The organism is Roseivirga sp., from assembly GCF_034669765.1.
GTDB lineage: Bacteria > Bacteroidota > Bacteroidia > Cytophagales > Cyclobacteriaceae > Roseivirga.
This window is the reverse complement of sequence record NZ_JAXMOQ010000008.1, coordinates 115,344-172,222: the sequence shown is the minus strand read 5'-3', so window position 1 is coordinate 172,222 and position 56,879 is coordinate 115,344. Positions and strand designations below refer to the sequence as shown.

At 39.4% G+C, this 56,879-nt stretch carries 61 protein-coding genes and 1 tRNA gene (2 of these 62 cut by a window edge); 33 read left to right on the top strand and 29 right to left on the bottom strand.

The features are described from left to right. The 16 genes from asnB to VOI17_RS15940 all read left to right on the top strand — a co-directional run. On the top strand, positions 1 to 162 hold the end of the coding sequence (gene asnB, locus VOI17_RS16015; RefSeq protein WP_323758236.1) for an asparagine synthase (glutamine-hydrolyzing). Its footprint begins 1,731 nt before the window's first position; the window shows 162 of its 1,893 coding nt (coding positions 1,732–1,893); its start codon lies off the left edge, out of view; it ends in the stop codon at positions 160 to 162. Positions 163 to 176: 14 nt separating this feature from the next. Next, entirely contained in the window at positions 177 to 1,247 is a 1,071-nt protein-coding gene (locus VOI17_RS16010; RefSeq protein WP_323758235.1) for a glycosyltransferase family 4 protein, read from the top strand. A 4-nt stretch (positions 1,248 to 1,251) separates the two neighbouring features. Continuing rightward, a complete protein-coding gene (locus tag VOI17_RS16005) occupies positions 1,252 to 2,400 on the top strand; it encodes a glycosyltransferase (protein ID WP_323758234.1) in 1,149 nt (382 codons plus the stop codon). A 31-nt stretch (positions 2,401 to 2,431) separates the two neighbouring features. Beyond that, on the top strand, positions 2,432 to 3,190 hold the full coding sequence (locus VOI17_RS16000; RefSeq protein WP_323758233.1) for an FkbM family methyltransferase: 759 nt from the start codon (positions 2,432 to 2,434) through the stop codon (positions 3,188 to 3,190). A gap of 113 nt (positions 3,191 to 3,303) precedes the next feature. Beyond that, positions 3,304 to 4,053: an acylneuraminate cytidylyltransferase family protein gene (locus VOI17_RS15995; RefSeq protein WP_323758232.1), complete on the top strand. Its 750-nt coding sequence runs from the start codon at positions 3,304 to 3,306 to the stop codon at positions 4,051 to 4,053. Beyond that, on the top strand, positions 4,043 to 4,969 hold the full coding sequence (locus tag VOI17_RS15990) for a phosphoglycerate dehydrogenase (RefSeq protein ID WP_323758231.1): 927 nt from the start codon (positions 4,043 to 4,045) through the stop codon (positions 4,967 to 4,969). The genes VOI17_RS15995 and VOI17_RS15990 overlap by 11 nt, the downstream gene beginning before the upstream one ends. Further along, entirely contained in the window at positions 4,969 to 5,844 is an 876-nt protein-coding gene (locus tag VOI17_RS15985; protein ID WP_323758230.1) for an NAD(P)-dependent oxidoreductase, read from the top strand. Before VOI17_RS15990 ends, VOI17_RS15985 begins: the two co-directional genes overlap by 1 nt. 45 nt (positions 5,845 to 5,889) lie before the next feature. After that, positions 5,890 to 6,552: an HAD family hydrolase gene (locus tag VOI17_RS15980; RefSeq protein WP_323758229.1), complete on the top strand. Its 663-nt coding sequence runs from the start codon at positions 5,890 to 5,892 to the stop codon at positions 6,550 to 6,552. 6 nt (positions 6,553 to 6,558) lie between these two features. Then, the gene (locus VOI17_RS15975) at positions 6,559 to 7,668 is read left to right on the top strand and encodes a glycosyltransferase (RefSeq protein WP_323758228.1); all 1,110 of its coding nucleotides are present in this window, start codon (positions 6,559 to 6,561) and stop codon (positions 7,666 to 7,668) included. Beyond that, positions 7,665 to 8,783: a hypothetical protein gene (locus tag VOI17_RS15970; protein WP_323758227.1), complete on the top strand. Its 1,119-nt coding sequence runs from the start codon at positions 7,665 to 7,667 to the stop codon at positions 8,781 to 8,783. Before VOI17_RS15975 ends, VOI17_RS15970 begins: the two co-directional genes overlap by 4 nt. After that, positions 8,777 to 10,027, top strand: a complete 1,251-nt coding sequence (locus tag VOI17_RS15965; RefSeq protein WP_323758226.1) for a hypothetical protein — start codon at positions 8,777 to 8,779, stop codon at positions 10,025 to 10,027. The genes VOI17_RS15970 and VOI17_RS15965 overlap by 7 nt, the downstream gene beginning before the upstream one ends. A 62-nt stretch (positions 10,028 to 10,089) precedes the next feature. Beyond that, positions 10,090 to 11,208: a glycosyltransferase family 4 protein gene (locus VOI17_RS15960; RefSeq protein ID WP_323758225.1), complete on the top strand. Its 1,119-nt coding sequence runs from the start codon at positions 10,090 to 10,092 to the stop codon at positions 11,206 to 11,208. Then, positions 11,198 to 11,803, top strand: coding sequence for a sugar transferase (locus tag VOI17_RS15955; RefSeq protein ID WP_323758224.1), 606 nt, complete (start codon positions 11,198 to 11,200; stop codon positions 11,801 to 11,803). Before VOI17_RS15960 ends, VOI17_RS15955 begins: the two co-directional genes overlap by 11 nt. Continuing rightward, positions 11,800 to 12,399 carry an acetyltransferase gene (locus VOI17_RS15950; protein WP_323758223.1) on the top strand — a complete coding sequence of 200 codons (600 nt, stop codon included), beginning with the start codon at positions 11,800 to 11,802 and terminating at the stop codon, positions 12,397 to 12,399. The genes VOI17_RS15955 and VOI17_RS15950 overlap by 4 nt, the downstream gene beginning before the upstream one ends. After that, positions 12,392 to 13,528 (top strand): DegT/DnrJ/EryC1/StrS family aminotransferase, encoded by a 1,137-nt coding sequence (locus tag VOI17_RS15945; RefSeq protein ID WP_323758222.1) that lies wholly within the window; start codon positions 12,392 to 12,394, stop codon positions 13,526 to 13,528. The genes VOI17_RS15950 and VOI17_RS15945 overlap by 8 nt, the downstream gene beginning before the upstream one ends. 62 nt (positions 13,529 to 13,590) lie before the next feature. Next, positions 13,591 to 15,432, top strand: coding sequence for a nucleoside-diphosphate sugar epimerase/dehydratase (locus VOI17_RS15940; protein ID WP_323758221.1), 1,842 nt, complete (start codon positions 13,591 to 13,593; stop codon positions 15,430 to 15,432). A gap of 160 nt (positions 15,433 to 15,592) precedes the next feature. Here VOI17_RS15940 and VOI17_RS15935 read toward each other — a convergent pair whose 3' ends face one another. The 3 genes from VOI17_RS15935 to sucC all read right to left on the bottom strand — a co-directional run bounded on the left by VOI17_RS15935 (position 15,593) and on the right by sucC (position 17,965). After that, complete coding sequence (locus VOI17_RS15935; protein ID WP_323758220.1) at positions 15,593 to 16,498, bottom strand: DUF6089 family protein; 906 nt, start codon at positions 16,496 to 16,498, stop codon at positions 15,593 to 15,595. A 172-nt stretch (positions 16,499 to 16,670) separates the two neighbouring features. Further along, positions 16,671 to 16,744: transfer RNA gene (locus VOI17_RS15930), tRNA-Arg, on the bottom strand. Between the two features lie 9 nt (positions 16,745 to 16,753). Continuing rightward, positions 16,754 to 17,965, bottom strand: coding sequence for an ADP-forming succinate--CoA ligase subunit beta (sucC, locus tag VOI17_RS15925; protein ID WP_323758219.1), 1,212 nt, complete (start codon positions 17,963 to 17,965; stop codon positions 16,754 to 16,756). Positions 17,966 to 18,095: 130 nt separating this feature from the next. On the opposite strand from sucC, the gene VOI17_RS15920 reads away from it, so the two are divergent. Further along, positions 18,096 to 18,752: an ABC transporter ATP-binding protein gene (locus VOI17_RS15920; RefSeq protein WP_323758241.1), complete on the top strand. Its 657-nt coding sequence runs from the start codon at positions 18,096 to 18,098 to the stop codon at positions 18,750 to 18,752. Between the two features lie 4 nt (positions 18,753 to 18,756). Here VOI17_RS15920 and VOI17_RS15915 read toward each other — a convergent pair whose 3' ends face one another. Further along, positions 18,757 to 19,611, bottom strand: coding sequence for a hypothetical protein (locus tag VOI17_RS15915; RefSeq protein ID WP_323758218.1), 855 nt, complete (start codon positions 19,609 to 19,611; stop codon positions 18,757 to 18,759). A 60-nt stretch (positions 19,612 to 19,671) separates the two neighbouring features. Continuing rightward, positions 19,672 to 20,130: a peroxiredoxin gene (locus VOI17_RS15910; protein WP_323758217.1), complete on the bottom strand. Its 459-nt coding sequence runs from the start codon at positions 20,128 to 20,130 to the stop codon at positions 19,672 to 19,674. A 51-nt stretch (positions 20,131 to 20,181) separates the two neighbouring features. On the opposite strand from VOI17_RS15910, the gene VOI17_RS15905 reads away from it, so the two are divergent. Together VOI17_RS15905 and VOI17_RS15900 are read left to right on the top strand one after the other, a co-directional pair. Beyond that, a complete protein-coding gene (locus tag VOI17_RS15905) occupies positions 20,182 to 21,030 on the top strand; it encodes a DMT family transporter (RefSeq protein ID WP_323758240.1) in 849 nt (282 codons plus the stop codon). Continuing rightward, positions 21,027 to 21,836 (top strand): PhzF family phenazine biosynthesis protein, encoded by an 810-nt coding sequence (locus VOI17_RS15900; protein WP_323758216.1) that lies wholly within the window; start codon positions 21,027 to 21,029, stop codon positions 21,834 to 21,836. The genes VOI17_RS15905 and VOI17_RS15900 overlap by 4 nt, the downstream gene beginning before the upstream one ends. Here the strand turns inward: VOI17_RS15900 and VOI17_RS15895 are convergent. Continuing rightward, the gene (locus VOI17_RS15895) at positions 21,823 to 22,740 is read right to left on the bottom strand and encodes a chromosome segregation protein SMC (protein WP_323758215.1); all 918 of its coding nucleotides are present in this window, start codon (positions 22,738 to 22,740) and stop codon (positions 21,823 to 21,825) included. The genes VOI17_RS15900 and VOI17_RS15895 overlap by 14 nt on opposite strands. Before the next feature lie 104 nt (positions 22,741 to 22,844). Between VOI17_RS15895 and VOI17_RS15890 the strand changes: the two genes are divergently transcribed. Then, positions 22,845 to 23,432 (top strand): methyltransferase domain-containing protein, encoded by a 588-nt coding sequence (locus VOI17_RS15890; RefSeq protein WP_323758214.1) that lies wholly within the window; start codon positions 22,845 to 22,847, stop codon positions 23,430 to 23,432. Here the strand turns inward: VOI17_RS15890 and VOI17_RS15885 are convergent. Both VOI17_RS15885 and apaG read right to left on the bottom strand, forming a co-directional pair. Continuing rightward, complete coding sequence (locus VOI17_RS15885; RefSeq protein WP_323758213.1) at positions 23,429 to 24,202, bottom strand: class I SAM-dependent methyltransferase; 774 nt, start codon at positions 24,200 to 24,202, stop codon at positions 23,429 to 23,431. The genes VOI17_RS15890 and VOI17_RS15885 overlap by 4 nt on opposite strands. Before the next feature lie 5 nt (positions 24,203 to 24,207). Continuing rightward, a complete protein-coding gene (apaG, locus tag VOI17_RS15880; RefSeq protein ID WP_062303179.1) occupies positions 24,208 to 24,594 on the bottom strand; it encodes a Co2+/Mg2+ efflux protein ApaG in 387 nt (128 codons plus the stop codon). Positions 24,595 to 24,669: 75 nt separating this feature from the next. Between apaG and ung the strand changes: the two genes are divergently transcribed. Then, positions 24,670 to 25,332, top strand: a complete 663-nt coding sequence (gene ung, locus VOI17_RS15875) for a uracil-DNA glycosylase (protein WP_323758212.1) — start codon at positions 24,670 to 24,672, stop codon at positions 25,330 to 25,332. A gap of 47 nt (positions 25,333 to 25,379) precedes the next feature. On the opposite strand, the gene VOI17_RS15870 is transcribed toward ung, so the two are convergent. From VOI17_RS15870 to VOI17_RS15835, 8 genes are all read right to left on the bottom strand, one after another. Then, positions 25,380 to 26,516: a 6-bladed beta-propeller gene (locus VOI17_RS15870; RefSeq protein ID WP_323758211.1), complete on the bottom strand. Its 1,137-nt coding sequence runs from the start codon at positions 26,514 to 26,516 to the stop codon at positions 25,380 to 25,382. Between the two features lie 222 nt (positions 26,517 to 26,738). Then, on the bottom strand, positions 26,739 to 27,455 hold the full coding sequence (gene dapB, locus VOI17_RS15865; RefSeq protein WP_323758210.1) for a 4-hydroxy-tetrahydrodipicolinate reductase: 717 nt from the start codon (positions 27,453 to 27,455) through the stop codon (positions 26,739 to 26,741). Beyond that, positions 27,452 to 28,030 carry a DUF5683 domain-containing protein gene (locus VOI17_RS15860; protein ID WP_323758209.1) on the bottom strand — a complete coding sequence of 193 codons (579 nt, stop codon included), beginning with the start codon at positions 28,028 to 28,030 and terminating at the stop codon, positions 27,452 to 27,454. The genes dapB and VOI17_RS15860 overlap by 4 nt, the downstream gene beginning before the upstream one ends. Then, complete coding sequence (locus VOI17_RS15855; RefSeq protein WP_323758208.1) at positions 28,030 to 28,935, bottom strand: ParB/RepB/Spo0J family partition protein; 906 nt, start codon at positions 28,933 to 28,935, stop codon at positions 28,030 to 28,032. Before VOI17_RS15855 ends, VOI17_RS15860 begins: the two co-directional genes overlap by 1 nt. Positions 28,936 to 29,015: 80 nt before the next feature. Then, a complete protein-coding gene (locus VOI17_RS15850; RefSeq protein ID WP_323758207.1) occupies positions 29,016 to 29,780 on the bottom strand; it encodes an AAA family ATPase in 765 nt (254 codons plus the stop codon). 8 nt (positions 29,781 to 29,788) lie between these two features. Next, positions 29,789 to 30,469, bottom strand: a complete 681-nt coding sequence (locus VOI17_RS15845; RefSeq protein ID WP_323758206.1) for a metal-dependent hydrolase — start codon at positions 30,467 to 30,469, stop codon at positions 29,789 to 29,791. 206 nt (positions 30,470 to 30,675) lie between these two features. Next, on the bottom strand, positions 30,676 to 32,505 hold the full coding sequence (gene yidC, locus VOI17_RS15840; protein WP_323758205.1) for a membrane protein insertase YidC: 1,830 nt from the start codon (positions 32,503 to 32,505) through the stop codon (positions 30,676 to 30,678). Positions 32,506 to 32,524: 19 nt separating this feature from the next. After that, positions 32,525 to 34,138 (bottom strand): CTP synthase, encoded by a 1,614-nt coding sequence (locus VOI17_RS15835; RefSeq protein WP_323758204.1) that lies wholly within the window; start codon positions 34,136 to 34,138, stop codon positions 32,525 to 32,527. Between the two features lie 277 nt (positions 34,139 to 34,415). On the opposite strand from VOI17_RS15835, the gene VOI17_RS15830 reads away from it, so the two are divergent. Beyond that, a complete protein-coding gene (locus VOI17_RS15830) occupies positions 34,416 to 35,834 on the top strand; it encodes a CCA tRNA nucleotidyltransferase (protein ID WP_323758203.1) in 1,419 nt (472 codons plus the stop codon). A gap of 21 nt (positions 35,835 to 35,855) precedes the next feature. Continuing rightward, positions 35,856 to 36,545 carry a hypothetical protein gene (locus VOI17_RS15825; RefSeq protein ID WP_323758202.1) on the top strand — a complete coding sequence of 230 codons (690 nt, stop codon included), beginning with the start codon at positions 35,856 to 35,858 and terminating at the stop codon, positions 36,543 to 36,545. A gap of 59 nt (positions 36,546 to 36,604) precedes the next feature. Here the strand turns inward: VOI17_RS15825 and VOI17_RS15820 are convergent, their stop codons facing one another. Then, complete coding sequence (locus VOI17_RS15820; RefSeq protein WP_323758201.1) at positions 36,605 to 37,105, bottom strand: metallophosphoesterase family protein; 501 nt, start codon at positions 37,103 to 37,105, stop codon at positions 36,605 to 36,607. Positions 37,106 to 37,304: 199 nt separating this feature from the next. Here VOI17_RS15820 and VOI17_RS15815 point away from each other — a divergent pair, with 199 nt between their 5' ends. The 3 genes from VOI17_RS15815 to VOI17_RS15805 all read left to right on the top strand — a co-directional run bounded on the left by VOI17_RS15815 (position 37,305) and on the right by VOI17_RS15805 (position 40,643). Continuing rightward, positions 37,305 to 38,714 (top strand): thrombospondin type 3 repeat-containing protein, encoded by a 1,410-nt coding sequence (locus VOI17_RS15815; protein WP_323758200.1) that lies wholly within the window; start codon positions 37,305 to 37,307, stop codon positions 38,712 to 38,714. A gap of 210 nt (positions 38,715 to 38,924) precedes the next feature. Continuing rightward, a complete protein-coding gene (locus VOI17_RS15810) occupies positions 38,925 to 39,227 on the top strand; it encodes a metalloregulator ArsR/SmtB family transcription factor (RefSeq protein WP_323758199.1) in 303 nt (100 codons plus the stop codon). Between the two features lie 51 nt (positions 39,228 to 39,278). After that, positions 39,279 to 40,643, top strand: a complete 1,365-nt coding sequence (locus VOI17_RS15805; protein WP_323758198.1) for an NAD-dependent succinate-semialdehyde dehydrogenase — start codon at positions 39,279 to 39,281, stop codon at positions 40,641 to 40,643. A gap of 66 nt (positions 40,644 to 40,709) precedes the next feature. Here VOI17_RS15805 and VOI17_RS15800 read toward each other — a convergent pair whose 3' ends face one another. The 4 genes from VOI17_RS15800 to VOI17_RS15785 all read right to left on the bottom strand — a co-directional run bounded on the left by VOI17_RS15800 (position 40,710) and on the right by VOI17_RS15785 (position 44,303). Continuing rightward, on the bottom strand, positions 40,710 to 41,729 hold the full coding sequence (locus tag VOI17_RS15800) for an endonuclease/exonuclease/phosphatase family protein (protein WP_323758197.1): 1,020 nt from the start codon (positions 41,727 to 41,729) through the stop codon (positions 40,710 to 40,712). Positions 41,730 to 41,822: 93 nt separating this feature from the next. Continuing rightward, on the bottom strand, positions 41,823 to 42,239 hold the full coding sequence (locus VOI17_RS15795) for a VOC family protein (protein ID WP_323758196.1): 417 nt from the start codon (positions 42,237 to 42,239) through the stop codon (positions 41,823 to 41,825). A 679-nt stretch (positions 42,240 to 42,918) separates the two neighbouring features. Beyond that, on the bottom strand, positions 42,919 to 43,500 hold the full coding sequence (locus VOI17_RS15790) for a WG repeat-containing protein (protein ID WP_323758195.1): 582 nt from the start codon (positions 43,498 to 43,500) through the stop codon (positions 42,919 to 42,921). Between the two features lie 38 nt (positions 43,501 to 43,538). Next, positions 43,539 to 44,303: a YdcF family protein gene (locus VOI17_RS15785; protein WP_323758194.1), complete on the bottom strand. Its 765-nt coding sequence runs from the start codon at positions 44,301 to 44,303 to the stop codon at positions 43,539 to 43,541. A 145-nt stretch (positions 44,304 to 44,448) separates the two neighbouring features. Between VOI17_RS15785 and VOI17_RS15780 the strand changes: the two genes are divergently transcribed. The 7 genes from VOI17_RS15780 (at position 44,449) to VOI17_RS15750 (ending at position 50,058) form a co-directional block, all read left to right on the top strand. Then, complete coding sequence (locus VOI17_RS15780; protein ID WP_323758193.1) at positions 44,449 to 44,961, top strand: sigma-70 family RNA polymerase sigma factor; 513 nt, start codon at positions 44,449 to 44,451, stop codon at positions 44,959 to 44,961. Beyond that, positions 44,948 to 45,724, top strand: a complete 777-nt coding sequence (locus VOI17_RS15775) for a HEAT repeat domain-containing protein (RefSeq protein WP_323758192.1) — start codon at positions 44,948 to 44,950, stop codon at positions 45,722 to 45,724. The genes VOI17_RS15780 and VOI17_RS15775 overlap by 14 nt, the downstream gene beginning before the upstream one ends. An 84-nt stretch (positions 45,725 to 45,808) precedes the next feature. Then, a complete protein-coding gene (locus tag VOI17_RS15770; protein WP_323758191.1) occupies positions 45,809 to 46,579 on the top strand; it encodes a hypothetical protein in 771 nt (256 codons plus the stop codon). Positions 46,580 to 46,828: 249 nt separating this feature from the next. After that, on the top strand, positions 46,829 to 47,569 hold the full coding sequence (locus VOI17_RS15765; RefSeq protein WP_323758190.1) for a hypothetical protein: 741 nt from the start codon (positions 46,829 to 46,831) through the stop codon (positions 47,567 to 47,569). An 11-nt stretch (positions 47,570 to 47,580) separates the two neighbouring features. Beyond that, a complete protein-coding gene (locus tag VOI17_RS15760; protein ID WP_323758189.1) occupies positions 47,581 to 48,279 on the top strand; it encodes a hypothetical protein in 699 nt (232 codons plus the stop codon). A 190-nt stretch (positions 48,280 to 48,469) separates the two neighbouring features. Next, complete coding sequence (locus VOI17_RS15755) at positions 48,470 to 48,748, top strand: hypothetical protein (RefSeq protein WP_068418441.1); 279 nt, start codon at positions 48,470 to 48,472, stop codon at positions 48,746 to 48,748. 125 nt (positions 48,749 to 48,873) lie between these two features. Next, a complete protein-coding gene (locus VOI17_RS15750) occupies positions 48,874 to 50,058 on the top strand; it encodes an aminotransferase class V-fold PLP-dependent enzyme (protein ID WP_323758188.1) in 1,185 nt (394 codons plus the stop codon). Positions 50,059 to 50,143: 85 nt separating this feature from the next. Here VOI17_RS15750 and VOI17_RS15745 read toward each other — a convergent pair whose 3' ends face one another. The 8 genes from VOI17_RS15745 to VOI17_RS15710 form a co-directional block, all read right to left on the bottom strand. Beyond that, entirely contained in the window at positions 50,144 to 50,668 is a 525-nt protein-coding gene (locus tag VOI17_RS15745) for an NAD(P)H-dependent oxidoreductase (RefSeq protein WP_323758187.1), read from the bottom strand. Positions 50,669 to 50,732: 64 nt separating this feature from the next. Then, positions 50,733 to 51,842, bottom strand: coding sequence for a chromate efflux transporter (chrA, locus tag VOI17_RS15740; protein WP_323758186.1), 1,110 nt, complete (start codon positions 51,840 to 51,842; stop codon positions 50,733 to 50,735). Positions 51,843 to 51,935: 93 nt separating this feature from the next. Continuing rightward, on the bottom strand, positions 51,936 to 52,757 hold the full coding sequence (locus VOI17_RS15735; RefSeq protein WP_323758185.1) for an AraC family transcriptional regulator: 822 nt from the start codon (positions 52,755 to 52,757) through the stop codon (positions 51,936 to 51,938). 6 nt (positions 52,758 to 52,763) lie between these two features. Then, positions 52,764 to 53,141 (bottom strand): DUF3703 domain-containing protein, encoded by a 378-nt coding sequence (locus VOI17_RS15730; RefSeq protein ID WP_323758184.1) that lies wholly within the window; start codon positions 53,139 to 53,141, stop codon positions 52,764 to 52,766. Positions 53,142 to 53,190: 49 nt separating this feature from the next. Beyond that, complete coding sequence (locus tag VOI17_RS15725) at positions 53,191 to 53,916, bottom strand: phage Gp37/Gp68 family protein (protein ID WP_323758183.1); 726 nt, start codon at positions 53,914 to 53,916, stop codon at positions 53,191 to 53,193. Continuing rightward, entirely contained in the window at positions 53,916 to 54,770 is an 855-nt protein-coding gene (gene tcmP, locus VOI17_RS15720; RefSeq protein WP_323758182.1) for a three-Cys-motif partner protein TcmP, read from the bottom strand. Before tcmP ends, VOI17_RS15725 begins: the two co-directional genes overlap by 1 nt. Positions 54,771 to 54,924: 154 nt before the next feature. Further along, positions 54,925 to 55,743, bottom strand: coding sequence for an agmatinase (gene speB / locus VOI17_RS15715; RefSeq protein WP_323758181.1), 819 nt, complete (start codon positions 55,741 to 55,743; stop codon positions 54,925 to 54,927). Between the two features lie 100 nt (positions 55,744 to 55,843). Then, positions 55,844 to 56,879, bottom strand: partial view of a hypothetical protein gene (locus VOI17_RS15710; RefSeq protein ID WP_323758180.1) — the 3' portion only. 197 nt of this gene lie beyond the right edge of the window; 1,036 of the gene's 1,233 nt are visible here — the last part of the coding sequence; its start codon lies beyond the right edge, outside the window — the gene reads right to left on this strand; its stop codon occupies positions 55,844 to 55,846.

Sequence of the window (56,879 nt, the reverse complement as noted above, 5' to 3'; positions counted from 1 at the left end):
CATGTAATGACCTATCTAAGTGATGTCAAGGTTAAAGATTCGGGAGTTTTTGATTTGAACTATGTTCGCGGATTAAGAAAGCAATATGAAAGGGGTTATTCGAACAATAGAGTTTGGAACATAATGCTCTTTCAAATGTGGCACGAACGATGGATGAAGTGAACGGATTCAAATAGATGAAAGTCGTAATTATCAATGCTCATTATACGCACACCCTGGGTGGCTCAGAAATCCAGTGTCATCAAATCGCTTATGGGCTAACTGAATGGGGTATTGATTTAGTCTATTTGGCCGTTGGCGGTTACGACAGTGCCATAGATTTGCCATATAAAGTTCTCGCTGTAGAAAAGAATTCAAAATCAATCGTTCAAGCTTGTAAGCAACTTCAAACGGATGTTATTTATTGGCGATTCAATAAGACCTTGCTTGCTTCTGTTATTAAAGAGGTCAAGCCATTTAATATGCAACTGATTTTCTCTGTAAGCCATATTCATGATTTAAAGCCTTTTGCCTACAAACCTATTCCCAACCTGAGTGTTTTTGGTCGGTTGAAAAGAAGGATAGGGCATTTAATTAAAGGGCTTAAGTTTCAAAGTGCCTTTAAGAAAATTGATGGGGTGGTTTGCAATAACGAAGAACATTTGAGTCACATCACTCACGCAAATAAAATTTATATTCCTAACTCTCCTTTTTTAGAGTTTGAAGAATTTTCATGGCCTAGACCTTACGTTGTTTGGGTTGGGAATATCAAGGCCCATAAACACCCGGAGTTATTTATTGATTTAGCGAAATCGTTTGAGCATCAGCGAGTTGATTTTTTAATGGTTGGAGATATCCAACAACAGGCATATGAATACCTAAAAACATCCAAAGAACTACCAGGTAATTTTTATTATCTAGGGCCTAAGCGAATATTTGAAACGAATGGAGTAATCAAATCTTCATTGTTTTTGATACATACCTGTGAACCTGAGGGATTTCCGAATGTGTTTTTGCAAGCTTGGGGTTTTGAAAAGCCTGTAGTTTCGGCTTTTTTCGATCCTGGGTCAATGATTGAAAAATATGATGTAGGTAGAATTTCTAACAACCTTAGCAACCTCTACACCGATGTAGAACAGTTGATTAAAGATCAACAATTACGTAATGAAATTGGCTTACGTGCTCGTGATTTAATTGATAGGGAATTTATTAGAACGAGTAACGTAAAGAAGCTTCTAGGGTTTATAAAGGAAATCCAGCACTCTTAGAATAATGAAAATCACCTACCTATCAGATTCAGCAATACCTTCAAAAAGAGCAAATAGTGTTCATGTAATGCATATGTGCAATGCATTCAGGGAGTTGGGGCATGAAGTTACCCTTTTCGGGCTTAAAGGGGATAATGCCACTTTTGAAGAAACAATGAGTTGGTATGGGGTGTCTAGTTTTGATATTGAGCTTACAGCGCTAAGAATTCCAAAGCTTACACTTTGGTTACACGCGAAAAATATGTTGCGTGCGGTAAAGAAGATACAACCTGATCTGATTTTCGGAAGGTCACTATACGGTTGTTACTTATTGGCTAAGAATGGTTATAAGGTGTGCCTTGAAACGCACGACCCAATAAATACGCTTACCAAGCAACAAGTAAAAATCTTCAACTGGCTTTTGAAATCACCTAATTTGATTGGGCTGGTAGTGATCAGTGAGGCTTTGAAGAAAATTATACTGAGTCAAACAACACTCATAGGTGAAGATCGAATTCTTGTGGCCCATGATGGAGCCACTTTACAAAAATTTAATAATGAAGAGTTAGAATCTTACGCATGGCCGACTCCAGTGAATGGAAGATTGCAAATGGGATATGTCGGTACAATCTCTAAAGGCCGGGGAATTGAATTGATAATTTCTTTGGCTGAGAGGTTTAATGATTTAGATTTTCATATCATCGGAGGAAGAAAAGAAGATCTTTTAGGTATAGGCTTACAAGGGGTCCGAGAATGGAAGAACGTTTTTTTTCATGGCTTTGTGTCTCCTAAAGAAGCGGCATTGGCCAGAAAGAAATGTGATATTCTGTTGGCACCTTATCAAGAGGATGTCACGTTAAGAAGTGGAAAGAATACTGCTAAGTATATGTCTCCATTAAAGGTTTTTGAATATATGGAGGCTGGTAAAGCCATTATAGCTTCTGATTTACCGGTTTTAAGAGAAGTGTTAGTGAATATGGATAATTGTATCTTATGTCATCCATCACAATTAGAAGCATGGGAGAAATCTTTATCCCTTTTAGTTAAAAATGAAAAGCTACGATTAGAGCTTGGGTCGAGAGCTCAAATGCATTTGATCAACAGCTATTCTTGGAATAGAAGGGCGGAACGAGTTCGCTTATTTATGAGGAAAAAAATTATTTCTCTTAGTTAAAGTTGCATTTTCAAATTATAATTATTTCAGCATGAAGTTGTTAATGAGTCTTTACAGGCATGTACTCATTTTCGGGAGATCTGGTTTTCTGGTCTTTTGGAAAGTTAAAAATAAGCGCACAAATGATATTAAAACATCCAAGGTTCGAACTCCAATAAGCTTGAGAAGCGGGACGAGTGATATCCCCTTGTTTTATGAGATTTTCTGGAAAAATGAGTATGATTTTAACCTCCCCTTTGCCCCAGTGAATGTAATTGATGCGGGCGCCAATATAGGCTTAGCGGCACTCTTTTTTGCTAATAAATACCCAAACACCAAAATAATTTCGATTGAGCCAGAGAAATCTAATTTTGATCTGATGCTTATGAATATAAATGATTATCCAAATATAATTCCGCTAAGGAAAGGTCTTTCAAACTTGAGTAATCAAAAAATTGAAGTTTATGAAAGTGATAAAGGTAAATGGGGGTTTACTACAGGATTAGTCTCAGAATCTTTACACCAAGATGATGAGCGAATTATATCGACAATTTCTATTGACGATATAATGGCGATGTATAATCTAGCTTATTTAGATATTGTTAAGATTGATATTGAAGGAGCCGAGAAAGAAGTATTTGAATCGAATTATGAAAATTGGTTGCCCAAGACTCGTTGCCTAGTTATTGAGTTGCATGATAGGTTGCAATTAGGCTGTTCAAAGAATTTCTTCAATGCCATAGGCCGCTATAATTTTAGTTTATCACAGAAGGGGGAGAATTTGATTTTACTAAATCAAGATTTGCTTTAGTAAAAACTCTAATCGTAATTATTTAGATATTAGATAAATTTAGAATTTCACTCAAATATAGTATCTACTGTATTGAATGTAGTTTTGAATTTGAGTAAAAATAACTTCCAACAATGAATGTAGCCATTATCACTGCCCGTGCAGGCAGTAAATCCATCATCAATAAGAATATTTTAGAAGTAAAGGGTAAACCCCTTATCTACTATCCAATTAAGGCATCGTTAGATGCGCTTAAAATTGACAAAGTCTTTGTATCAACTGATGGCGAAGGTATAGCAGCAGCAGCAGAGAAATACGGTGCTACCGTTATCCCTCGTCCAGATGAATTAGGGGGCGACAGTATTAATCATGGCGAGGTCATCAAGCATGCCGTGGAATGGGTTGATCAACGTTATGAAAACCTCGAGAATGTGGTTTTACTGCTGGGAAATACGGTTTATATAGATGGTAGTATCATTGATAAGTGCCTCCAGAAACTTGATGATGAAAAGAGTCTGGATTCCTGCATGACGGTATGGGAAGCGCAGGATGATCACCCACTAAGGGCAATGGAGATTGCTGAAGATGGCCTTTTAAGGCCTTACGGAAATGTAGAGCGGAATGTATCAACAGAGAGGCAATCTTATCAGAAAGCCTATTATTACGACCAAGGGGTCTGGGCTTTTAGGAAATATACAGTGCAAAGTCATGATGGACCGAATCCATGGTGGTGGATGGGTAAGAAATCAGCCCCTATTATTCGTACCTGGGTTACGGGTCGCGATATCCACACTTATTTCGATGTAGGTATTAGCGAATGGTGGCTGGAAGGATTAGATAAAATAAAAGAAGTCCTGAGTAAATCTTCTGAAGATGGCTTATAGAATACTAACGACAACTTCTTCTTTCGGTAAAGTAGATCCAGCTCCTTTGGACTTACTGAAAACAAAGGGTTTTGAGGTAACCGTGAATCCGTATGGCAGAAAACTGTCTGTAGAAGAATCAAAAGAAATACTGAAAGACTATGATGGTTTAATTGCCGGAACAGAATCGCTCAATGAAGAGGTGCTGAATGCTGCAGCGGACTTAAAGTATTTATGTCGATTAGGGGCAGGCATGGATAATGTAGATTTCAGTGCAGCTGAAAGACTTAATATCACTGTTGAAAATACACCAAGCGCCCATGTAGATGGTGTGGCAGAGCTTACCTTAGGAGGTATCCTGTCTTGCCTGAGAAGTATTGCCAATGCCCACACGAATATCACCAATGGTATTTGGGAAAAGCCAATGGGTAGCTTGTTGAAAGGAAAAACTGTTGGTATTATTGGTTTGGGTAGAGTTGGTTGCCGACTTGTTGAGTTACTTGCTCCTTTTAAAGTAAAGGTTTTGGCTTTCGATTTATATGAAAATACTGAGTTTGCTAAAAAACAGAATGTGACCTATGTTGCAATCGATGAATTGATCAGCGCATCAGATATTATCACTATTCATACTCCTTTTTCTCCGGAGGCCAAGCATATGGTCAATACCGAGTTTTTCACCAAAGCGAAGAAGAACCTATGTTTGGTTAACGCATCACGTGGTGGTTTGGTAAATGAGGATGCATTACTTGAATTTTTGAATTCAAATCCCACAGCTTCTGCCTATCTTGATACTTTCGAAGAAGAGCCATATGTAGGCCCTTTGAGTAAAATGAAGAACTGCACGCTCACTCCTCACATTGGTTCTTATGCCAGCGAAGTAAGAATCAATATGGAAATGGAAGCGGCACAAAACGTGATTAAATTCTTTAAAAAATAATGAGCAAAGTTTTAGTAACAGGAGGGTCCGGTTTTTTAGGCAGCCACATTGCCGATGCACTTTCTGATATCGGGCATGAGGTTACTATTTTTGATCAGGTAGAATCACCCTTTTTACGAAAGGATCAGCATTTCATTCATGGTGATGTTCGTGATGCTGAAAAACTTATAAAGCAACTTTCAGGCTTCGATTATGTGTATCATTTAGCTGCTTTGGCTGATTTAAATGCTGCCAAAAATCGTCCTGTGGATACCGTGTCCATAAATATTCAAGGAACAGTAAATATGCTTGAGGCCTGTAGAATAAATAAGGTTAAGCGATTTGTTTTTGGCTCTACGGTATATGTATATAGTCGCGAAGGTAGCTTTTACCGATGTAGCAAGCAGGCTTGCGAAAACTATGTGGAGGAATATTTTAATCAGTTCGGTTTAGAGTATACGATTCTCAGGTATGGTAGCCTTTATGGGCCCAGAGCGGATATGACAAACGGAGTTTACCGTCTACTTAAAAATTTCATGGATCAAGATGAAATGGAACATAGCGGTAAGTCAAATGATAAGCGTGATTACATTCATGTCTATGATGCCGCCAGATTAAGTGCTTCAATTGTAGACCCTCAGTACGTCAATAAAAATTTAGTATTGACAGGTAATGATAAATTAGAGATTGCTGATTTGTATAAAATGTTCAGTGAAATTTTAGGCAAAGAAGTGAAAATAAGATTCTTAGGTGACGAAGGTACTACTAATGGACATTACAATATTACTCCTTACGCTTATACACCTAAAATTGGAAATAAGCTGGTTTCTAATGAATATGTAGATATGGGACAAGGTCTTATTCAAGTTATAGAACAGATTGATTCGACTCACTGATTCTAGTTCTTTAGTTCTCCCGCATTCAAACATTTATTCCTTTCAATGATAATAAAACCAATTTCATACACTGAATTAAGAAATTACAAATGCATGTTCTTCGATTTTGACGGTGTAGTGTTGGAATCAGGTAATATAAAAACCGATGCTTTTGTGGAACTATATGCTCGGACAGGAATTGAAGAACAGGTAAGAGAACATCATTTGGCACATCAAGGCGTAGCGCGTTATGAGAAGTTCAAATGGATTTCTGAAAACATTTTAAAAGAAGAGCATACAGAAGAAATGGGGACCGAGCTTGGTAAACGTTTTTCTGAACTGGCAAAAGCCAAAGTGTTGGCAGCACCGTTTGTTCCTGGCTTTCGTGAAATGATCACCTTCATTCGACAACAAAATATTTATTGTGTAGTGGCTTCTGGCACTCCCCAAGAAGAATTGAGAGACATTGTGATAGATCGAAAATTAAGCCCATTCTTTGACGAAGTTTATGGCAGTCCTCGGAAAAAGGCTGAGATTACGCTAGAAGTATTGCAAAGGAAACAGTTTAAAAAAGAAGATTGTCTATTCTTTGGTGATGCCAGCACCGATCATCAAGCAGCTGAACAAACTGATATCGATTTCTTTGCCAGATTAACTCCCGAACTTTCTGATTATTGGGAAAATGCAACATATAAATATGGAGCACTTGACTTCTCAAAAATGCAATAGTTGATAATGTTGAAACGATTGAAAATTCTTTTTGTCCGACCTGCTTTGGGCTATGGTGGTGCCGACAGAGTAACTGTAAATCTACTTCAAGCTTTTGATAGAGATAAATTTCAATGCGATTTAGCTTTGATGCGTGCAGAAGGTGAGTTTTTAGACCAAATCCCAGAAGATGTCCAGCTTTTCGACCTTAAATCTAAATCGCTTTGGTCGATGTGGAAGCCACTGAAGAAGTTAATTTCTGAAAGTGACTATGATGTGGTGTACTCGACCTGTGGTGGTGCTTCCATGCCTCTGATGCTAGCTGCTTGGCTAGGTCGGTTTAAAGGGGTTACTGTCGTTTCTGAAAGAAACATCCTTTTCCCGCCTAAAAAAAGCAAGGCTAAAAGGCGACTGATGATTTTAATTAAGGCCTTCCTCTATAAAAAGGCAACATGGGTAACTGCTGTTTCACAGGGAGTGGCCATTGAGTGTAGTAATATACTTGGTGTAAAATCAGAACGCATTAAAGTAGTTTATAATCCCATTGTGAACAAGACACTGTTGGAAGGTGCCAGAGATGAGATTAAGCATCCATTCTTTGGTCAATATGATCAAACCGTATTAGCCGTTGGGCGCTTTGAGTGGCAGAAGGATTACGACACTTTATTGAGAGCCTTTAAAAAAGTAGCACAGGTAACTGACAATGTGGGGCTGTTTATTTTAGGGAAGGGTCCGTTAGAAAGTCATTTGCGCACCATGGTTTCAGATATGGAAATGGAAGACAAAGTGTGCTTTGCGGGCTTCGATACTAACCCCTTTAAATATATGGTTGCAGCAGATGTTTATGTACTGAGCTCTCAACATGAAGGAATGCCTGGCACGCTTGTTCAAGCTATGGCTTGTGGGGCAGCGTGTATTGCAACAGATTGCCCAACAGGCCCAAACGAACTAATAATTGATGGCGAAAATGGATATTTGGTGGAGGTGGCGGATGATGCTGCCTTGGCCGAAAAAATATTGAGCTTATTGATTAATAATGATTTGAAATCAAAATTCAGAAATGCCGCTCCGATTGCGGTAGAGCAATATTCTGAAAAGAACGGAGTAGTCTCATATTTCAATTTTCTAGAAAAATGAAGTTGGCCATTCTCATTACTAACCCAAATCATCATTTAGAGCTTACCATTGAAGCAGCTAAGTTGATTAAGGAAAAAGGGCATCATGTTAGATATGTGTCTCTTTGTGAACTAAGAAGAATGACAAGCCCAGAAGACAGCTTCAAAAGTCATAGGCTTGACTATATTAAATTCCAAAATCTATCTAAAAATTTAAAACCTAGCTCAGGTAAGCGTACTTTAGGTAAAAGTGATTCTTTTATAAGGTCCGTGGTAAGAAGGGTCTTTTGGCTTGTAAGGCTTAAACCTTTCATTAAAAAGTCATTATCTGGTTTTGATAAAGTCTTGATGATGAATGACTCAGCTTTCCCTGGAGATAAAATATGCGAATGGCTCAAGCATAAATCAATACCCTTTTACCTTTTGCAAGAAGGAATTAGGTTTCCGTTGCCCAATGAGGCAGAAATTAAATATGGGGCAAACGGTGCAGAAAAAGTGATGGTATGGGGAGAACGCTCTGCTAAACACTTTCGGCCTATTGTATCTACCGCAACAAAAGTGGTGGTTACTGGTTCACCAAAGTTTAATAAGTTTTTGGAAGAAATTCAATCCAACCCGGTAAATAACGTTACCCAAAGGGTTTTAGGAGTATTTACCAATCCTATTGACGATCAAGGTTTTTGTAGCCCCAAGGCTAAACTTGATTTGTTCGAGAGATTTGTTCAACGAGCTGCTTCACAAATAAAAAGCATGAACATACAACTTGGCATTAAATGTCACCCTCGAGAAGATATTCAGGAATATTTAACCATTGCCAAAAAGTATATACCAGCAATTGAATTGTCCAAATCAATTGTAGAAGCAATATTAATGGTGGATGCGGGAGTTATTATGGCTTCTACCGTGGGTTTGGAACTTATGGGGGCAAAGAGAGGGCTAGCTCAATTGGAAATACCAAATCATGGCTATGTATTCGATTACCATGAAAGTTCAGAGGTACTCCAAGTACCACTAGAGGGGGATTTCGATTTATCGGTCCTTTTCGGTGAGCCAATTGAAATTCCTTATTTTTATGAACACATTGCAATAGGGAATGCAGCCAAAAAGATAACTTCCGTTTTAACAGAAGCATGCTAGATATTTTTAAACATACATTAGGAGCAAAAGGCTGGTTAAGAGCATGGGCTATTTATCTGATCGCCTTCCCGTTTTATTTTTTTCCAGCGGGTAGCGCCCAACCCTCAGATATATTCATTGTGGTAATGATTGGTTTGTATGTCGTAGCCCGTAAGTTTAATCTTAGTGGTTCGCTTATGGAGTCTTTCTCTCGATTCATGAGGTTCTGTGTGTACATTACCATTGTAAACTTAGGGGTGTTTATTTCTTTGCTCGGAGAGGCGAATAAGGGGCTGCCATGGTTTGTTTTTAGTGCGTTTTATTTCTACAACTTGTTTGTCATGGGGTTTGCACTGTCTCTATATCGGCAATATGGCAAACGATTTTTATATACTACGGTATATAGCTGCTTAATAGCTGCGGCACTTCAGATTACACTGTCCTTCTTTTTGGAAACGGGAGGAGAGGGTATAAGAGGATCTTTGTTTTTTACAAACCCAAATCAACTAGGGTATTATTCTTTATGTGGTTTGGCCATAGTATTGGTGTTGGAAACCATGATTAAACTGCCAAAACTGATGGTCTATCTTGGTTTCTTTCTCTTTAGCTATTTGGCTTTGATAAGTGTTTCTAAGGCAGCAATAGGGGCAATGGTTATTCTTTTTGGGGTGTATTTATTGGCCAATGGAATACTTTCTACAAGAAATATATTTGCACTAATAGTAGTAGGGGGGCTGGGAGTTTTTGGACTAACAAAGACCGAGTTTGGTGCAAATTTTCAAAAAAATCTAGAAGCGAGAAATCTGAATGAAGCGGATCGGCCAGAGGAAATTACAGAGTGGCAATATAGAGGGTATGATAGAATCTCAAACCATCCAGAATATATGGTTTTTGGAGCAGGAGAAGGGGGCTATAATCGATTCGATACATTTATTGAAGGGCACGAAATGCACTCATCATTTGGAACAATTGTTTTCTGTTATGGCATACCAGGTACTGTCTTATTTGTAATGTTTATCTTCTCTTTACTGAAGAAGCTACCATGGTATTATGTAGTATATTCCTTACCACTGTTTGCCTATGGTGTAACCCATATGGGCTTAAGGTTTACCATCTTTTGGGTTGCATTGATGATGTTCCCCATTATTCGAGTAGAAAGGAGTAAGTTGAAGTTTGTAAAAATGTACTTGATGAAAAAGAGAGAAAAGGAAAGGGTCGAGGCTCTTTTGAACAAGCCTAATCTTTTGAACCATAACATTTCATAAGAACAAGGATGACAAAAGAGAATAACCGACCTCTAAAGTTGTTAAGGCTTACTACTGTTCCTATGTCCCTATCTCTTTTATTGAATGGTCAGTTCGCTTATTTTCAGAGTGTTGGATTCAATGTTGAAGTTGGATCAGCAGCAGGGCCAGAAATAGAGCATATTATTCAAAAAGAAAATGTACTTCATCATCAATTTCCGTTTAGTCGAGAAATATCCCCGCTTAGTGACCTGAAAGCTCTATTTCTTATGATCAGGTTTTTAAGGAACAACAGTTTTGATATCGTTCATACCCATACCCCGAAAGCGGGTTTAATTGGGATGATGGCTGCCTGGTTTTGCAATGTTCCTGTACGAATGCATACAGTAGCTGGGCTACCACTGATGGAAGCAAAAGGTTTTAAAAGAAGAGTTCTGATACTGGTTGAGCGCATTACTTACCGTTGTGCAACAAAGGTTTATCCCAATTCTTTTGCCCAGAGGGAATACATTAGAAAGAATATTTTTTCTAACCGTGAAAAACTAAAGGTCATAGGTAACGGGAGTAGTAATGGGATCAATTGTGATTATTTTCAGTCTTCTTCAGCTTTAATTGAAAAGGCAAAACAGATTAGATCGGAACTCAAAATTCCTTTTGATAAACATGTAGCAATTTTTGTTGGCAGGGTCACAGGAGATAAAGGTATTAATGAGCTTGTCAATGCTTTCAAAACGTTTCAAGACCTACACTTGATTTTGGTAGGGCCGTTAGAATCAGAACTGAGTCCTTTGGAAACGAGCGTACTGAAAGAGATTGAAGGAAATCCAAAAATACATTTGGTTGGCTTTCAATCCGATGTTCGTCCCTATATATTGGCTAGCAGCTTTTTGGTTTTCCCCAGTTATCGTGAAGGATTTCCTAATGCACCTATGCAAGCAGGGGCCATGGGCATACCTTGTATAGTAAGTGATATCAATGGTTGTAATGAAATTATCATTAACGAGGCGAATGGGTTGCTCATACCTCCAAAAAATGTAGAGGCAATAAGGATAGCAATCTTGCGATTGGTAGAAGAACCGACTTTAAGGGATGCCCTAAAACAGAAAGCAAGGGGTATGATCGTTGAACGATATGACCAGAAATTCCTTTGGGAAGCATTGCATATAGAGTATCAGGACCAAATTCGAAGATATGTACATTAAATACTTTAAACGCATCTTCGATTTCTGCGGGGCATTTCTTTTATTATTATTCGCAAGTCCTCTCTTGGTAGTGGTAACTTTGTGGTTGAGTATCGTAAACTCTGGTCGTCCATTTTTTTTCCAACTCAGACCAGGTAAGGACGAGAAGATATTCAAAATCATAAAGTTTAAAACTATGACAGATAAAAAGGGCTCAAATGGTGCTTTACTTCCTGACGATGAACGGTTGACAACAGCTGGTAATTTGGTAAGGAAACTGTCGATCGATGAGTTTCCTCAAATGATAAATGTTTTAATAGGAGATATGTCCCTAATTGGCCCGAGGCCACTTTTAGTCGAATATTTACCTCTTTATTCTGAGGAACAGCAAAGAAGACATAACGTTCGCCCTGGTATTACTGGCTGGGCCCAAGTTAATGGTCGAAATGCTGTAGATTGGAAAAAAAAGTTTGAAATGGATGTATGGTACGTTGATCATGGTTCTTTTTTATTAGACTTGAAAATCTTGTTTTTGACAGTGAAAAAGGTGCTTCTTTCCGAAGGGATTAGCGGAGAAGGAGTAATGACAATGGAAAAGTTTAAAGGTAATTTATGATTCTTATTGGAGCTTCCGGTCACGCAAAAGTCATATTGGATATTCTAGAGCAGAATGGAGTTAAAGTAGAGTGTCTGGTAGATGCTAACCCTAGTCTTACTTCTCTATGTGGATATGCCGTGGAGCATGATTCCACTTTTGATTTTAAAGGAAAGGATGCTATTCTGAGCATTGGCTCAAATAAAAGTAGAGAAAAGCTTAGTAATTTACTGCCATGTACTTTTAAATCTGCCATTCATCCTAAAGCAACTATAGATAAGACGGTGAAGATTGGTGAAGGTACCGTGGTGATGGCAGGGGTAGTGCTTAATCGACACGCTGTAGTAGGCAAACATGTAATAATTAATACATCTGCCTCTGTCGATCATGATAACCTTATAAAAGATTATGTTCATATTAGTCCTAATGCTACCCTTTGCGGAACAGTAACTGTTGGTGAAGGCACACATATTGGGGCTGGTGCTACAATAATTCCTAATATAAGTATTGGTAAATGGGTTGTAATTGGAGCTGGTGCTGTCGTAATTAACGATATTCCAGACTACGCAGTAGCGGTCGGTAATCCGGCTAGAATAATTAAGTATATCAATGAGTAATGAAAGGATATGGCTGTCATCTCCCCACATGGGCGGTAGCGAGCTTAAGTATGTAAAGGAAGCCTTTGACACCAACTGGATTGCTCCATTAGGGCCTAATGTCGACAATTTTGAAAAGGAGTTAGGAGAGTATTTAACTGTGGATCACGTTGCTGCATTGTCCAGTGGTACTGCTGCCATTCATTTGGCATTAATCATTTTAGGTGTTAAGTCGGGGGATGAAGTTATAGCCCAGAGCTTCACTTTTTGCGGCACAACTAACCCGATATTATATTTAGGAGCAACACCCGTTTTGGTTGATAGTGAAAAGGATACCTGGAATCTTGATCCTGTTTTACTCGAAGAAGCTATTCTTGATCGAATAAAAAAAGGGAAAAAGCCAAAAGCAGTCATTATGGTTCACCTCTACGGTATGCCTGCTCGAATGAAAGAACTTTTAGCGATTTGTAATCGCTATGAAGTCCCTTTGATAGAGGATGCCGCAGAGGCATTGGGTTCAGTCATTGACGGCAGACAGGCAGGGAGTTTTGGACATTTTGGTATTCTATCTTTCAATGGAAATAAGATCATTACAACCTCTGGAGGAGGGGCCTTAGTAAGTAATAATAAAGAATGGATTGATAAATCTCGTTTTTTGGCCACTCAAGCTAGGGACGAGGCACCTCACTATGAACACACAGCGCTAGGGTATAATTACAGGATGTCAAATATTTTGGCGGGTGTTGGTCGTGGACAATTAGAAGTACTAGATAATCATGTATTAAAAAGGAGAGAGGTTAACGCGTATTATCGTAAACATTTGAACCTTGAGGGGCTTTGCTTTCAGTCAGAAATGACTAGGTTAGATTTATCTAATTATTGGTTAACTTCAGTCAAAATTGAACCTGAACTACTTGGTGTAAACCGCGAAGAAGTTCGACTTGAATTATGGAAAAGTAATATAGAAACCCGACCTCTTTGGAAGCCCATGCATTTACAACCTTTGTATAAAGATTGCCCATATTATGGGCATGGCGTTAGTGATGAGCTGTTCTTGAAAGGATTGTGCCTACCGTCTGGCTCTAATTTAACTTTAGTAGAATTGGAAAGAGTGGTAATTGGGTTTAATGAAGCTATTAACAGACAGTGAAAAGAAGCATTCGGACATTAAATATTTTACCAAGGTGGATTATAGTACTAATCGACTTAGTCGTGTATTTATTATCTGCATTGGTTGGTTATTTACTTCGTTTAAATTTTAACCTTGACTCCCTTTATGAATATAATTTCCTACGGGGAATAGTTATTTTCACGCTTGCGGGGCTTATTAGTTCTCTGGCGACAAGGAGCTTTGCAGGGATCATTCGCTATACTGGTATTCAAGATACGTTAAGGGTTCTCTATGCCAGTTTGATTACGCTGGTTATCGCATTGGGAATTAATACAATCTCTGAAAATGCAATTCCGTATTCCATTGCGGCCATTGCTTTTTTTGTATCTGTGGTTGTATTGACTAGCTATCGTTTGGTGGTGAAAGAGCTTTTTGCGTTCTATAGAACTCTCCCTCAAGTAAGTAAGAAAGTGGTAATTTTTGGCGCTGGGCAATCGGGTATAGCGACCAAAGAACTCTTGGATAATGATACTTCAACGAATGTTAAGGTAGTTGGCTTCTTAGAAGATAATCCTAGAAAAATAGGAAATGTACTTGGTGGTGTTCGTATTTATTCTGCTCGAAATGACTTTCAGCAAGTGATGATTAAAAACAATCCTAGTGAATTAATCATTGCAACTACTAGTATGTCATTAGATAGAAAAAATGAACTTGTAGACCAATGTCTAGAATTTGGGATTAAGGTTACCACCGTACCTAATATTGACAAGTGGACTGGAGGAGAGTTTGGTGTCGATCAAATTCATGAGGTTAGAATTGAAGACCTTCTAGGTCGAAATCCAATTAGCCTTAAAAATAAGTTCGTAAATCAAGAACTGTCTGGTAAAAGTATACTAGTTACTGGTGCAGCAGGCTCTATAGGTTCAGAATTAGCTAGACAAATTATTAGGTACAATCCATCTAAACTGATTTTATTGGATCAGTCTGAATCTGGACTTTTTGAGATTGAAAATGAAATACGTGGTTTAAAATCACTCGGGGAAACACTCGTCTGTTATGTGGCGGATATAACAAATTCGAAAAGATTAAGGAGGATGTTCAGTCAATATAGGCCTGATTTCGTCTTTCATGCTGCGGCCTACAAGCATGTGCCTATGATGGAGATTAATGTTCCTGAAGCTGTTGAGTGTAACCTCATGGGGACAAGGAATTTGGCTGATTTGTCTGTAGAGTATGATGTTAAGAAATTTGTAATGATTTCGACTGATAAAGCGGTTAACCCAACAAGTGTTATGGGGGCAACCAAGCGGGCAGCCGAAATTTATGTGCAGTCACTCAATAGCTTATTATCTGAGATTGAGGCAGATAGGCCAACTCTTTTTATTACAACGAGATTTGGAAATGTATTAGGATCAAATGGTTCTGTTATTCCGATTTTCCAAAAGCAAATTCAGCGAGGGGGGCCTATTACAGTAACCCATCCAGAAATAACTCGGTTTTTTATGACAATAACGGAGGCTTGTAGCCTCGTATTGGAAGCAGGTGTAATGGGGAATGGGGGTGAGATTTTTGTTTTTGATATGGGTAAGTCTATTAAAATAGTGGAGTTGGCCAAAAGAATGATTCAGCTTTCTGGGCTGAAAGAGGGTAAGGAAATTGATATTGTCTTCACTGGTTTAAGGCCTGGTGAAAAGTTATATGAGGAGCTTTTGAATGATATGGAAAATACGATGAGCACTCACCACCCTAAGATAATGATTGTTAAAGTTAAGCCATTAAATTTCACAAAGGTTAAATCGCACTATTCTGATTTGGAAGATTTGATTTATTCAACCTCGAGTATGGGCGATGACATGGATATGAAAATGGTGAAGGTACTAAAGACGTTGATTCACGAATATAGGAGCAAGGAGTCTAAGTTCTCTATGCTAGACAGGGGATAATAGGCTTGGGCATATAGTAAAACCTCAGGTAATACAACCGAGACACGAGGTCTATTTAATCTCATATTAACAATTCAGTATACAAGGGGGGAGTAGATAAAAATGGTCGAGTCATATTATATGACCCGACCATTTTTATTTAATAGATTTTACGTTCTAGCTACCTGAACTTTGGTTGTTTCCTAGATGGAGAAAAAAGCTCTTGTATGAAGTTATTACCTAAGTACATTTCTAGTCTGATTTGAAATATGTAGTACGAGTCGTTTTTTAAAGGATTGCCTCTGTCATCACCAGGTTTACTCGCTTCAAAACCACCCTCAACACTTCTATCGGTTAAAGCTTTTGCTAAGGCTGATTTTTCGGTGTTTTCACCAAAAAGAACATCAAACTGACTTTTATCAACGTGGTCAGTACTAACATCATCTAAATAATCAGTAAATGTACGTCTATAACCAGCTTCTAATAAAATATCTACGGATTCAGTTGCTTTAACCCTTACTCCAAAACCAATAGGTATAACCATAACTCTTCCTGGATAAGGTGTTAATTCAGTTTGCAAGGGCCTTAATGGAACCCAATCTCCTTCATAGAATGTCTTTGGATTATTCGTGCTTAGCCCAATACCAGCAAAGATATATGGGTTGAGAATAGGTCTTGTGGTATAGGAGTTATTTATAGGAACTAAATTGAAAAGAAACATGGCAGATAACTCAAGGTTATTTGACCTGAAAGAAAGGTTTCTCTTTCTTCGAGAATCAACTCTACCTGCTATTTCTCGTGTTCTAAGACTTTGATTTGATGAATCTGCACCACTGATTTGATACCAATTAAAATCTAACCTAAAGCTTAACTGTGAGCCGAGTTTTTTACGAAGTCCTATGCCAGCATTAGGCGTAGCCGTTAAACCATCATAGATAACATCGTGTAAGTCACCATTATAGTTAGATAGGCCCAAGCCAAAAGAAAGCATAGTAGTTCTGTCACGCCTACTGGAGTAAAAGCCTTGAGCATTGACAGTGTCAACTATACTAAAAATAAATAGAAAAATAAATATTACTTTTTTCATTCCGAATACACAGATGTGTAAAGATACAAGCTTAAAACCGTTTATATATATGTGAAAAACATTTATATATATGTGACGGTCATCTTAATCGTACTTCGGTGAGGCGGGGCAAAGGTATATATATTACTCTGAAATAGAAAATCCTTCGGTAAAATACCGAAGGATTTTTAAGCGCACCCGGAAGGAGTCGAACCCTCAACCCCCAGAGCCGAAATCTGGTACTCTATCCAGTTGAGCTACGGGTGCCGGATTATTCTATCCTAAAACTTCTTGAACTTTCGCTGCAGCGTCTTTCAAAAGAATAGCAGAATGGACAGCTAAACCACTTTCATCAATGATGTTAGCCCCTTCTTCAGCATTAGTGCCTTGCAAACGAACGATGATTGGAATACTGATATTTCCGATTTTCTTGTATGCCTCTACAACACCGTTAGCCACTCTGTCGCATCGAACAATACCACCAAAAATATTAATCAATATCGCTTTTACATTAGGGTCTTGAAGGATTATTCTGAAACCTGCTTCAACCGTTTCTGCATTTGCTGATCCTCCTACATCTAAAAAGTTTGCAGGTTCTCCGCCTGAAAGCTTAATGATATCCATGGTTGCCATTGCTAAACCAGCACCGTTTACCATACAGCCAACGTTGCCATCTAGTTTAACATAGCTCAAACCAAATTTACCAGCTTCTACTTCTGCCGGATCTTCTTCTGTAATATCTCTTAATGCCAATAGGTCTGGGTGACGCATTAGAGCATTGTCATCCAAGTTTACTTTTGCATCTACGGCAAGGATTTTATTGTCCGAAGTTTTTAAAACTGGATTGATTTCGAACATGGAAGAGTCTGAGCTCTCATATGCTTTGTATAAAGAGAAAATGAATTTAACCATTTCCTTAAATGCATTACCTTCTAAGCCTAGTTTGAAAGCCACCTTTCTAGCTTGGAAACCTTGAAGTCCAACTTTTGGGTCGATCCATTCTTTAATGATTTTCTCTGGACTATTTTCAGCAACTTCTTCAATGTCCATTCCACCTTCGGTAGAAGCCATGATAACATTGCAGCCTTTTGCTCTATCTAATAAAATTCCCATGTAGTATTCCTTCGGCTCTGAGTCCCCAGGGTAATACACGTCTTGAGCGATAAGTACTTTATTTACTTTCTTTCCAGCAGGACCAGTTTGATGAGTAACAAGAGTGCCTCCTAAGATGGCATCTGCTATGGTAGGTACTGTATCTAAACTTTTGGCCAAAACTACTCCGCGAGATCCCGTTTCGTTTACTGTACCTTTTCCACGACCACCAGCATGGATTTGAGCTTTTATAACATACCAAGATGTTCCTGTTTCAGCATTCAGTTTTTTTGCCGCTTCTAAAGCCTCATCAGCTGTTGACGCAACAATGCCTTCCTGAATTTTTACTCCATGTTTTTTTAGTAGTTCTTTTGCTTGATATTCGTGGATATTCATGTGTCAAAATTTTTGCACGAAACTACACCTTTGACCTTAATATAACAAGGAAAATAGAAGGCGTTCTTTTCAGTTGTACATGATCATTCACATGATTTTACTATGTTTGGTTCGATAAGTAGCTATGGAGATTTTAAAGGCAGAAAGTGTAAGGAAGTCATATGGTGATCTGGAAGTGCTCAAAGGCATTCACCTGACTGTTCAAAAAGGAGAGGTGCTGTCGATTGTGGGGGAGTCTGGAGCGGGGAAGAGTACATTGCTTCATATTTTAGGGACACTGGATTTGGCAGATACTGGCAGTGTAATGATCAACGGTAGATCGGTTGAAGAAATGAATCCTAAGCAATTGGCCCATTTTAGAAATAAAGAGATTGGTTTCATTTTCCAGTTTCATAACCTTTTACCAGAATTTACCGCATTAGAAAATGTTTGTCTACCGGCACTAATTTCTAATTCAAATGAGAAGGAGGTATTTAAAAAGGGTGAAAAACTTTTGAACAAACTAGGTCTTTTGTCCAGAATGGATCATAAACCTTCTGAACTTTCTGGTGGAGAACAGCAAAGGGTTGCGGTAGCCAGATCACTTATAAATGATCCGAGCCTTGTTTTTGCTGACGAACCAAGTGGTAACCTGGATTCTAAAACAGCGGAAGATTTACATCGCTTGTTTTTTGACCTGCGAGATGAACTCAATCAAACTTTTGTGATTGTAACGCACAACCAATCACTGGCTGCTATGACTGATCGTAAAATTGAAATCAGAGATGGAGTGATCGTTAGTGAATAGATACTTATCTAGTCTTCTTAGCAACTTTACAACGAATAGAAGATTTCCCGTATAAGGACTTTGGTAAATAATATCCAAACCTGAATCCAAATCTAAGGTAGGCATCATTAGTCCCTTGCCCGCGAGCATCGCCAGCTGCTGCTGGAGTTAAACCAAGTTCTATACGTCTATCGGATAGTTGTGCTGCCACCGGGTCTGCAAACGAAGAGGGATCTCTGTAATTCGCACTAACGTCATCTAAATACTTGGTCAATGCTGCGGTATATTGCATTTCAACTTGAAGGTCAATATTTCTATTGATGAATATATTTACACCCATCCCTACTGGAACTATAAGGGCTAAGGTACCATACTCAATACCTTCTAGTCGCATTGGGCGCAATTCGTAGTCTGTTCCGGCCAAGGTAGCTTTAGGTTTGTTTGTGGTAATTCCTAAACCCAAATGAAAATAGGGGTTAGCAAAAGCCCTGTCTTTATAGCCTGAATATGGATGGCGGAAAACATAATATAAAGCTTGGGCTGTAAATTCAATATTAGTGGCTTTAAACGATAAGTTTCGTTGCACTCTTGCTTTTTCTACAGAAAGAGAGTCGGTACCTTTAATAGAATAAACGGATAAGCCCCCTCTTAAAGCAATGTTGTCAGTGAAAAGATGTTCGTACGTCAACGTGGTGCTCAATCCTAGTTGCACTTTAGTGTCTGTTGAGAAAGCGCTTAACTCTCCGAAATAGGTATTAACACCAAAACCAAAAGTGGCTTTTGAAATTCTATCAAAATCGCCAGTAGTGGTGTATTGTTGACCCATAATGCTCTTCGAAACAATAACAAAAAGCAATAACAAAAAGCGTGATTTAGTCATTCGTTGAAAATTTGTTTGAGGCTTACAGCCATAAAGATATAATTCAAACGCAAAAAAAAGCTATGTATTGGTGGATTTCATCTTTTTGAGCATTACTTCAATGTGTTTTTTTGCCCCAAACATGTCTTGATACTCAGCCACTACATTATGTTTAGGGTCTAAAAGGTAGGTGATTCTCTTCGGAACCTTGATCAATGGAATGAGTGCGTCATAAGATTTACAGACCTTTCCTGTGGGGTCCGAAAGTAGTTCAAAAGGAAGATTATGCTCCTTTTTGAACTTCTGGTGGCTGGAAATGCTGTCCTTACTTATTCCTATAACTGTTACGTCCAAGTCTCTAAAGTCAGAAAATGCATCACGAAATGTGCAGGCTTCTTCTGTACAACCAGGAGTGAAATCTTTTGGGTAGAAATAAATGATGCAAGGTTTGCCTTTGAGGTCCTTATTTAAATCGAAAGGTTTACCTGATGTACTTTTTAATTTTATTTCTGGTGCTTTTGAACCAATTTTTAATGCCATGCTTTATGTTTGTTAATTAATTTTTATGATGGGAATATCGCAACTTCGAGCATGGTTTCAAAAGGGGTAAAATACATGCTCTTGTCAACATTCATTTTCGCTGTAATGAATGTGCTGATTAAATACGTGCCTAATATACCTGCCATTGAAATCATTTTGTTTCGCTCAATTGTTTCATTTTTAATGTCGGGCATCGCGTTAAAAGCCCAAAGGGTTCCAGTATTTGGGAACAATAAGAAAATACTCTTGTTCAGAGGTATTGCAGGTGCACTCGCGCTCATGATGTTTTTCACCACTTTACAAGAAATCCCTTTGGCAAGTGCGGTTACCTTAATGTTTCTGGGGCCAATTTTTACTGCAATTCTCGGAATGTGGATTGTAAAGGAAAAAGTGGCTTGGGTACAATGGCTTTTCTTTGGTCTTTCTTTCGGAGGAATTCTTATAATTAATGGCTTCGATCCAAGGATTTCAACCGGAATGACTTTACTTGGGGTGGGAGCAGCTTTCTTTTCAGGTATTGCCTATAATATGATTCGGAAGTTAAAAACCTCAGAACACCCTTTGGTGATCATATTTTACTTTCCCTTGGTTACGCTGCCCATTGTTGGGATATACTCCGCATTTCATTGGGTTTGGCCTGTAGGAATTGAATGGGGGGTACTTTTGGCCATTGGGGTTTTGACACAGATAGCCCAGTATTTTATGACCAAATCTTATCAGTCAGAAGAACTGTCTAAAGTGGCAAACCTTAACTTTATCGGAATTATTTACGCATTGGGTTTTGGCTATGTGTTGTTCGAAGAGACTTTTAACCTTCTGACCTATTTGGGGATGACTTTGGTGATGGTAGGTGTAGTTTTGAATGTAGTTTACAAGCAAAGAAAACGGAAAGCTGTATGAAAATATATCAGGTAGATTCTTTCACAAAAGAAATATTTAAAGGTAATCCTGCTGCTGTTGCCATAATGGATCAACCACTTACGGGTGAAATGATGCAGAAGATAGCCGTGGAAATGAATTTATCTGAGACGGCTTTTGTCAAAATTAATGAAGATTATTGCGATTTACGTTGGTTTACTCCAGCTACCGAAGTTCCGCTTTGCGGTCATGCAACTTTGGCTTCAGCCTTTGCGCTATGGCAAGGTGGGCACTGGCCAAAAAACAAAAGAATCGAGTTCAAAACCTTAAGCGGTTCGTTGTTTACTTCTTTAGATTCAAGTGGTTTGATCACGATGGATTTTCCCGCAAACTATGCCACTATTGCAGAAGGTTTTGATAAAACTGAATTAGAAAGCGCTTTTGGCTTTCCCATTAAGGAAGTACTCAATTACCCCGCAGAATTGATATTGATTTTTGAATCTGAAGGAGCAGTGCTTTCTGCCAATCCAGATGATGCTATTGTTGCAAAGCAAGCCAAGAACGGAGTCATTATTTCCGCTTTATCGAAAGGTACTAAGTACGATTTCGTTAGCCGATATTTTGGGCCTAATTTGGGAATTAAGGAAGATCCTGTCACTGGCTTTATGCACACCATTCTAACGCCTTATTGGGCGAATAAAACTGGGAAAACCAGCTTTAAGGCTTTTCAAGCTTCGGCCAGAACGGGCGAAATGCAAACAGAGTTGAAAGGGAAACGCGTAATTTTAAAAGGAAACGCAGTAATGGTTTTCGAAACTGAGTTTAAACTATCTTCTACCTTACAGTAAAAGTAGTTCTACCTATTTCGTAAGTGTCTGAAAGAATTACGATTTTGTATTCGCCTTCATCAAACTCAGAGCCTTTGTCATAAACGAAGGTCATTTCTTGCTTAGAGTTATCGAAAAGAATTTCCTGACGCGCAGTAAATGTTTGCTCACGTCCATCTACGGTAAATGAACCGGACCCTCTAGCGATATCAAAAACAACATTACCGGCAGGGTCTACCAACTGGATCATGATTTTGTGACCAGCCACGGGGGCTACAGGGTTGTCTGCTAGATTGAACGTTACTTTAATCTTCTCAGCCTGACGGCCCCTAAAATCACCTTCACGCTCTTTTCCTCTAGCGTTGATGTTGAAGAATTTTACGTTTTCGGCTTTTAGTTTTGCGGCCAATGAAATTTGCTGCTTTAGCTCTTGCTGTGTTTCTGTGGCTTTACGAATCGTACTGTTTAATTCGTTCTTTTCGGTTTTCAAGTCAATGTTCTCTTCCACCAATTTGGTGTTGATCACTTTCAAAGCTGCGATCTCATCATCTTTGGCCAAAAGCAATTCCTCATAACCGCCTACTTTTCTATCCAATCGTTGAATGATGGCTTTGTTGGCTACTCTAGTTCTTTGCAATTGATCACGTTGCGCTGTAATGGAATCCTTTAAGGTCACCAGCGAGTCTATATTTCCACCCAACTTGGCTATTTCTGAAATGCGGTTGCTTAGTTGACCACTGATACTGTCCAACTTAGTGGTAAGTGTAATTTTGGTGGCATCAAATTCAGCTTGAAGCGCATTGTTACTTTCATTATCTGTATAGATCTTGAATCCAGCACCTGCTACAATAATAATTAGTGCCACAATCAATACGATCCTTATTTTATCTGGGCTGCCGCCTTTCTTCTTTGCTACTTCACTCATTCTGCTGAACCTCTGGTAATAAATTTTAAACGCCTTTTCGATTAAATATTGGGCGAATTACTTAAATCTTTTTTAAATATGCCAACCCATTGAAAACGACTAGCATGATTGAATCTTTAAACGAGAATTATTGGACACAAAGGTATGAGAATAATCAGATTGGTTGGGATATAGGCCATGTTTCTACACCTATAAAAAATTATATCGATCAGCTCAGCGATAAGGAAATTAAGATTCTGATTCCTGGGGCGGGAAATGCCTATGAAGCTGAATACTTATGGAATCAAGGTTTTAAAAATGTTTGGGTGATTGACCTTTCTAAAGCTCCTTTGGACAATCTTCAATCTAGAATTCCTGATTTTCCTTCCTCACAATTGATTCACGGAAACTTCTTCAACCATGAAGCACAGTATGATTTAATTATTGAACAGACTTTCTTTTGTGCACTCAACCCCACGATGCGGCTGGATTACGTTACAAAAATGCATAAGGTTTTATTGGATGAAGGTAAGCTGGTAGGCCTAATGTTTAAGGTACCGCTGAATACAACACACCCGCCTTTTGGTGGTAAAGAAGGAGAATACAGGTCTATTTTCTCTCCTCATTTCAAGATCGAAATCATGGAAGAGGCTTATAACTCCATTCCTCCCAGAAGTGGTAATGAACTTTTTGTGAAGATGATAAAGGCTTAGAATTCCAAGACGTAATTTTCGTGCATTAAATCAGGCTGGAGAAAGAGGATTCCTGCTTCGAATAGGTCGATGGAAAGGGAAACTTTAGGATGCTTTTTAAGCACTTCCCATGCATCGTTCATTTCTTTAGACCAATGAATATCGTCTAAAATAATCATGCCCGATGTTGTCATTTTAGGCAAGAGCAGCTCGAAGTATCGAAGGGTTGGGTCGTACCTGTGGTTGGCATCAATATAGGCCAAATCAATTTGAGGAGCGTTTTCAATCCACTGAGGGAGAGTGTTATCAATATTTCCTTCAATCAATTGATAATTAGTGCAGTTCAGTTCGCCTAAATTTTGCTTCGCCAAATTGGCAATGGACGTACTTCCCTCAAAAGTAAAAAGCTGAGCACCCTCTTTTGCAGAAGCCATATAGGCTGAATTTAAACCTAACGAAGTACCCAATTCTACAATGGTTTTATAATCGAAATGGGTGATGATTCGATTGAGCAATCTTGAAAAGCGAGCAGGAGTAGAGGCATGCTTGGCAATCTGGCTTACTTTGCGCGTATTGGAATTATTGACCCGAGAACCCGCGCCCAAATCTTCTATTAAAATTGTTTCTTCGTTTTGAAGTAGGCTTTTTCTTAGAGCTTCGATTTCTTCAAAGCCTATTTTACTGTCTTTTTTAACAACTTCGGTATAGAAAGGGTAGAGGAATGGCGAGTGCAACGAATGTTCGTTCATGGCCAAAAGCCAGTACTTTATATAAGCCAGAATTTGGTACAAGGGGATTAATTAAGGAGGTAGGGAACGATCATGGTGAACTCAGGAATGATGACTTCAAACTGCTTTCCGTCCATCACCCTTTCCATCAAATAGATGCCACGCATTTTGCCAATACCGCTTCTCAGGTTGCAACCAGACACATATTGATGCTTTTCGCCCGGTTCTAAAACAGGTTGTTGCCCAACAACGCCTTCACCTTCTACCTCACGCATTTCGTTGTTGGTATCGAAAATTTGCCAATGTCTGCGGTGTAGCTTAATTGTGTTTTCGCCATCATTTTCAATCGTAATGCGGTAGGTAAACACAAAGTGATTTTGTGCCGGACTGGAGTATTCCGGTTGATAGTGGGTTTCCACACTTACTTTTACACCTTCTGTTATTGCTGTTACAATCATTTATGGCTTTCGCTTCAGAGTTTTAAAGATATAGATTACTTTTAAAATTACTAATGAGAAAACGAAAATTCGATGAATGTTAAGATTGAGGAGAGCTGGAGGGAAGTTTTAAAAGAGGAGTTTGAGAAGGAGTATTTCAAAGGTCTGACGGATTTTGTGAAGGAGGAATATAAAACCCAAACCATTTTTCCAGCAGGAAATAACATTTTCAGGGCTTTCGATCAATGCGCTTTTGACGATGTGAAAGTGGTGATTCTGGGGCAAGACCCATACCACGGCCCTGGACAAGCCAATGGGCTTTGCTTCTCAGTAAAAGAAGGAATGCCATTTCCACCTTCTTTGGTCAATATTTTCAAGGAAATTAAAGAGGACCTCGGTAAAGATATTCCACCAAACGGTTCGCTCGATCGTTGGGCACAACAGGGAGTTTTATTACTCAACGCAACTTTGACAGTTCGAGCGCATCAGGCAGGTTCGCACCAAAATAAAGGCTGGGAAGAGTTTACGAACGCTGTTATTCATCAACTGGCTTCCCGAAAACAGGGAATAGTCTATTTACTTTGGGGCAGCTATGCCCAGAAGAAAGCCTCTTTTGTTGACGATAAATCAAACTTAATTTTGAAAGCGCCACACCCGTCTCCATTGTCTTCTTATCGAGGTTTCTTTGGCTGCAAGCACTTTAGCAAGGCCAATGTTTATTTGGAGGAAAAGGGTGGCAATGGAATTGAATGGTGATGATTTAACCCTTGGAGGGTTCAAACCCCTCCAAGGGTTGGTTGGCTTTATTTAAACTTAATTTTCAGCAACACAGGGTTTTCTGATTGAAAGATTTCTTCCAAGTCAAAACCTCCTGCTACTGTCCATTGGTCATTATCAAGGTTATCCATAAACTCTTCGAAATCGTAGGCTTGAATGGAACTCACAAGCCGATCATCTTCCCAAGTAAGAAACGTTATGTTATAGTCTTCTTTGTCTTTCTTCCGTAAATCGAAGCGAAAGAAATCGCCTGTTTCTCTATCGATGTATCCTTTTTTCTGATGAACAACCTTGTTTTCGTAAAAAAGGTAGGTCAAAAAAATGCGCCACTCACCAATATATGGGTATACCATATATACTTTTGCTTCAGCAGACATGGCGTTCATGGCAGTGACTGGTGATTTCATGTGCTTTGGATTTGACCAAAGCCATTCATTTCCGAAATCGAATTTAAACCTTGGGTATGCTTTGCTATTTATAATTTGAAGAACAGAATCTCTTAACGGTTTCACATAGAAAATTGACTCTCCAAGCGAGCTGAATACCTTGCGCTGATTGAAAGGTAATGGATGGGGTTTGGCAACAGGCGCACTTTTTCCTGTAAGACTCAAAAGGTTATCGGTAAATATGAGTTCATTACCATTTGGAGGTGTTCCTATTTGGTGAAACACGTAGCCTTTTTGATAAGGAATCATTGCCCAACCACTAATTGATTTGTCATATTTAGCTTCAATGGACTCAACGTATTCACCAGCTTCAGTATAACGTTGAATTCTTCTTGACCATCCGCTAAATAGCGCTATCTGGCCATCCTTAAACCATGCATCGCTAATATTTCTGTACTCTTCGGGTCCTAGCCCATTCTTGCTAATTTCATTGATATAGTTTCCTTGCTCATTGAAAAGGATAAGCCTAGCTGGTTTATTAATAGGCATGTAAGGAATGACAAAGCCCGAAGGCGTTTTGAAATAATGTTCAATCTCACCTAATAGTGTCTTTTCAGTTTCTTCTAATCTGATGATTTCAATATGTTCAATGGCTTCGAAGAAATTAACCATTGGAGCGTCAATGTCAATTTTAAAGTGCTCAAACTTTGGAGGGGTTTGGGCGGTTAGGTTTAGGGTGAAAAGAAGAAACACAAAAGAAGAGATGAGTTTAATCATATTTAAATATACATTTTTGAAAAATGATTTCTCGCATTCATTGATGAAATCCATAAATCTTTACGCCATGGAAAGGTTGGGTGTATTGAATGTAAGTTAGTTTACCTTCTAGGGTAAATAATTCAATAGGGGCGTTAGAAAACCTTTGTCAGCAATTAAGGGGCTTTGATACAATTAAGAGGAGAGGATTCTCGAACCTCTAAGGGCTCGTTCCATAATGACTTAAAACTGCAAGAAGTCCTCAATGGTTTTTACGCCTTTTTGGTTGGGAAGCCATTCAGCTACAAGCAGGGCGCCCATGGCAAAACCTTCTCTGGAATGCGCGGTATGGGTAATTTCTATGGAATCAATTCTTGAGTCGTATTGGATGGAATGAGTGCCAGGAGCAGGGTCGACACGTTCAGAAATAATGGATAATTCTTCTGGTTTGTCGGTGGCTTGGTTCACCCATTTGGTTTTACTCGGTAAGTTTTCCATAACGCCTTCGGCCAAAGTAATGGCTGTTCCGCTCGGGGCATCCAATTTATGGGTATGGTGAATCTCCTTCATGCTCACTTCATAGTCAGCTTGGCCGCTCATGAGTTTGGCCAAAAACTTATTCAACTTGAAGAAAATATTTACCCCAATGCTGAAATTTGAAGCCACCAAATAAGTACCTCCATTGTCGTTGCAATATTGATCAACTTCAGCTTTGTGACTTGCCCAGCCTGTAGTGCCCACCACCACCGGTATTTTATGATCGACACACCATTTGATGTTATCAGGAGCGGCAGAAGGTTGGCTGAAATCTATGGCCACATCAACAGCATCGGAAGATAGGGTATCTAAATCAGCTCTGTTGTCTACATTAATTTTAGCAACAATACTGTGATTTCTATCTAAGGCCAGCTTTTCTATCATCTGACCCATTTTTCCGTAACCTAATAAAAGAATTTTCATCTCGATCTGATTGGAATAGTTAGCCCTACACCAAGGTAGGGAGTGCCGTTATTGATGACACCAAGTTTTGGTTTGAAACTGGCAAGGTTATCATTTACGTTAAAGCCTTTGAGGTGGGCATCAATTGAAGCTTCAATAATGTTTAAGCCATAAATTGCCAACGTGGTTAGGAATACTAAATCTCGATTTTTGCGCCAATAATCAGCATTTCTTCGGTATACTCTCAATTCGTTCGCATTAACTGTTTGCCCATTTTCTTGTTGTTCAAGTAGGTCTTCGACCAGTACTGTGAATTCTTTTCTCTTTTTATTATTAAAATCCACAAAGTAAATGGCTGTGCCCATGCTCACATAAATGATGGGGGCTTTCCACCAGCTGTCATTATAAATTTGGCCTAAGCCTGGAAAAATAGCAGATAGGGTAGAAGCTTTTTTAGGGTCATATTCCTTTCTAAGTTCAATATTTGGTACAGTGTCTCCTTCTACCAAATTTTTGTCCATGATTTCGGTAGGGTCTTGGGCCATTGCTCCAAAGCCAAGAGCAAAGAATGAAACAAGGAATATGATTTTTTGCATTACAAGTTTATGATCTCCAAAATGCGGTTCAGATCTTCAGTAGAAACAAATGGTATTTTTATTTCACCTCTGTACTGTCCGTCTGCTTTTAGGTTTACCCTTGTACCGAAATGCGAAGAAAGCTTCTGCTGAATTTGCTGAACCTCATAGGTTCTGTGCTTACTATCTCCAGTTTTTTCTGACTTGGGTTTTTCCTCTTTCGGGGTTATCAAATCACGTACCAACTGTTCCACCTTTCTTACAGAAAGTTCTTCTTCCACAGTTTGCTTGTAGATATGCAATTGCTTGTCTACATCTTCAATATTGATCAAAGCACGGGCATGGCCCATGGAAATCTTATTGTCACGCAAACCCGCTTGAATATCTGGCGGAAGTTTAAGCAACCTTAAGTAGTTGTTTACAGTGGTTCTGTTTTTACCAACGCGTTCACCTAATTCTTCCTGCTTAATTTTGCATTCAGAAAGAAGTCTTTGGTAACTCAAAGCAATTTCGATGGCGTTCAGGTTTTCTCTCTGAATGTTCTCGATAATGGCCATTTCCAGCATTTGCTGGTCATTGGCAGTTCTTACATAGGCAGGAATGCTCTTGAGCCCAGCAATTTTTGACGCTTGAAATCTTCGTTCTCCAGAAATCAACTGAAACTCACCTTCACTCAGTTGCCTCACCGTGATGGGCTGAATAATCCCTTGTAGTTTTATTGAATCGGCAAGCTCTTCTAATGCTACCCGATCGAAATGGGTTCTGGGTTGATAAGGATTTACCTCGATTTGATCAAGGTTAATTTCGTTCATCGTTCCTACAGATGAAGGTTCTAGATTTTTGTTGCTTTCAGAATTTGAATCTTCCAAAAGCGCACCTAATCCTCTGCCCAATACGCTTTTCTTTTTGGGTGCTTTTGCTGCCATAATGATATTATATTAAATGAATGAGTCAGTCTCACGGGCTTCCTTTTACAGGAGTCCATAGACTGAATTCATTGATGAATCTAATTTATACGATCTCCTATCTCTTTTGCAAGGTTGAGGTAAGCCAAAGCTCCTTTACTTTCAGCATCGTGAACAATTACAGGAAGTCCAAAACTAGGTGACTCACTCAGTTTTACATTTCGAGGAATAATGGTTTCGAAAACCATGTCTTTAAAATGCGTATGTACTTCTTCAACCACCTGATTGGAAAGCCTTAAACGTACATCGTACATCGTTAGAAGAATACCCTCTATTGCGAGTGTAGCATTTAAACGCTTTTGGATGATGGTAATTGTATTCAAAAGTTTACCTAAACCTTCCAAAGCAAAGTACTCACACTGTACAGGAATAATGACGGAGTCTGAAGCCGTTAATGCATTGATCGTAATTAAACCAAGCGAAGGTGCACAGTCAATCAGTATGAAATCATAATCATCTTTGATTTCGCTCAACACTTGTTTCATTTTCTCCTCTCTATTGGAAAGGCTTACCATTTCTATTTCCGCTCCAACCAGGTTAATATGAGAAGGTAATAGGTCTAGAAAATTAACATCGGTAGGCATAATACAATCACGAATGCCTTCTTTACCCACCATGCATTCGTAAATACTTTTAGTTACCTCTCTTGGGTTGTGCCCTAAACCTGATGTTGTGTTTGCTTGAGGATCTGCATCTACCACTAATGTTTTGTATTCCAACACTGCTAAACTTGCAGCAAGGTTCATGGCTGTCGTAGTTTTACCTACTCCTCCTTTTTGGTTTGCTATGGAAATTATCTTACCCATTCTTAAATCTAAAAAGTGATTTGTTGTCCAATTTCTGGTAATATAAGCTTTAGGCCAGCGGCTTTAGCTTTTTCTATCGACCCCTCATGATCAATAACGATATAAGGGAAGGTGTCGAAATGTACCCCAATTAAGGTATTACATTTCACCATTTTAGCGGCTTTTATAGCATCGGTAACGCCCATCGTGAAATTATCACCTACAGGCATGATAGAGAAATCTAAGTCGAACTCTTCGCCAATAAGTTCCATGTCTTTTGTAAGGGCGGTGTCACCAGCGTAATAGAAGCTGCCTTCTTCATTTGTAATGACAATACCTGCTGGGTTACCTCCATTGCTACCATCGGGCATTGAGCTTGAATGAACAGCATTTACCATTTTCAGTCTCCCGAAATCGAAATCCCAAGCCCCACCATGGTTCATTGGATGCCCGTTTTCTACTCCTTTTGCTTCAAACCAATTCACTACTTCAAAATTAGAAATAAGTATTGCATTAGAATTGAAGTAAATTGCTTCTACATCTGCAATATGATCACCATGTCCGTGGCTCAAGATAATATAATCAGGATTTAACTTGTTGATATTGATATCTTTAGCCAGTTCATTCGGTGTAATGAAAGGATCGAACAGCAACTTCTTCCCCATTGTTTCTACCATGAAAGAAGAGTGTCCGTAAAAAGTGAATTTCATGTGTTGTAGTCTCTGATTTGGTTCGTCAATAGCCTACAAAGATAGAAGAATCATTGAAAGAATTAAGAGAACTACATCAATAGAAAATGATCAATGTGTGAAGCCTCAATAACTGATTGTAGCTGATAGAATTAGCTATTCTATAGGGTTGAAACAAAAAAAGGAAGACCGATGAAGTCTTCCTTTTTTATGAATTTTGTTGAGCCCTATTTTTTAGGTTTCTGCTGTTTTTTGGCTTCTTGTCCAGCTTTCATAGCATCTTCCAGTCTCTGTTGGAATTTAGATTTGCCCTTGTTAGCGTTCTTTTTCTTGTTCTCGTGTAGTGTTGCTCTAATCTTGTCTTCGTCCACAAAACGTCTGATAATGGCCTGCTGACCAAAAGTGATGATATTGGAAACGAAGTAATAGAAGCTTAGTCCAGAAGAGTACGAGTTCAACACAAACATGAAAATGATTGGCATAAAATAACCAATGCTTTTCATTGGGCCTTGTACCGTACTTACTTGGTTGTTCGACCAAGTGTAGAGTATGGTAGAGACTGTCATGAGCAAGGTAAAACCACTTACGTGAGAACCATAAAAAGGAATGGTAAATGGTAAGTTGAAAAGTACATCGTAAGTCGAAAGGTCAGTTGCCCATAAGAATGACTCTCCTCTTAACTCAATTGAGTTAGGAAAGAAGAAGAACATGGCAAACAAAATCGGCATTTGCAGCACCATTGGAATACAGCCACTGATTGGATTTACACCCATTTCACGATAGAGCTTCATTTGCTCTTGCTGCATTTTCTGCTGATCGCCTCCTGTTTTTTCTTTCAGCTCGTCCAACTCAGGTTTCAAGGCCTTCATTTTGGCCATGGACAGGTAGGACTTTCTCGTAAGTGGGAATAGTGCAAGCTTAATGATCAAAACAATGATCATGATGATGACTCCGTAACTAGAGATGTACTTCTCTAAGAATTGAAATAAAGGAATGATGATAAGTTTATTAACCCAACTCACCATTTTATAACCTAGGTATATATTCTCTTTATAGCCAGGAGTTACCTTTTTGAGGATTCTGTAATTGTTCGGGCCGAAGTAATACTGGTTTTTACTACCACTGTAAAGGTCGGCCACAGGAATCGCCAAACGCATTTCGCCAGCTTTTACAATACTAGTATCCTGAACAGGAACTTCCGTGCTTACCAATGCGCCAGTGAAACCCTTTTCTGAAATAATACCAGCGTTAAAAAATTTCTGATCAAAGCTTAACCATTTTAATGGTTCCGTTAATTGCTCTTGTTGTATGTCGTTGCTTGATGCTTTTAAGTCATCAAGGTCTTCGGCAAGTGAATACCATTTGATGGTGGACTTGATACGAGAATCTGACAAGTTTTTCTCGTAACGCTTCATTTGGTGTGCCCAAACAAAATTCATTTGATCACCAATGATTGAACTGTTTAATCCATTGATTTTAATCTCATAGCCCACTACATAAGAATCGCCAGCGATTGAATAAATTTGTTCAATCGAATTTCCAGCGCCCAAGTCCATGGTGTACTTAAACTGAAGCGAATCACCTTTTACAAGGCTAGTACCAGTTTGGCTTGCTTTAAAGTATAGGTCGGCTATGTTAATATTTCCTTTAACGGTTTGTAGCGTCAAGGATTGACTTGTTGAGACTTCGTCAATAAGCATCAATGGCCTTCCGTCCCAGGTTTTAAAGTCTTTTAACTCAACCGATTTTATAATACCACCCTTAGAACTGAAAGTAAACTTTGCTACTTCGTTTTCTATGGTTAAGTCCGTTGTTTCACCCTGGGCACCAGCCGCAAAAACTCCATACTTATCAGTATAGTCAGTTGCGATGGCCTCTGGTAAAGCGGTGTTCGTCTCTTCTTGGCTCGCCTCTTCCTGTGGGGTAGTTACCGCTGCTTGTTCGGTAGTGGTTGGTGTTGCTAAATCTTCCTCGGTAACTGGCGGCTTGAAAACGATTGCATAGGTTATTAATAACGCTGCAATCAGGCCTAGACCGATCATCTGATTTCTATCCATCTTCTCTTTATTCTTATGCTTAGTTTTTCTTATTCTGTATTATGGCATCAATGAAGCTCACAAAAAGTGGGTGAGGATTCATTACAGTACTTTTTAATTCTGGATGGAACTGAGAACCAAGAAAGTAAGGATGGTTATCTAATTCAACAATTTCTACTAAACCCGATTTTGGATTGATTCCTGTCGCCTTTAGTCCAGCCGCTTCCATCTGCTCTAGATACTTATTATTGAACTCGTATCTGTGTCTATGTCTCTCATGAATGGTAGACGTTTTATAAGCTTGATAGGCTTTAGACGACTTCTTTAATTTACATTCATAAGAACCCAAACGCATTGTTCCCCCATAATCTGTAATCTTTTTCTGATCTTCCATCAAATCAATTACTGGATGTTTGGTGTTCTTGTCCATTTCAGATGAAGCTGCATCTTCGAAACCTAAAACGTTTCTTGCAAACTCCACTACAGCGCACTGCATTCCCAAACAAATGCCAAAGAAAGGGATATTATTCTCCCTTACATAACGAATAGCTTCAATTTTGCCTTCAATGCCTCTTTCACCAAAACCTGGAGCAACTAACACCCCATGTAAATCACTCAATGTACGTTTAACGGACTTTTCGGTGATCGTCTCCGAAGAAATCCAGTGAATGTTCACTTTGCACTCTAAGTGGGCACCTGCGTGGATAAACGATTCCGCTATTGATTTATAAGCATCGGGCAATTCAACATATTTACCGACTAAGCCAATATTTACTTCGTTAGTAGGGTTTTTGAGTTTGCTTAAGAATGACCTCCATTCATCAATGTGTGGTGGCTCTTTGTGTGCAAGTTTAAGTTTCGTTAAAACACGCTCGTCAAGCTTCTCTTTACGCATCATCAACGGCACATCATATATCGTTTCAGCATCCAATGCTTCGATAACTGAGTTCAGCTGCACATTACAGAATTGAGATATTTTCTTTCTGATTTCGGCAGGCAATGGTTTTTCTGAACGACAAACCAATATGTCTGGCTGAATACCCGCTTCTAATAATTGTTTTACTGAATGCTGAGTAGGCTTTGTTTTTAATTCTTTGGCAGCGGCTAAGTAAGGAATTAGTGTGAGGTGAATAACCAAAAAGTTGCCTTCACCCAAATCCCATTTCGCTTGTCTAACGGCTTCAATAAAAGGCAGTGATTCAATATCACCAACACAGCCACCTATTTCTGTAATTACAATATCGTAATCACCAGTTTCGCCAAGTCGGTAGAAATTTCTTTTGATTTCATCTGTAATATGAGGGATTACCTGAACCGTCTTCCCCAAGTAATCACCTTTTCGTTCTTTGGTAATTACATTGTGGTAAATCTTACCAGTAGTAATGTTATTCGCTTGTGAAGTACGAACATTCAAAAAACGTTCGTAATGGCCTAAATCCAAATCGGTTTCTGCACCATCGTCCGTTACAAAGCATTCGCCATGTTCGTAAGGATTGAGGGTTCCTGGGTCAATATTAATATAGGGATCGAATTTCTGGATGGTGACACGGTAGCCTCTTGCCATCAGGAGGTTACCGAGTGAAGAGGCAATAATTCCTTTTCCTAAAGAAGAGGTAACACCACCAGTAACAAATATGTATTTTGTAGAAGCCATAAGTAAGAGTAAATGGAATAACTTATGGGGTACAAAGGTAGTAGATTTACTTTGATATGAAGGTAACTTGACGAAAGATTGCCATACTCTTTTAAAACAATGAGGCTAAATTGATTAGACGCGTTTTTATTCTTTTGTAAAGTTGAAATGAAACTTGAAACTACGATTTAACTAATTTTATGAGCAGGGCAGCGTGAATTTATAAACCTTTAATCTACTTTTTGTCCCCTTTTGAATTACTGCTAACTTTGCGCACCTTTTAAAAAAAGGTTAAGGAATGAACCTCTCAAAACATTTACAAGATAATATATTCAAGCTCGTAGGCACTGTTGCCGACAAAATGGGTGTTGAAACCTATGTAGTAGGAGGGTATGTGCGCGATATCCTATTGGAGCGACCGTCAAAAGACATTGATTTTGTATGTGTGGGCTCAGGAGTAGAGCTGGCCCATGCGGTTCATGATGAGTTAGGAGGGAACCCACCTTTTACTGTTTTTAAGTCGTTCGGAACAGCCATGATCAAAAATGGCGATCTGGAATTGGAATTTGTGGGGGCTAGAAAAGAGTCTTATCAACGCGATTCTAGAAAGCCAATCGTAGAAGACGGTACTTTAGAAGATGACCAGAACAGACGCGATTTCACAATCAATGCCATGGCCATTTCACTCAACAAAGAAAGTTTTGGAGAGTTGGTGGACCCTTTTAATGGACAGGCTGATTTGGCTTCAAGAACAATTAGAACGCCATTAGCACCTGAAATCACTTTTTCTGATGATCCACTTAGGATGATGCGGGCGGTTAGGTTTGCTACACAGTTGAACTTTGATATTGAACCGGATACCTTCGAAGCCATAACCAAAATGGCAGAAAGAATCGAGATTGTTTCAATGGAAAGAGTTACTGATGAGTTGAACAAAATCATTTTGGCTAAAAAGCCTTCCTATGGTTTTAAGTTGCTTTTCTATGCGCAGCTCTTAGATAAGATCTTCCCTGAAATGGTTGCCCTTCAAGGGGTGCAAACTATTGAGGATAAGTCGCATAAAGATAATTTCTATCATACTTTGCAGGTGCTAGACAATATTAGTGAAAACACCGATGACCTCTGGTTACGCTGGGCTGCTATTCTCCATGATATAGCCAAGCCTGCTACCAAACGCTTTAATAAAAAAGTAGGCTGGACATTCCATGGCCATGAAGACAAAGGAGCCCGAATGGTGCCTAATATTTTCAGAAGGATGAAGTTGCCCCTTGGTGCCGAAATGAAAAAGGTACAGAAATTGGTAAGACTACACTTACGTCCTATTCCTTTGGTAAGAGATGAGATTACAGATGCCGCCATTAGACGACTTTTATTTGAAGCAGGAGCGGACACTGATGATTTAATGATGCTCTGTAGGGCAGATATTACTTCTAAAAACCAAAATAAAGTAAAGCGATTTCTTCAAAATTTCGATTCGGTTGAACAACGAATGCGCGAAGTAGAAGAAAAAGATAAAATTCGTAACTTCCAGCCCGTAATTACTGGAGAAGTAATTATGAACACATTTAAAGTTACTCCTGGCCGTTTGGTGGGAGAAATTAAGGAGGCGTTGAAAGAGGCGGTGTTGGAAGGCAAAATTCAAAATGAATATGATCAGGCTTACCACCTAATGCTAGAACTAGGTAGGGAAAGAGGTCTTGAAGTTGTTAAAAATTGAAATAATCTGAATTAGTATACAATGAGAAAAATGAAGTATTGGATGATCGCGGCCGTTATGATGGTTTCTGTAGCGTCATTCGGGCAAGATAGTACCTACCTATCGAACGAATATGCCAAAGCAATGGCAGTTTATAATCAAGCACAATTATATAATGATATAGAAGTCCAAAAGGCGGCATTATATGATATGTTGGTTTTAGACCCAGGTGATAGCTCAGTGATGAGAACGCTTTCTGAATATTATTATAATAATAGGAGATATACCTCAAGCGCTTTAGTAGCTATGGATTTTCTGAAGAAATATCCAGGGAATATGGTGGCCACTGAAATAGCAGCCCTAAGTTATGAGCAGCTAAGAATTTATGATAAAGCCATTGAGTATTACCAAGAAATGTGGCTCAAATTGGATGACAACAATATCCTTTATCAAATTGCCTACTTACAGTATTCGATTAAGCGGTATGAAGAAGCAAATACCAACATTGGAATACTTGATAGCAAGCTCAAAGATGATGCTAAAATAACCCTGACCAAACAAGATGGAAGTACACAGGAAGTTAAGTTTAAGGCAGCATTGAAAAACCTAAGCGGTTTGATTTCCTTAGACCAAGGAAATAAGGAAGATGCAAAAGCTCGTTTTAATGAAGCTTTGGCTTTTTCTCCTGATTTTGAAGCTGCAAAAATGGGTTTAGAAGAAGCGAATAAGTAAGAACTTTTTAGTTCTTTTATAAAACATTTAAAAGGCATTACCATTCAGGTGATGCCTTTTTACATTCCCCTTTTGCCAAGCTCTATTACTTCTAGGTTTTTTATTCTTCCGGCTTCTAGATCGAAGCGCAGCAAAGTTCTAACCTGATGGAAACCATGGTTTCCTGCTGCCCCAGGGTTCATATAAAGCATCTTTCCCAAACTGTCATCTGCCATGACTTTAAGAATATGAGAATGGCCGCAGATAAATAATTGAGGCTTTATCTCTTCAAGCCTTTTTCGAAGACCTGTTGCATACTTCGGAGGCCTCCCCCCAATATGAATCATGTAAATTTTTACACCCTCAATTTCTAGAATAAGTTCCTCTGGAAAGATGGATTGAATTGTTTTGTCATCTATATTTCCATAAACTCCCCTCGTGGGTTTGAACTGTTCTAGTTGTTCAATGACACTTACATCTCCCACATCACCTGCATGCCATATTTCATCACAGTCTTTAAAGTGATGAAAAACACGCTCATGAAGGAATCCATGGGTATCTGAAATCAGACCAATTTTCATATTGACAAAAGTGTATAATTTTTCCCGAAATGGGATGTTCTTTCCCGAAATGGAATAGTTGATAATAAGGAGTAAGACAAGTTATACCTCGTATAGTGCTGATTTTTAGAGTGAACGTGCTTTTGTGCAAAAACAAAATCTAAAAATCATTTCTGGATTCAGCTTTGAAAGGAGTACAGTGAAAACATAACCGAAAACGATGAAAAAACTACTACTAATTCTTGCAATGGCTGTCAGCACTTTAGGTCTTTCAGCCCAAACAGAGGATTCACCTTGGTGGCTGACTCTTGAACTCACTAACAATAAGTTAGACTACAAATGGTACGATGGAATGTTCAACTTTGGAGAGCTAGACAATTCTGGTTTTAGAATTGGTGTAGAACGTTATTTAAACCCAAGTTTCGATTTAGAGGTAGGTGCATCTTATGGTAGTCTTGTTTATAAATCAATTATCGATGGAAAAGTAGCTGATCTTGATTTGAGATTTGCCTACAAACTGGACAATGGATACATCTTTAAAAAAGATTCTAAAGTAGCCCCTTATCTATTCGCAGGTTTTGGAGTAACCAGTTTCTCTAAAATAGAACCTATCTATGAGGAGTTTAATGAAGGAACTTACAAAATGATTCCCCTAGGCGCTGGTTTAAAATTTAAGGTGGTTGAAAACGCTGAAATTAATATGCGTGCTGCTTACAAAAAGAGCATTGATAATGCACCAAACTACCTTCAGTACGCAATAGGAGTTTCTTTCTCATTGAGCGGAAAGAAAGATTCTGATGGTGACGGTATTTATGACAAAGAAGATATGTGTCCTACAGAAGCGGGACCACTAGAAAATAAAGGTTGCCCTTGGCCTGATACAGATGGTGATGGCGTATTAGATAAAGACGACCCATGTCCAACAACAGCTGGAACATTAAACGGTTGCCCTGATACCGATGGTGACGGAATTAAAGATTCAGAAGATAAGTGTCCAACTGTAGCGGGTATTGCTAAATTCAATGGTTGTCCTGATACTGATGGTGACGGAATCCAAGATAGCGAAGATGCTTGCCCAACAGTTGCTGGTACTTTAAACGGTTGTCCAGATAGCGATGGCGATGGTGTGAAAGACAGCGAAGATGCTTGCCCAACTATCCCTGGTACATTAAACGGTTGCCCCGATTCAGATGGTGACGGTGTGAAAGATAGCGAAGATAACTGTCCTGAAACTGCTGGCTTGGCCTCAAACAATGGTTGTCCAGAGGTAAAAGAAGAAGTGAAAAAAGTGCTTGAACTTGCGGTGAAAGACATCCAGTTTAACTCTGGTAGTGATGTGCTAAAATCATCTGCAAACGGATCATTGGACCAAGTGGTTGAGTTGATGAAAGCGGAAGATTTCAGCTTAGAGTTGAGCGGTTATACTGACAGCACTGGTGATGCAGCTAAAAATCTAGACTTATCTAAGAGAAGAGCAAATGCTGTGAAGCAATACCTAATGAATAAGGGGATTGCAGCGAGTAGATTATTTGCTGATGGATACGGAATAGTAAATCCAATTGCTGATAACAATACTGCAGTTGGAAGAGCAAGCAACAGAAGAGTGGAGTTGAAAATTATCTTCAGGTAGTAAAGTTGATCAAACAAAAAAATAATGAAGAGGTCGTTGTATAACGACCTCTTTTTTTAGATCAGCCTCCTGTTTTTAATCCTAAAAACGAGTTTTTGTATTTGTATGCCTGATGTCTATGTATGAAGTTGACATCAGTTGCTAAATACTTGCTGGTTCTCTTTTTTACATGAACATATGTTCATAACTTTGATAAAAACCTAACCAAATATGGAAGAGCAGCTTGACAATGAAAGGGTCGAGAAAATTGCCTTCGTACTGAAGACTGTTGCACACCCAATGCGAGTCGGTATCATTGATCTCCTTAACAGGAATGAAAAGATGTCGGTGAATGATATTACTGTATACCTTGGGTTGGAACAATCACTTACTTCACATCATTTGGCCAACCTTAAAATGAAAGGCGTGCTGGGGAGCAAGCGTAGCGGTAAGAATATATTCTATTTTTTGAAGATGAAGGAAGTTCCACAAATCATCAAAATATTAGAAGATGTTAAGGTTAATGTTTTTTAGAACTTACTCCTCAAAATACTGGTTACATTTGAGAACTTAGTTTTCTCAATTATGCCGATACAATCAGTAAACCCTTCGAATAACCAAGTAATTGAGGTTTTTGAGCCTCATTCAGAAGATTATGTGCAAGCAGCAATCGAACGGGCAAACCTCCAATTCTCTTCATGGAAAGAGGAATCTTTCGAACACAAAGCTGACCTTTTTTATAAACTTGCTGCCGTCTTAGAAGAGCGTAAAGAAGCTTTGGCTGAGATTATGACCTTAGAAATGGGGAAACTTACCACTGAGGGCATTGCCGAGGTTGAAAAATGCGCACTTGTTTGTAGATATTATGCCGATAAAGCTGAGAAATTCTTGAAAGATGAGGTTCTTAAGTCCGATCACTCAAAAGCATTTGTAAGTTATCATCCTTTGGGGACAATCTTGGCCGTCATGCCATGGAATTTCCCATTATGGCAGGTCTTCAGGTTTGCTGCGCCTACCTTAATGGCGGGCAATGTAGGTTTGTTAAAACATGCTTCAAATGTACAAATGTGTGCTCAAGCTATTGAAGATGCCTTTATTGAAGCAGGTTTTCCAAATGGAGCCTTTCAGAACTTAAGAATAGGTTCATCTAAGGTAGAAGCCATTATAAATGATGATCGAATTAAGGCGGTAACCTTGACAGGAAGTGAAGGCGCTGGAAGTGCAGTTGCTAGTGCTGCCGGTTCAAAAATCAAGAAATCAGTTTTAGAGTTAGGGGGAAGTGATGCGTTTATTGTGCTGGATAATGCTGATATGGACCTCACAGTTCGTGCTGCGGTAAAAGCCAGAATGCGCAACTGCGGACAGAGCTGTATTGCTGCCAAACGCTTTATTGTAGTGGAAAGGGTATATGATGAATTTGCAGATAAGTTCAAGTCCTTTTTGCAAGCCATGAGGCTAGGAGACCCAAGCGATATGTTGACTTCTTGTGGTCCAATGGCTTCGGAGGATTTGGCCAATGAATTACTCAAACAAGTAGAAGAAAGTGTAGCCAAAGGAGCTAAGGTGCTTTTAGGAGGAAAACGATCTGAAAGAGAAGGTGCTTATTTTGAGCCTACCATATTGGCCGATTTAAAACCGGGTATGCCAGCCTACGAAGACGAGTTATTTGGTCCAGTGGCATCGCTGTTTAAAGTAAAGAATGAAGAGGAAGCAATTGCCTTGGCCAATGCCAGCAAGTTCGGTTTAGGGGCTTCCATTTGGACGCAAGACTTGGTGCGAGGAGAAATGATCGCTAGAAAAATTGAATCGGGAGCGGTGTTTGTAAACCATATGGTTTCATCCGACCCACGTTTGCCTTTTGGTGGTATCAAAACCTCTGGCTATGGACGCGAACTTTCGCACTTGGGCATCCGGGAATTTATGAACACCAAAACCATAGCCATTAATTAAGAATTGTAGAAGGGAATTATAACTAGCAAGAGGAGTGTGGGGTTCGAACAAAGGAGGTAAAGTACCTTAGACTGATCGATTATCACTCTCTTCTTTTTTCCCTTCACTTATCAGTTCTTCTGTTTCTTCCCTTTCTTCTTTTGTAATGGTTTCAACTTCCTCTTCTTGAGAGCAGTCAGAGGAGTCGATGCAAAAAGTACAAGAAATAGGGAAATGATCAGAGCCGATATGTTCAAGAACACTCAGCTCCTTTAGGAAAATGGATGGGCTATGAAAAATCAAATCTAGTGGTGTTCGGAAAAACCAATATTTGGCATGGTATGAAGCTAAAATACCGCGGCCCATTCTCCCATCAATTAGCCCGCTGTTTTCGCGGAATAATTCAGAGATTTTAGACCAAGCGACTGTATTGAAATCGCCAACCACAAGTGTAGGTTTGTCGATTTCTTTGGTGCGCTTTGCAATACATAACAAATCGCCATCGCGTTCTTTGGACGTTTCTTCTTCGGTAGGGCTGGGTGGAGGCGGGTGCACACAAAAAAGAACAAAGTCATCTCCATCTTTGGTTTTAAAATGGGCTTCAATACTCGGTAAATCTTCTGAAACGAAGTAATGCGTGGTAACCTTCTGGAAAGGAGCTTTAGCATACAGGTGCATGCCATAGGTGTTTTCCAGCGTTATTTTTTCGGTGTAAGGATAATCAGCTTCCATTTCACGCAGGGCTAACTCCCAATCCTTATTGCTCTCGATAGTGACAAAAATATCGGGCTTTTCTTTTCTGATGAAGTCTTTGAACCTCCCGAATTCTTGATTGAACTGATAGATATTGGTGGAGATCACCTTGAGGCCAGATAACCCTTTTACCTCTCCATCATGTTTTTTATAAAATTTAGTAAAACGAGCCAAAAGGTAGGTGTGATAAATAATTAGGCCGATTTGAAATAGAGCGATCAGCCAAACCCAAATGCTTTTTCCAGTGAAAATAAAAAGTCCAATGCTTGCTATAACCTGAAAAAGGAGAAGCTGTATTTTAATAAATTCAGGTACACGGAAAACCCAATGTTGATTTTTAACAAAGGGTAACAAGCTTAAAAAGATAAGCAGTATTGATAGAATTATGAAAAAAACACTCACTACCTAATCTAGATTATAATTGTCGCAGGTCTGGTGAACACATGATCAATTGGGCTCCCAAAGTTCAATTTTGTTCCCTTCTGCATCCATAATATGGATGAACTTTCCAAAGTCATAAGTTGCCATGCTGTCAAGAATGGTCACTCCGTTTTCTTTAAGTTTGATGATGAGCGCTTCTATATTCTGAACTTGGTAATTGATCATAAAATCCTTTTTGGATGGAGAAAAATAGTCATCTCCTTTTTTGAAAGGCTTCCATTGAAGAGAGTTTACTTCGTCAGGTTTGTTAAGGTTTCTTGATTCAAAACTCGCAGAACCCCATTCATTGGTCTCAATCCCTAAATTTTTCGCATACCATTCTTTCGTTTCTTCTGGATTGTCGGAATAAAAGAATATGCCACCAACTCCTGTCACCTTTGGTGTAGTATCAATATTGTCTGTTTGGTTTTTTGCGTCTTCCATTTTTGTTGTTTCGTTAGTTGTCGAGTTGCAACTTGCAAGTAAGGCTGCAATCGATATGGTTATGATAAGTCTATTCATTTTGTCCTTCCTTTGTTTATCTCTAAAAAAGGTGAGCTCAATTTAGTGGTTTAAATTATTTATTTATAACCTGTCTTTTTTGTCTTCAAGGTTCAGTTAGTTCAAATTATTGCCATAGAGATTTATATATCTGCACCGAAACGATAGTTAGCGCGTAGAGGCCTTTTTCAGAAACACAGATAGAATGGGTTTGCGTACACGAAGTTCCAGATTCTAGGAACCTTCAGAATGACTTCCGAAAGTAAAAATTAGCTGTCATACTGAGCTTGACTCAGGATCGGGCTATACTTGGTTCTGCAAGATCCAAATTTGCAATAATGATTAGCAGGCCGCACCTACGGAGCTCAATGCACAACTGAACTGCGTTGCTACAAACAGGGCATCCCTACGGGATTAAGTGCCTCTGTTTTGGTTATCTTATCTAATGGAATTTGCGGTAAGCCTGAGTGTCTCAAATTATGATTATATGGGCTACAGTGTCATTTCTCCCTCAATTGAAGACAAAAACCCTTATAGCCCCATCGGGGCGGACAGGTTGTAGATTAAAATGTAGATAGATAAGAAATTGAGCCCTGTAGGGGCGACCTGTATTCTATGCTACCTATTTGTTTAACTTTATGCGTTGTCCATTTTTGTCAATATAGAACCAGCTATGGCTTTTCATTGCGGTATGTTCTAAGTCTTTCACCAAATCGCATTCGTAACTAACTTTTGCCTTTCCATCGGAAAATGGATAAGCGCAGTCAAATTGAGGAGTAACTATTATTTTACCTGTACTGTCAGCAAAGCCTATTTTTCCATTCCTTAGAATTCTGAAAGCCCCATTCTCTATGTAATCTGGTCCATTGTCAAACCAATGAACCTCATAAAGTTTTTGCCCTTTTTGATTGATCGCAATTATATCAGCTCTATCACCTATTTTTTGAACTACGAACCCATAATTTATTATTGTGTCGGAAAAACTTTGGATATATAGCCCGTTAGGAATAATGGTGTCCCCTTTTTGATTTATATAACCGAATTCTTCTCCAAGCTGATATTCATTTGCAGATACTCTATACAATGTATCAGTTGGTTTAAAGTCGATTATTTCATAGTACTTATTTTCAGCTTGTTCTAATATTTGGTTGTTCGAACAGGTCAACATTAAAAAAAGTGAAAATATGCTGAGAATCGGTTTCATATTAAATTATATGGACATACAGAGTTGGACATTCCTTCCTAAATATACCCCATCACCTTATAAGTGGCCAAGCCCACCCATTCTTTAAAGAGGGTTTCCCACTTTTTGAGGGATTCTGCTTTAGGAATAAAAACATCATCGAAATTCAGACTTGGTCTGCTAGTATAGAAATCCGTTGGAAATTCATCAAACTCAACCCCTTGTTTGGTTAAACACAGAGAAGAGCGCTTCATATGAAAGGCAGAAGTAATCAATAAGTACTTTTGATTGGGGAAATCACGCTTTAGTATCTTAGCAGACTCTACTGCATTTTCATAGGTGTTTACTGCATTTGGTTCTACCGTGATTACTGAATCAGGGACGCCTGCCATTACCAAAAAACTCTTGAGTCTTTCGGCAGCAATACTCATTTCTACTTGCTGGAAACCCAAGCCACCGCTGACTATAATGTGTTTTAGTTTACCTTCTTTATAAAGTTGAAGGGTATGGGTTATTCTATCTGCACCACGTTCAAAATAAACCCTGTCTTTTGGGCTCTTGCTGCCTTTGGTTACGCCAGAAAAAACAATCCCTACATCATACACACCCACTTCATTCATTGGCGTGGGGGCTGGTTCCCATAAAAGCATTACTCTGTTACTGATGTATTGGTTTGAAAGGAAAACCAATAAGACCAGAGGGAGTATAAAGAAGAATTTTTTCCTTTTTTGGTTTTTAGTAAACCTAGAATAAACAAAAAATCCGATGACCCAAGTGAGGGGCATTACAAAGAGGGCGAGTATTTTTGAAAGAATAAAGAACACAATGGTTTTTTTACGAAATTACATTAACAAAACCTGAAATCATTATCGATTGATTATTAATTAGTTAAAGCTTTTTTGTCAGGTTTATGATATTTATTTCACAATGGGTGTAATGACATACCCTCACCCTCGTCTCTACTATTGAATGGAGTTGCAAACGTTTAAATCACAAGTTCTACCAGTAAAGGATAAGCTCTTTCGGATCGCCCTCAATATGATGCGGTCTGTGGAGGAAGCCGAAGACATTCTACAGGATGTAATGGTAAAGCTTTGGGACAAGCGGGCGCAATGGGGCGAGTACAGAAATTTGGAGGCGTTTGCAGTAACAATTACCAAAAACCTTTGTCTGGACCGACTCAAATCCAAAAGAATGAAAGGCCATTTCGATATTCAAGAAATGGAGCTGGATTCTGGAGCCGTTTCACCTTACCAGCGTATTGAACTGGACGACAGTGTAAAAACGATGGTGCGGGTGTTTGAAAAACTGCCAGATCAACAGCGGCTTTTGATTACCCTTCGGGACGTGGAAGGCTACAGCTATGAAGAGATAGCCGAGCAAACAGGATTGGAAGTGAACAATATTAGAGTGGGCATTTCAAGGGCAAGAAAGAAGGCGAAAGAAGATTACTTAAAAATTGCGAATTATGAACAGCAATAAAGAAATAGAGGTATTAATCGAGAAATACAACAACGGGGAAACTTCTCTTCAGGAAGAAGAGCAACTCCAAAACTTCTTTCGGGGAGAAGGCGTCCCCGACCATTTGAAAGAGGAGCAGGCTTGGTTTGCACAACTTGATTTAAGAGCCAAAACAGAATGGGAAGGTTTTTCTGAGGATAAGCTTTTTGCAAAGTTAGATGTGCAGGTGAAAGAAGAAGAAGCCAAAGTGGTTCCTATGCTTCAACCTAAAACAAAGCAGGTTTGGTTTTACCGAGTAGCGGCTGCCGTGGCTTTAGTATTGGTCGGCTTCTATATGGGCAATGAAATCAGGAATGATGATGTAGCCGGAGTGAAAGAAGAGTTAGCGCAGGTAAAAGCCATGATGCTGGAACAAATGACAAGCACATCGGCCAGTGGAAGGCTGCAAGCAGTGAACTACTCCATTGAATTGAAAGAAGTAGACCAGGAAATGCTTAATGCTTTGATTAGTGTGTTGGAGACCGATGAAAACATGAATGTAAGGTTGAAAGCGGTAGAGGGTTTGGCCAAGTTTTATGATGAGCCCACAGCCAAGAAAGCTTTACTGAAGGCTTTAAAAGAAGAGAAAGAACCGATGATGCAAATCGCACTAATTGATGTGTTGGTAGACAACAACGAAAAGGCCGCATTGAATGATTTGGAACGCATAGCCGAAGACGGCAACAGTATAAAAGGAGTGAAGGATCAAGCTTATATGGGCATGTTCAAACTCAAAGAAATGTAAAAATATTTAATCGATTGAATTGGTCAGGATTAGCCTTCCTTAAAAGGTGAAACTCAAAATATCTGAAACATAAAAAAATTAATGATGAAAAAGTTAACAATGAATTTATTAGCGATAGCGCTCTTTTTAGTGGCCTATACGGTACAAGGACAGGATTTTAAAGTAGCAGTATCAGGTCAAAAGAAAGTAGTAATTAAAGAAGTAAACCGGGTAAGTGTAGAAGCTTATGATGGTACTGAAATTCAAATTACTTCAGGCAATAAGGACCAAGAACGGTCTGAAAGAGCAGAAGGTCTTAAGTCGCTAAGCGCAAGGGGAGAAGATAATACTGGAATTGGCTTGAGTGTGAAAACAGATGGGGGACAAGTCACTATTGTTCAAGTGGCCAGACGAGCAGACGGCAAGTACACCATTAAAGTACCCAAGTCCATGAATGTTAAAGTTGAGCATAATGGTAGCTGGGAAGGCAGCAAAATTGAAGTATACAGAGTAAGCGGAGAACTGGAGATTTCAGGTAATAATAACGGAGTGTATTTGGAAGACATTACTGGCCCAGCTTTGGTGAACACAGTGTATGGTGGAATAGAAGCTAAATTTTCTTCACTCAGTCAAGCTGGCCCTACTTCGTTAGTATCGGTATATGGAGAGGTAGATGTAACACTTCCAGCTAATGCTAAAGCCAATATTACAGCGAAAACTCCATTTGGTGAAGCTTATTCAGATTTGAATATTGAATTCCCGAAAACAGACGGTATGAGAAAAGTAAGCTCAACTGTGGAAGGCACCCTGAATGGTGGAGGCGTGAAACTTGACATTCAAGCCTCTTACGAGAATGTATACCTTCGGAAGAAGTAACCCGAAATGTCCGTGAAGTTTAAACTCTAAACTTCACGGACATTTTTTCAACTACCTGGCTAAAATAGGTAGCCATACTTCCCTAAAAAGACACCCAAGTCTAAGACAATTCTCCCTTCGTTTTACTAATTGATTAGTATTCAATTTTGATTGAAACGGGAGGCTTATGTCTTAGAGAAACGCAGCATCAAGATTGAATCTTGGTTCGAATAGAATCCACAAAACGGTCAAAACTCAAAATACAACAACATGAAAAAGCCAATTTTAATCCTAATGATGCTCATGCTCTTTTCGATTTGTGCCTTTGCGCAAAAGCAAATCGATCAGACCTTTGATGCCAGCGCAGTCAAAAGCATCGACCTCTTTTTCAAATATCCCGAATTGGTCAAAATTAAAGTGTGGGATAAAAACGAAGTGAATATTAAAGGTCAGGTTGAAATCCACAATGGAGAATTTGATGACGATTTCGAACTCTCTAGCAAGGTCAGCGGAGGGAAACTCATGATAGAGTCGAACATTAAAAACATTGACAACTATAAAAACTATCAGGTATACACCGATAAAGATGAGGACGGAGAAAGTCGATCTGTGACCATCTCGAAAAATGGAACCACCATTACCACAGGGAAAAGCGGTCGCTACACTAACGGAATCAATATTTCCATTGTGTTAGAAGTGACTGTCCCTCGCAGTATGGCCGTTGTGCTCGATGCCCGCTATGGTTTGGTGGAAGTATTGCAGAGCCCGAAACAACTGGATGTAGAAGCCCGCTATGGCGGAGTGGATGTGAAAGTAGATGAGACTGAGTCTCTGGATTTAGAGGCCCGCACCCAATGGGGGCAAATCTTCTCCAACCTAGAAACCAAAGTGAAGATTGATGGAGATGAAGGCCTTGGTAAATGGATGAAAGCACATGCTTCTATCAAAAGTGGAGGCCAACGCCTAAAGGTGGAGTCTCAGTATGGTCACGTGTATTTGCGTAAAAACTAAATCAAGGAATCATGAAAACACTCTTTACATTCATCGCTTGTCTTTTCGCGCAGCTCACCTTTGCCCAAGCCCAAACTATTGAAAAAAGCTATGCCTACACTGGTCAAAAGCTTGATCTTGATTTGAACTTCGGCACCGAAGTAATCCTGAAATCTTGGGATAAGAATGAGATCTCAGTGAAAATCACCTATGAAATCAACGAAGGCATGGACAACGAGGTCATGGACTGGAAGGTGGATGACCGCAATGGGAAATTGATCGTTGAAGTTGAATTGGACAGCAAAAAACTGGAAAAGCTTGGCGACTGCTGCTGTAACAGTAAGAGTGGTAACTATTGGTCAGGACGTGGTTCCAAGAGCGATAGAGTTTGCGTTGACATTAAGGTGGAGGTGATGATGCCTGGTAAGTCAGATGTGAAGATCAAAACCATTATAGCCGATGTTGCTGTAGAAGGCTTTTCGGGGAACCTCGATTTAGAAACCGTAACAGGCGAAATCATTTTACTTTGGGCAAAGGGCGCTGGTGCTGAGGTAAGTATTGAAACGGTTAATGGCGGTATATATACCAATATGGATTTAGACATGGAAAAGGAGAAAGGACTTCCGAAAATCAGTAGCCATAAAGTAAAGGCGACTTATAAAAGCGGAGGCAAATCACTAAAGCTAAAAACAGTGACTAGCGATATTTATCTTAAAGAGTCGGGTTTTTAAAAAAGAAGGGCTTGGAAACCAGTCCTTATGTTATCGACTGTTAATGAATTCACCTTTTGCGGTTAATTTCAGTTAAAAAGACCAAGGGCATGCAACATTTTTGCTCCGAAGCGCATCTATATAGCAAAGGAAAAAAGCAGCAGTCAGTAACTTTTCTGAAAAAGAGAAGTGTAGAAAAAATAAAAACCAGATGTTCTCTCAATCCACATTATACTTCGGCACCATGGACGGTCACCACAAAATCAGCATCAGCGGAGTAGTTTTTTATGTAGAAAATGAATGTAAGAATCTACTTCTTAATCATCTCAAATTCATGCATAGAAATAACACGCTTCAATCAGAAAATCAGTTTGAATCGGGCGAAGAGCGAGTAGCCGAAATTTTACTGGAGGAACTTAAAGGAGGAAAAGACGTGGTGACCTGCAAGGAACTGGAAGCTGTAATTAACCGCACAAGAAATTCAAGATAACCTGATTTAGTTATGGTTTGAGGTGATTATTAAACAGGTGTTTTCTATCCAAGCCCCGACATTTGTCGGGGTTTTTTTTATTGCTTTTGCGCTTAACATTGCATCCAAATTTCATAATTTCAAGCATGCTTACAGAACAGGATATTCAACGATTTCGAAAGGAAACTCCAGGCACCGATAAGGTGATTCACTTCAATAATGCAGGAAGCTCACTTCCACCTCAGGCAGTACGTCATGCTGTGATTAATTACTTGGAGGAAGAGATGACTTACGGAGGTTATGAAACCAACGAGAAGTATGCTGAACAGATCTCAGGAGCTTATACTTCTATCGCCAAACTGATCAATGCTTCGGAAAAAGAAATTGCTTTGGTGGAGAACGCTACAGCCGCTTGGCATGCTGCCTTTCAGGCGATTGACTGGAAGGAGGGCGATGTGATCATCGCTACTCAAGCCGATTACGCTTCTAATTACCTTTCGTATTTGCACCTTCAAAGAAAAGTGGCGGTAGAAATCAGAGTCATTCCTAATAAGGCTTCGGGAGAACTGGATTTAGTAGCGCTAGAAAACATGATGGATGATACGGTAAAACTGGTTTCCATCACGCATATGCCTACCAATGGTGGCCTCACTGTTGATGCCGAAGGAGTAGGGGAGATCACCCGAAAATATGGAGTGCTTTATTTATTGGACGCCTGTCAATCCGCAGGGCAATATCCGCTCGATGTCGAGAAAATCAGTTGCGATATGCTTTCAGCCACAGGCAGAAAGTACATGCGAGGCCCACGAGGTACTGGTTTTCTCTATATTCGAAAGTCGGGTTTGCCAAAATTGACGCCTGCTGTTATTGATCTTCATTCCGCAGAATGGACAGGCGCGGACACTTACACCATTCGGGAAGACGCTAGAAAGTTTGAAAATTGGGAAGGGAATCGAGCAAATACCCTAGGGCTAAAGGCTGCTGCTGATTACATTTTAGAGATAGGAATCAATAATATTTGGGAACGTGTGCAGCATTTGTCTTCGGTATTAAGAAAGCAAATTAGCGAAGTAAAGGGTGTGACTGTCCATGATATAGGCGAAGTGAAAAGCGGGATTGTGTCGTTTACAGTGGATGGTAAATCAGCAGCAGAGGTGAAGTCCCATTTACACCGCCAAGGCATTAATGTTTCATGGACAGGCGTACCCAATACCTATCTCGATATGACGGCTCGACAGTTAAAAGAAATTGTTCGTGCCTCGGTGCATTACTATAATACCGAAGAAGAAATTGAAGTATTTACTGCCACATTAAAGGAAATGGTAGGCTAAGAACCCTCCAAAAGTTGGTGTCAATATACCATCAGGAGCTAATTGGCTCAGATGAACTATGAGTTTTAACTTTTGGAGGGTTTCGTTAATGAGAGGATTTCTCTGCTGTGTTAATCAACGCAATAAACTGTTCTAGTTTGTCCGTTTCTGCTTCAAAACTTGTGTTGTCATTGATTACCGCATGAACTCCTCCAAGGTAATTCATGCCCAAGTATTTGGCAGTTTCTGAAAAGGGTAACCAGAATTGATCACCTAAATTATTCCCAATAGAGCAGCTTATGGTTGCCATGTTTTTACCCCTTAGCTTTCTGCCCAAATCCTTTTCAATTTCAAGTAGGTCGGCAATGCGATCGAAAAATACTTTCATGATGCCGCTCATGCTGTACCAATACACTGGAGTAGCAAAAACCAAAGTGTCATAGTTCTCGATGATGTTTCGCATGAGGGGCAGGAAATCGTCTCCTGCATTTTTATGCGCGTAGTCATAGTAGCTAAAATCATAATCATTCAGATCGATTAAGTCCCAATCAGACTTTTCTTTGAGTAGGTTTATCATGTTGGAGGTATCTCCATCATTTCTAGAACTGCCAAGAATGATAATACTTCTCATAGCTACATAAGTTTGGAAAACGAGAAGCTAAAGCTACGTCTTATCCTTTTTAGAAGGAAGGTTTCTAAACCAAAGTCAACAAATAACCGAGCAGCGACCCACCAACCACGATAAATGCACTGTTCAGTTTTTTGAAAACGAATACGGTGATTAAACTCGCCACGGCAATCACGATGGTTTCCCAGTTCACGATGGTGTCTTTGCCCATTTCGATACAAACCGCGACAATCACGGCTACTGCAGCAATGTTCACCGCATCTAAGAAAGCAGCAATCACTTTCGATTTTCGCATTTTCGGAACCAGAGGGTTCAGGATAGCTACAAAGATGAAAGAGGGCATGAATATACCTACAGTGGCGGCAATAGCACCCCAAAAGCCGCCCAGTTGCCAACCAATAAAGGTGGCAGTAGAAAGCACTGGCCCTGGCGTGAATTGACCCACCGCTACCGCATCAATCAACTGTTGTCTTGTGAGTAAGCCAGTGGTGACGAGTTCGGCATCTAAAAAAGCAAACAATACATAACCGCCTCCATAAAGCAATGCGCTCACTTTAAAGAAAGTCCAGAAGATTTTCATTGAGCCTAAGGTGGCAGTGATTTGCACCAAAGCGATAGGAGAGAAACTGTTCAGGGTACTTTTTGAATTCCGAATCAGGTGAATGATCAAGCCTAAAGCACCACAAGCAAACAGTGCGATGATTTCGTTCATGCCCAGTAAACTAGCGGCCAAGGTAAGCGCCCCCAGAATTCCGATTTCTACATTTTTGAGCGCTTTTTTTCCAAGACGATAAACGGCCGAAATAATGATGGCAATTACCGCTGGTTTAATGCCGTAAATGAATGGTTCTACGGAAGGCAGTTGGCCATATTGCTGGTAGAGCCAAGCAAATAGCATGGTGATGGCAACGGCAGGAAAAACGAAACAAGCACCAGCTACAATCAAACCTTTCCAGCCTGCGCGTTCATGTCCGCAGTGCATGGTCATTTCTGTGGAATTGGGGCCAGGAATAAGGTTAGTGGCACCCACCAAATCCAGAAAATGCTGAGGTGTCATCCATTTCCGCTTCTTCACCACTTCATCTTCCATCATAGCGATGTGGGCTGCGGGACCTCCAAAGGCAATGCTGCCCAATTTGAAAAACAGCTTGGCGACTTCTTTTAATTCCTTATTCATTGCTTCATTTAATCTAAACCAAAGATAGATTTCTCGCACAAAAATATACAAGGTATGATTAATAAAATGGTCTATTTGAAAAGGGTGTGGTCTTTAAAGCAATTCCTTACGGAAAGCATTGGGCGTTATTTCAGTATGCCTTTTAAAGTATTTGGTGAAGTGTGAATTGTCTTTGAAATCGAGTTTGTGTGAAATTTCATTTACGGTAAGGTCCGTATAGAGTAATAGGCGTTTGGCCTCGCTAATAATGTGTTCCGAAATAATTTCAGTAGCCGATTGATTGGCTTCTTTCCTGCAAATGGCGTTCAGGTTCTGAGGTGTGGTATACAAGAGTTTTGCATAATGCGCCACCTTATTCGTTAACTGATTTTCTTGGTTGAGCAACTCTTTAAAATGTTGGAAGTCGTTGATCTTATTGCTTTCACTGGCTTTTTCTGCTTTGGCTGACAATAGCAGTTTACCCAAAATGGCTTTGAGCAATCCGTCCACTACGGGTTTTTGGCTGTAGCCGTTTTCATGGTATTCCTGATTGAGAATTTCGAAGAGCGGCTCCAACGATTGAGCATTGGGATAAAGGCAAGGATAGGCGCTCAATTTGGCCAACAGCTGTTTGATGTCCTTGTCCAAGCAGTCATCGATGTACTGTTTTTTGATGATCAGCACATAACCTGAGGGTTCCGTTTCAATATTCCAAAAGTGAATTTGCTCTTTGCGCACCGTAAAAACAATGGGCGGAACAATGTCGAATTTTTGCGTGTCCGTAGTGTGCGTACCTGAACCTTCTGTAAGGAAGATAATCTCGAAATAACTGTTGTGTTTGTGTGGGGTGGTTTTGCGTGTGTTCTTCCTAAAAGGAGAAATCTTAATGCTGTCGATGGGCGCAGTCTTGTCCTTTATTTCGAGTTGTGTAGTCATTGCTGTTTATGCCGTTTCAATGCCAGCCTTCACAAAAATAGCTTGAATGTCCTTTTCTATGGGGAAGGGTTTCATGGGCGGTACATTAGCTCCACCGGGATTGCCCACAGGTACTTTACCCACAAATGACTTTATGCCTCCCACCAACAAACGAGGAATTTGCCCAATCACTTCTTTTCCACTTTTAATCCGAAACCCAAACTGAAGCATTTTCCAATGCACGAAAGTATGCGCAAAAGGATAGCGCTGCCCAATAATATGCGCCCGTTCCAAATGCACCCAAGCCTTGGCCAAATCATTAGCTTTATAGGCAATAGCATAGTCCTCTAATTCGGCTTGGAAATAGGGAGTAAGGGATTTTGGGAGGGTGGTGTGGAGGTTCATTGGAAGGAGTTACTATCTTAGTCTATGCTTATTGAGATCATAGAACGTCTTAAACACTCTGCTGTAAATCAATTTCAGGCATCTCATCATAAGTACGGCCGTTTAACACCCGTCCACTTTTCTTCTTGTTTTTACCTCCCCATTGTTTGAAAAAGAATGCCACATCTTTAGTCTCACATTGCTTTTGGATGTTTAAGACCCATTGTGGGTTCATCTCCCTTGGATTATGACCACTTTCACCGCCTACAATTACCCAATCAATTTTATCCAAGTTCATTTCAGGCAAAGGCCCTATTAATGGCTCCAGAGATAGAAATTTCACCCTTGAATTAGTGCTTCTGAGAAAATCGATTCGCCCTAAGACCTTATCATCCTCAACTGATACACCCATCCATATATTGTGTGACCACTTAAGGTCTTGATGAATTTGTGAAAGGCGTTCGGCTCTTTTGGTTAAAACTTGAAAGACATGCTGAGGATTGTCATTCATTACTTTAAAAACCTTTTTAATAAATTCGATAGGGACTTCCTCATGAAACAAATCACTCATAGAGTTTACAAAAACAACCTTCGATTTTCTCCATGTGTAGGGTGTTGTTAAAGAGTCTTCATGAGTTCGGACTTTAAATTCATCTTTATACTTTTCAAGCCCCATAGATTTTAGCCTTTTAGACATTATTTCAGCATAGCAAAATTTGCAGCCCTGAGATACTTTCGTACACCCAGTGGTTGGATTCCATGTCATTTCAGTCCATTCAATACTTGATTGAGCCATTATCCTTTAGAGTTATATTTTTTGATTATCTCGTTTGCGATTTTAACAGCATTCTTATTATTCGTCACCATGTAAAAATGGAACATAGTCGAGTTTGATTTGTTTTTTAGCACATACGGTTTGGACACGAAATCAAAAAGACTGTTCAATCTAGCTTGGTAGAGTTCTGCAGATTTTTTGATTGCATCTTTCTCCTTAATCATAACTGATTCTTCCCCGAATAAAGTCAAAACCTTTTGTTCATTGTAAAAGTAAGAAACTATTTCGCTCTCCTTCATCCCTAAGAATGTTTCTAACTTTTGAATCCAAGCCTTTGAAATTCTTCCATCATTTTGCAGCAATCTGTTGACCCCCATTCCTGTTGGCACTAATATCCACGCATCAACTTTTGACTCTTTTAACGATACTAATGCATCCCACTTTAGCTGCATTCCGCAAGGGTCAATATATGCTAAGACTTTATAATTTTTCCCTCGTGCCGTTTTTAGGAAATGTCCCAATGAGACGATCTTTGTATTACAGTCTTCAGTGATAATTTGAATAGTTTTATCTGTAATACCTGCTGTTAGCTCTTTAAGTCCTAAAGCATTATTTTGTTCCTTTTCTACGAAATAGTAATTATCAAAAGATCGTGGCTCGGCAATTTCGAGAATCCTCTTTGCAGCACCAATAATGATTTTCTCATTTTCCTTATTCCCCTTTTTAATATAACCACTTCCCGCGAAACCGTCAAAGTAAATGAGCTTCCAATTATATCGGTCAGCAAATTTATTCATAATCTGTAAGTAAGCTCTTGCGTACTCAACGAGAATTTCAATTTTCGCTTCTGTCCAATTGCCACCGAAATGATTCATTATTGATAACGGGTTTAGTTGTAGTTAATTTACATCCATTAAAGGTGCTTAAATGTGTTATATATTACAACTATTCATTTATTATATCATGTAGTGAGCCGTGGATTAACTATTTGAGATATAGATCCAACAGATTCTTATTGAAGAATTACCTTCAGTTTAACAATTTGGTTAAAATCTCCTTCACCACCTTAGCCGCTACCATGGCGGTAGCGCCATTGAGGTCTCGGTTGGGGTTGTATTCTACTACATCGCAGCCCACAATATCGAGGTTGAGGTTTTGAATCATGGTCAGTACTTCGCGGGTAGAAAAGCCTCCCGGTTCGTGATGCGATACCCCGGGCGCAAAAGCAGGATCGAGCACATCCATATCAAAGGAAAGGTAAACGGGCCCTTCCATCTCAAACTTCATATCGGCTTTCCAATCCTTCATCTGGATCATATGCACATTGAACCTCTCTGCTTGGGCCTTTTGATGTGTGTTTAAAGTACGAATACCCACTTGGGTCAGGTGCTGGGCAAAACCGCCTTCCATAATTCTAGCAAAAGGGCAAGCGTGTGAATATCGGTTGCCGTCCAGTTCGTCATATAAATCGGCATGGGCATCGAAATGAAGAATGCTGAGTTTGGGATGCTTCTTGGCCAAGGCTTTCACCACGGGAAAAGTGACAGAGTGATCGCCACCCAAAGAAAAGGGGAGGGCGCCTTGTGCGAGTACTTCATCAATGCGCTGCTCAATGTCTGTGTATTGGCTCAGTTCAGCATTGCCGCACCAAGCCAGTTTTGGATGCTCGTTAAGGTCGGTCAGGTTTTCGGTAAAGTAATTGGCCGAATCGGATTCTAAAGCCTGAATGATTAGCTCAGGCGCTTTGGCCGGGCCTTGCAAAAAGGATGAGTTTTGATCAAAAGGCAAACCGATCAAAGCGATATCGTTTGGTGTTAATTCAAAAATATTCTTACGAAACAAGGCCATGATGTTGATGTTTGGTTGATTGCAGTAAATTCTTGAAAGAAAGTTCAATTACCATATTTAATGGCGGTTAACATAACTAACAAAATGCTGAATTTCAAAATTATAAACCAATCGTTACAGTGAAGTTTAAGTCGGTATAATTTTTAAATTTCTCTAAGTATAAGCCTAAGGAAAGGCTCTGAACAAAGGCTGAACTCGGGTAAATCGATTTGGTTCCACCAACTTTGAAGTCGACCCTATCTTGAAATAGTGAAGAGATTCCTGAAATGTTGATTTTAGCCTGATCCATCCATTTAGATACATAAAGTATAGCGCCTGTTTCTCTTTCTATATCCTTCAGATTGTCTATTCCTAGTGCGATATTTAAGTTTTTTTTGAGTGCAAAGCCGTAATAAACTTTTTGGCTCACAAATTGATTTTCAGTATCAACAAAGGATAGGTTTCTCTTTCTGAAATTGTAGGAAATAAAATCTCTAAGTCCATTATCCTTTTTCATGAGCACTTTATTTGTACTCACTTGTGCAGAAAAGTCATAGTCTCCATGTTTATTCAGTTGGTGTTGTATGCCAAATCCTAAATTAGGGTGCCAATTACCTATTCTTGATAAATAAATATTGGCGGAGTAACCCAATGGAAGTCTTGTCGACCCATGATACCCTAGTCCAAAAGTGTTGGAGATGTAACACATAACTGTACTTCCGCTTGTCATATAGCAACCTTTTTGAGGTATCGTTTTTATGAACTCATTATAGCTATCTTTTAAATTGAGCACATCGTCTAGCGTTTGAATGAAATCTATTAGTTTCAATGCTTCTGCTAATGAGTCCTGAGCTGTAGGGGTCCAATAAGTTTTGTAAGAGTAGTTGCCCGGGTCGGCATGTTCAATAATGTAGGTGGTTCCATCAAATCCTTGTGACCAACCTTCAATTTCATCGTCAGAGGGTAGCGCAAGGATATTCGAATTTTGAATGGCTGTAAAAAGCTGATTGGCAAACTCTTGGGGAAGGGTGGTTTTTTGGAATAAGGTTTTCTTGTTTTCTTCCTGATTTTTGGAAAGCTGAAAAATGTAGTTGGTGATGCTTGCTGTAATTTCTTTTCCGTTTTTGATGATTTCGATCACTTGACTGTGATTCCAA

Coding starts and splice junctions, on each gene's coding strand:
- VOI17_RS16010 (WP_323758235.1), top strand. CDS start 177: ATGAAAGTCGTAATTATCAATGCTCATTATACGCACACCCTGGGTGGC.
- VOI17_RS16005 (WP_323758234.1), top strand. CDS start 1,252: ATGAAAATCACCTACCTATCAGATTCAGCAATACCTTCAAAAAGAGCA.
- VOI17_RS16000 (WP_323758233.1), top strand. CDS start 2,432: ATGAAGTTGTTAATGAGTCTTTACAGGCATGTACTCATTTTCGGGAGA.
- VOI17_RS15995 (WP_323758232.1), top strand. CDS start 3,304: ATGAATGTAGCCATTATCACTGCCCGTGCAGGCAGTAAATCCATCATC.
- VOI17_RS15990 (WP_323758231.1), top strand. CDS start 4,043: ATGGCTTATAGAATACTAACGACAACTTCTTCTTTCGGTAAAGTAGAT.
- VOI17_RS15985 (WP_323758230.1), top strand. CDS start 4,969: ATGAGCAAAGTTTTAGTAACAGGAGGGTCCGGTTTTTTAGGCAGCCAC.
- VOI17_RS15980 (WP_323758229.1), top strand. CDS start 5,890: ATGATAATAAAACCAATTTCATACACTGAATTAAGAAATTACAAATGC.
- VOI17_RS15975 (WP_323758228.1), top strand. CDS start 6,559: ATGTTGAAACGATTGAAAATTCTTTTTGTCCGACCTGCTTTGGGCTAT.
- VOI17_RS15970 (WP_323758227.1), top strand. CDS start 7,665: ATGAAGTTGGCCATTCTCATTACTAACCCAAATCATCATTTAGAGCTT.
- VOI17_RS15965 (WP_323758226.1), top strand. CDS start 8,777: ATGCTAGATATTTTTAAACATACATTAGGAGCAAAAGGCTGGTTAAGA.
- VOI17_RS15960 (WP_323758225.1), top strand. CDS start 10,090: ATGTCCCTATCTCTTTTATTGAATGGTCAGTTCGCTTATTTTCAGAGT.
- VOI17_RS15955 (WP_323758224.1), top strand. CDS start 11,198: ATGTACATTAAATACTTTAAACGCATCTTCGATTTCTGCGGGGCATTT.
- VOI17_RS15950 (WP_323758223.1), top strand. CDS start 11,800: ATGATTCTTATTGGAGCTTCCGGTCACGCAAAAGTCATATTGGATATT.
- VOI17_RS15945 (WP_323758222.1), top strand. CDS start 12,392: ATGAGTAATGAAAGGATATGGCTGTCATCTCCCCACATGGGCGGTAGC.
- VOI17_RS15935 (WP_323758220.1), bottom strand. CDS start 16,498: ATGAAAAAAGTAATATTTATTTTTCTATTTATTTTTAGTATAGTTGAC.
- sucC (WP_323758219.1), bottom strand. CDS start 17,965: ATGAATATCCACGAATATCAAGCAAAAGAACTACTAAAAAAACATGGA.
- VOI17_RS15915 (WP_323758218.1), bottom strand. CDS start 19,611: ATGACTAAATCACGCTTTTTGTTATTGCTTTTTGTTATTGTTTCGAAG.
- VOI17_RS15910 (WP_323758217.1), bottom strand. CDS start 20,130: ATGGCATTAAAAATTGGTTCAAAAGCACCAGAAATAAAATTAAAAAGT.
- VOI17_RS15905 (WP_323758240.1), top strand. CDS start 20,182: ATGGTTTCAAAAGGGGTAAAATACATGCTCTTGTCAACATTCATTTTC.
- VOI17_RS15900 (WP_323758216.1), top strand. CDS start 21,027: ATGAAAATATATCAGGTAGATTCTTTCACAAAAGAAATATTTAAAGGT.
- VOI17_RS15895 (WP_323758215.1), bottom strand. CDS start 22,740: ATGAGTGAAGTAGCAAAGAAGAAAGGCGGCAGCCCAGATAAAATAAGG.
- VOI17_RS15890 (WP_323758214.1), top strand. CDS start 22,845: ATGATTGAATCTTTAAACGAGAATTATTGGACACAAAGGTATGAGAAT.
- ung (WP_323758212.1), top strand. CDS start 24,670: ATGAATGTTAAGATTGAGGAGAGCTGGAGGGAAGTTTTAAAAGAGGAG.
- VOI17_RS15870 (WP_323758211.1), bottom strand. CDS start 26,516: ATGATTAAACTCATCTCTTCTTTTGTGTTTCTTCTTTTCACCCTAAAC.
- dapB (WP_323758210.1), bottom strand. CDS start 27,455: ATGAAAATTCTTTTATTAGGTTACGGAAAAATGGGTCAGATGATAGAA.
- VOI17_RS15860 (WP_323758209.1), bottom strand. CDS start 28,030: ATGCAAAAAATCATATTCCTTGTTTCATTCTTTGCTCTTGGCTTTGGA.
- VOI17_RS15855 (WP_323758208.1), bottom strand. CDS start 28,935: ATGGCAGCAAAAGCACCCAAAAAGAAAAGCGTATTGGGCAGAGGATTA.
- VOI17_RS15850 (WP_323758207.1), bottom strand. CDS start 29,780: ATGGGTAAGATAATTTCCATAGCAAACCAAAAAGGAGGAGTAGGTAAA.
- VOI17_RS15845 (WP_323758206.1), bottom strand. CDS start 30,469: ATGAAATTCACTTTTTACGGACACTCTTCTTTCATGGTAGAAACAATG.
- yidC (WP_323758205.1), bottom strand. CDS start 32,505: ATGGATAGAAATCAGATGATCGGTCTAGGCCTGATTGCAGCGTTATTA.
- VOI17_RS15835 (WP_323758204.1), bottom strand. CDS start 34,138: ATGGCTTCTACAAAATACATATTTGTTACTGGTGGTGTTACCTCTTCT.
- VOI17_RS15830 (WP_323758203.1), top strand. CDS start 34,416: ATGAACCTCTCAAAACATTTACAAGATAATATATTCAAGCTCGTAGGC.
- VOI17_RS15825 (WP_323758202.1), top strand. CDS start 35,856: ATGAGAAAAATGAAGTATTGGATGATCGCGGCCGTTATGATGGTTTCT.
- VOI17_RS15820 (WP_323758201.1), bottom strand. CDS start 37,105: ATGAAAATTGGTCTGATTTCAGATACCCATGGATTCCTTCATGAGCGT.
- VOI17_RS15815 (WP_323758200.1), top strand. CDS start 37,305: ATGAAAAAACTACTACTAATTCTTGCAATGGCTGTCAGCACTTTAGGT.
- VOI17_RS15810 (WP_323758199.1), top strand. CDS start 38,925: ATGGAAGAGCAGCTTGACAATGAAAGGGTCGAGAAAATTGCCTTCGTA.
- VOI17_RS15805 (WP_323758198.1), top strand. CDS start 39,279: ATGCCGATACAATCAGTAAACCCTTCGAATAACCAAGTAATTGAGGTT.
- VOI17_RS15795 (WP_323758196.1), bottom strand. CDS start 42,239: ATGGAAGACGCAAAAAACCAAACAGACAATATTGATACTACACCAAAG.
- VOI17_RS15790 (WP_323758195.1), bottom strand. CDS start 43,500: ATGAAACCGATTCTCAGCATATTTTCACTTTTTTTAATGTTGACCTGT.
- VOI17_RS15780 (WP_323758193.1), top strand. CDS start 44,449: ATGGAGTTGCAAACGTTTAAATCACAAGTTCTACCAGTAAAGGATAAG.
- VOI17_RS15775 (WP_323758192.1), top strand. CDS start 44,948: ATGAACAGCAATAAAGAAATAGAGGTATTAATCGAGAAATACAACAAC.
- VOI17_RS15770 (WP_323758191.1), top strand. CDS start 45,809: ATGAAAAAGTTAACAATGAATTTATTAGCGATAGCGCTCTTTTTAGTG.
- VOI17_RS15765 (WP_323758190.1), top strand. CDS start 46,829: ATGAAAAAGCCAATTTTAATCCTAATGATGCTCATGCTCTTTTCGATT.
- VOI17_RS15760 (WP_323758189.1), top strand. CDS start 47,581: ATGAAAACACTCTTTACATTCATCGCTTGTCTTTTCGCGCAGCTCACC.
- VOI17_RS15755 (WP_068418441.1), top strand. CDS start 48,470: ATGTTCTCTCAATCCACATTATACTTCGGCACCATGGACGGTCACCAC.
- VOI17_RS15750 (WP_323758188.1), top strand. CDS start 48,874: ATGCTTACAGAACAGGATATTCAACGATTTCGAAAGGAAACTCCAGGC.
- VOI17_RS15745 (WP_323758187.1), bottom strand. CDS start 50,668: ATGAGAAGTATTATCATTCTTGGCAGTTCTAGAAATGATGGAGATACC.
- chrA (WP_323758186.1), bottom strand. CDS start 51,842: ATGAATAAGGAATTAAAAGAAGTCGCCAAGCTGTTTTTCAAATTGGGC.
- VOI17_RS15735 (WP_323758185.1), bottom strand. CDS start 52,757: ATGACTACACAACTCGAAATAAAGGACAAGACTGCGCCCATCGACAGC.
- VOI17_RS15730 (WP_323758184.1), bottom strand. CDS start 53,141: ATGAACCTCCACACCACCCTCCCAAAATCCCTTACTCCCTATTTCCAA.
- VOI17_RS15725 (WP_323758183.1), bottom strand. CDS start 53,916: ATGGCTCAATCAAGTATTGAATGGACTGAAATGACATGGAATCCAACC.
- tcmP (WP_323758182.1), bottom strand. CDS start 54,770: ATGAATCATTTCGGTGGCAATTGGACAGAAGCGAAAATTGAAATTCTC.
- speB (WP_323758181.1), bottom strand. CDS start 55,743: ATGGCCTTGTTTCGTAAGAATATTTTTGAATTAACACCAAACGATATC.